The sequence below is a fragment of the Halomonas sp. genome, from assembly GCF_014859505.1.
Classification (GTDB): domain Bacteria; phylum Pseudomonadota; class Gammaproteobacteria; order Pseudomonadales; family Halomonadaceae; genus Halomonas.
The window spans coordinates 1-57,671 of sequence record NZ_JACUUD010000004.1; the positions used below are offsets into that span (position 1 = coordinate 1).

A 57,671-nucleotide genomic window follows, 5' to 3' on the forward strand; every position below is an offset into this window, starting at 1 on the left:
ACGGCACTCATCGCGTCCCAGCTGACGTAGACCGGCTCGTCCCAGCCGGGCCGGTCGCCGCGCCTCTCGACGTTGGTCATGCTGACCTTGACCAGGTGGCCCTGCTCGGTGCGCACGAAGTAGACCGAGAGCCCGCCCAGGTAGGCGATGTCCTCCACCGTGCCCGCCGCCCAGTTGTAATCGCCCTCGGGCGCCTCGCGGGCCAGCCAGGTCTTCTCCGGGCGCACCGCCACCCACACCCGGCGCTCGTCGGCCTGGGTGCTGACCCCGTGGCTGATGAAGATCCGCCGCCCCAGCTGGGGGCTCTCGATGATGCAGTGGTCGGCCTCGTCGGCGACGACCTCGCCCTCGAAGAGGTTCACGGTGCCGACGAACTCGGCCACCATGCGGCTCGCCGGGCTCTCGTAGACATCCATGGGCGTGCCCACCTGGGCGATCCAGCCGTCGGCCATGATCGCCACCCGGTCGGCCATGGTCATGGCCTCCTCCTGGTCGTGAGTGACCATGATGCAGGTCACCCCGACCCGCTCGAGGATCTGCACCACCTCGAGCTGCATCTCGGTGCGCAGCTTCTTGTCCAGCGCGCCCATGGGCTCGTCGAGCAGCAGCAGCTTGGGCCGCTTGGCCAGCGACCTGGCCAGCGCCACCCGCTGGCGCTGGCCACCGGAGAGCTGCTGGGGCTTGCGCCGGGCGAAGGCCTCCATGTGCACGAGCTTGAGCATCTCGGTCACCCGCTGCTCGATCTCGGCACGGGGCAGGCGGTCCTGCTTGAGCCCGAAAGCGATGTTCTGCGCCACGGTCATGTGGGGGAAGAGCGCGTAGGACTGGAACATCATGTTGATCGGCCGCTCATAGGGCGGCATGGCGGTGATGTCCTCGCCGTCCAGCAGGATCTGGCCTTCGCTGGGCCGCTCGAAGCCGGCCAGCATGCGCAGCAGGGTCGACTTGCCTGAGCCCGAGCCGCCCAGCAGGGCGAAGATCTCGCCCTGGCGGATGGTCAGGTTGACGTCGTCCACCGCCAGTTCGCCGTCGAAGCGCTTGCTGATGCGGCGGATCTCGACCAGATCATCACCGGTGCGTCGACCGGGCGGACGCGCCGACTCCCTGGCCGCGCTCTCGTTGGGGGGCATGGGCATCTCCTCTTCGACTCGCCCACGGCGACCCTCGCCGTGGGCAGCGACGACCTCAGCGGCCGGATTTCACGCGGTTCCAGACCCGGGTGCGCACCCGCTGCACGGCCAGCGGCTTCTCCTCGGCCACGTAGAGGTTGTCCATCACCTCCTGGTCGGGATAGATGGCCGGGTCGTTGAGGATCTCCGGGTCGAGGAACTCATTGGAAGCCAGGTTGGGGTTGGCGTAGACCACGTACTCGGTGATTGCCGCGGCGATCTCGGGCTCGAGGATGAAGTTGATGAAGGCGTGGGCGTTGTCCGGGTTCGGCGCATCCACGGGAATCGCCATCATGTCGAACCACAGCGCGGCGCCCTCCTTGGGGATGCTGTAGCGGATGGTGAAGTCGCGGCCCGCCTCCTTGGCACGGGCGGAGGCCTGGAAGATGTCACCGGAGTAGCCCGCCGCCACGCAGATGTCGCCGTTGGCGAGATCGGTGATATAGCGCGAGGAGTGGAAGTAGGTGATGTCGTCGCGCACCGCGGCGACGAGGTCACCGGCGGCCTCGAGGTCCGCGGCATCCTCGGAGAGCGGCGAGAGCCCCAGGTAGGCCATGGCCGGCGAGAGCATCTCGTCGCCGGAGTCGAGCATGGAGAGCCCGCAGCCTCCCTCGCGCAGGGCGGCGGTCACCTCGGGGTCGAAGAGCAGCGCCCAGGAATTCACCGGGGCGTCATCGCCGAGGATCTCGATGACCCGATCGACGTTGTAGCCGATACCGTTGGTGCCCCACATATAGGGGACCGAGTGGCGGCTGCCCGGATCCACGGACTCCAGGTCGTCCATCAGATCCGGGTTGAGGTTGCCCAGGTTGGGCAGCTTGTCGTGATCGAGTTCCTGGTAGACCCCGGCGCTGACGTGACGGGTCAGGTAGTGGTTGGAGGGCACCACCACGTCATAGCCGGAGCGCCCGGCGAGCAGCGCGGCATCGAGCACCTCGTTGCTGTCGTAGACGTCGTACACCACCTCGATGCCGGTGGCCTCGGTGAACTTCTCCAGGGTGTCCGGCGCGATGTAGTCGGACCAGTTGTAGACCCGAACCTCGCCGGACGCCTGGGCGGCGGCGCCCAGCGCCAGGCTGGCGGCGGCCACGGCCAGTGAGAGTCGCTTGGTTTTCATCATCCTTCACCTCTCGTCACTTGTTGTTATCGGTCGCCCTGAGGCGGGCCCGACGAGGCCAGCGTAGCCGCCCGCTCGGGTGCGGTCTCGACACTGGCAGGTCGTGTCAGACACTCAGCAGCAGGAATTCCCGCTCCCAGGAGCTGATCACGCGCTTGAAGTTCTCGTTCTCCACCCGCTTGACCGCCACGAAGCCGGTCACGAACTTGCTGCCCATGTAGGTCTCGAGTTCGGCACAGTGCTCCATGCGTTCCAGCGCCTGCTCCAGGGTGAAGGGCAGTCGCAGGTTGCGGCGTTCGAAGGCGCGCCCCTGCACCGGTGCCGAGGGATTGAGCTTCTGGATCATCCCCAGGTAGCCGCACAGCAGGCTCGCCGCGATGGCCAGGTAGGCGTTGGCATCGGCGCCCGGCAGGCGGTTCTCGACCCGACGATTCTGCGGGTTGGAGTCGGGCACCCGCAGGCCGCAGGTGCGATTCTCCTCGCCCCACTCCACATTGACCGGCGCCGAGGTGTCGGGCAGGAATCGGCGGAAGGAGTTGACGTTGGGGGCCATCAGCGGCAGCGACTCGGGGATGAACTTCTGCAGCCCGCCGATATGGTGCAGGAAGAGCTGGCTCATGGTGCCATCGGCGTTGGAGAAGATGCTCCTGCCGCTCTTCGCATCGAGCACGCTCTGGTGAATATGCATGGCGCTGCCCGGCTCATTGGTCACCGGCTTGGCCATGAAGGTGGCGGCCACGTCGTGCTTCAGGGCCGCCTCGCGCATGGTGCGCTTGAACAGGAAGACCTGATCGGCCAGGGTCAGGGGGTCGCCGTGACGGAAGTTGATCTCCATCTGGGCGGTGCCCTCCTCGTGGATCAGGGTGTCGATATCCAGCCCCTGAGCCTCGCACCAGTCGTACATGTCCTCGAACAGCGGGTCGAACTCGTTGGCGGCATCGATGGAGAAGGACTGGCGACCGGTCTCCTGGCGGCCACTGCGGCCGATGGGCGGCTGCAGCGGCAGGTCCGGGTCCTCGCAGCGCTTGGTGAGGTAGAACTCCATCTCCGGCGCCACGATGGGCCGCCACCCCTGCTCGGCGTAGAGCGCCAGCACCTTCTTGAGCTGGTTGCGGGCGGAGAGCTCGATGGGGTTGCCCATCTTGTCGAAGCAGTCGTGGATCACCTGGGCGGTGGGTTCCAGCGCCCAGGGCACCGAATAGGCCGCCCCTCCATCGGGCTTGCAGATCATGTCGATGTCGGCGGGGTCGAGCAGCGAATAGTAGATGTCGTCCTCGACGTAGTCGCCGGTCACCGACTGCAGCAGCACGCTCTCCGGCAGGCGCATGCCCTTCTCGGCCACGAACTTGGAGACCGGCGTGATCTTGCCGCGGGCGATGCCGGTGATGTCCATCACCAGGCACTCCACCTCGGTGATGCGTCGCTCCTTCAGCCAGCTTTCCAGGTCTTTCATGGAACCCTCGTCAGGCGCCCGGCGGTCGGGCGCTCGTCATAGTCGATCGCGCAATTTGTAGAAGGTGGTGGCCAGCACCAGCAGAGGCGTGCGCAGTGTCTCACCGCCGGGGAAGCGTCGATGGGGCATGGCGGCGAAAGCATCGAACCGCTCGGCCTGGCCGGCCACCGCCTCGGCCATCAGCTTGCCGGCCAGCCCCGCCAGGGCCATGCCATGGCCGGAGTAGCCCTGGGCATAGTAGAGCGTCTGGCCGATGCGGCCGAAGTCCGGTGCCCGATTGAGGGTGATGGCCACCTCGCCGCCCCAGCGGTAGTCGATGCGCACTCCGGAGAGCACCGGGAAGAGACGGGCGATCTTGGCATCCATGCGCGCCTGCAGGCCCGGCGGCTCACGGCCGGTGTAGCTCACCTCGCCGCCGTAGATCAGCCGGCGATCGGCGGAGAGGCGATAGTAGTCGAGCACGAAGTTGGCATCCGACAGCGCATCGTTCCGGGGCAGCACCCGGGCGGCGCGCTCGGCACAAAGCGGTTCGGTGGCGATGATATAGTTGGCGGCGCGCATCACCCGGCCCGCGAGCTCCGGCACCAGGCCATGCTGGAAGGCGTTGGTGCCCAGTACCACGCCGTCGGCGGTGACGCTGCCCGTGGGGGTGACCACCCGATGGGGCGACCCCTGGCGGATCTCCAGGGCCGGGCTGCCCTCGTGGAGCACGGCCCCCGCCTCGCGGGCGGCGCTTGCCAGGCCGAGGGTGTAGTTGAGCGGGTGCAGGTGGCCCGCCTCGCTCTCGAACAGCGCCCCGGGATAGGCGTCGCTGACCACGTGCTCGCGCAGGGCGTCACCCTCGAGCCAGCTCAGCGCCTCGTAGCCGTAGTCCCGCGTCAGGCGATCGCGAAAGGCCTTGAGCTCGCGCACGTGGCGCGGCTTCACCGCGGCGTGCAGGTAGCCCCAGGCGAGGTCACAGGGGATGGCGTGGCGCGCGATGAGCTCGGCGGTCAGGGCCACCGCCTCGCGGCTCATCGCCCAGATATCCCGGGCGGCCGACAGGCCCAGGGCGCGTTCCACGGTGGCGATGTCGGTGCCCAGCCCCGGCAGGATCTGGCCGCCGCTGCGCCCGGAGGCGCCGTGGCCGATCTCGCTGGCCTCCAGCAGCACCACCGAGTAGCCGCGTTCGGCCAGATGCAGCGCCGCCGAGCAGCCGGTGACTCCGCCCCCGATCACGCAGACATCGGCACGCACTTCGCCCGCCAGCGGCGGGCAGGGGCCAAGGTCGACGGCAATGGAGTCGCGGTACCAGGAAACGGGACGCCGATCGAGACTGGAGGGGCGGTAAGCCGATGCGGTCATGCGCAGAGCGCTCGTTGTTGTTAAGTGAAGTGTTTCGCCCCGTCAGTTTGACACCAGACGGCGAGACGTTGTCAAGTATTCAATAACAACGCTGCACACAATATCTGGAGCCAGGCATCCACAAGCCCACCACCAAAGCGCTTTCGACTCCTGGCCGGCACGGAGGGCGTCAAGAAATGAGCACCAGTCGCCGCCACGACCTCAGCCGCCGCAGACCGGGCAGGCGGGATCCCGCGGCACCCGGAAGTGGCGCCACTGGCCGGAGAGACCGTCGAAGGTGGAGAGCCCCCGATGGGGCGTGCCGGCGCCGCTGAGCAGCTTGATCGCCTCCAGTGCCTGGAAGCTGCCGATCAGCCCCACCAGCGGCGCCACCACACCGCTCTCTGCGCAGGAGAGTGCCTCGTCGCCGCTGCCGTCCGGCGGGTAGAGGCAGGCGTAGCAGGGGCCCTCGGGGTCGCGGGGATCGAACACCGCCAGCTGGCCGGAGAAACGGATCGCGGCACCGGAGACCAGCGGCACGCCGGCCTCGCGGCAGGCGGCGTTGATGGCGTAGCGGCTCGAAAAACGATCGGTGCAGTCGAGCACCACGTCGGCCGCCGCCACCGCCGCGGCCAGGGCCTCGCCCTCCAGGTGGGCGGTGAGGGTCCCGATGGTACAGCCGGGGTTGAGCGCCCTGGCCGCCTCCCCCGCGGACTGTGCCTTGTTGCGGCCCAGGTCCGCCTCGCCGTGGGCGATCTGGCGCTGCAGATTGGATAGCTCCACCTCGTCGGCATCGGCCAGGGTCAGCCGCCCCACCCCGGCGGCGGCCAGGTAGAGGGTCACCGGCGAGCCGAGCCCGCCGGCGCCCACCACCAGGGCGTGGCCGGCCAGCAGCCGCTCCTGGCCCTCGATATCGATCTGGGCCAGCATGATCTGGCGGCTGTAGCGCAGTAGATCGGCGTCGTTCATGGTCACTTGTCCTCGAACTCCTCGATGTCGGGCACGTGGAGGGAGAACTCCTCCTTGACCTCCTCCATCACCACATAGCTCTTGGACTCCTTGACCCCCGGCAGAGTCAGCACCACGTCGCCGAGCAGCTGGCGATAGGCGGACATCTCGGGGATGCGGCACTTGAGGATGTAGTCGAACTGCCCGGAGACCAGATGGCACTCCTGGATCTGGGGCAGCTTGGAGACGGCCCGGCGGAACTCGTCGAACACCGCCGGCGACTGGGTCTCCAGGCTGATCTCCACGAATACCAGAAGGTTGGCCTTCAGCGCCCGGGGGTCTAGTACCGCCTTGTAGCCGCGGATCACGCCCGCACGCTCCAGGCGTTTGACCCTCTCAAGGCAGGGCGTGGTGGAGAGCCCTACCTGGGCGGCCAGGTCGACGTAGGAGATGCGGGCGTTGTCCTGCAGGCAGCGCAGGATCTTGAGGTCGATGCGGTCGAGGGAGCGGGTCTTGGCTTTCATGGGCGTGGCGGCTATCTGTCTCTGGAGTGGCGTAGAGGGCCGGCTTGACAGTCGATCCGACTGAAAACGACCGCCAGGATGGCGGTATAGGAGTCGTCAGACATGAAATCACGGCGGCTTTCGATATTATTTTCTGGTAAATGTGTACCACAGCCCCGCCGACCACTGCCAGCCAGACCCTCAACGTCCCGGCCAGCGCCCCAGCGTGACCCGCTCGTGGCCGGCCAGGTCGAGACGCGTCGCCACCTCAAGATAGCCGGCCGGCACCAGGGCCTCGCGCACCGCCGCGCCCTGCTCGGCGCCGTGCTCGAGCAGCAGCCAGCCATCCGACGCCAGGTAATCACGCGCCGCGCACACCAGATGATAGAGGTCGGCCAGGCCGCCCTCGCCGGCCACCAGGGCGCTCGCCGGTTCGAAGCGCAGGTCGCCCCGGGCCAGGTGCGGGTCATCGTCGGCGAGATAGGGCGGATTGGAGACGATCAGCGCGAAATGCTCGTTGGCCCTCTCACCTTCCGCCAGGGCGGCGAACCAGTCGCTCTGGCGGAAGGTGGCGTTGTTGATGCCGAGCCGAGCGGCATTGCGCTCGGCGAGTGCCACGGCCTCGCCATGCAGGTCCACCCCCAGCACCGCCCAGCCTGGCCGCTCGCTGGCGAACGCCAGCGCGATGGCGCCGGTGCCGGTGCCCAGGTCGAGCAGGCGCCCGTTGGCCGCGGACGCCTTGTCCAGGGCGACCTCCACCAGGGTCTCGGTGTCGGGGCGGGGAATCAGGGTGCTGGGCTCGGTGGCCAGCGTCAGCCCCCAGAACTCGCGCTCGCCGGTGAGATAGGCCACCGGCTCGCCGGCTTCGCGCCGCGCCAGCAGCGCCTCGAAGCGCGCCACCATCGCCGCCTCGGCTTCGCGGTCGCCCCAGGTGTAGAGCCAGGTGCGATCGACTCCGAGCACATGACAGAGCAGCACCTCGGCATCCAGGCGCGCCGTGGGCGAACCGGCCGCCTGCAGCCGCCCGGCGGCCCGGGCCAGCAGCGCATCGAGGCGCACTCCCCCGCCCGCCACGTCAGGCCTCCAGCTGCAGGGCGGCGAGCTGCTCCGCCTGGTACTCGTGGATCAGTGGCTCGATCACCTCGTCGAGCTGCTCGCCGCTGACCACCTCGCCGAGCTTGTAGAGGGTCAGGTTGATGCGGTGATCGGTGACCCGCCCCTGGGGAAAGTTGTAGGTGCGGATGCGCTCGCTGCGATCGCCGGAGCCCACCAGGCTCTTGCGCTCATCGGCCTGGGCCTGGCGGCGCGAGTCCACGGCGGTCTGCCTGAGCCTTGCGGCCAGCAGCGCCATCGCCTTGGCGCGGTTCTTGTGCTGGCTGCGCTCCTCCTGACACTCCACCACCACGCCGCTGGGCAGGTGGGTGATGCGGATCGCGGAATCGGTGGTGTTGACGTGCTGGCCGCCGGCGCCGCTGGAGCGGAAGGTATCCACGCGCAGGTCGGCGGGGTTGATCTCGATGTCCCCCACCGCATCGGCCTCCGGCATCACCGCCACGGTGCAGGCGGAGGTGTGGATGCGCCCCTGGGATTCGGTGGCCGGCACCCGCTGCACACGATGGGCGCCGGACTCGAACTTGAGCCGCGCATAGACCCCGTCGCCCTTGATCCGCGAGATGATCTCCTTGTAGCCGCCCTGCTCGCCGTGGCTGGCACTGACCACCTCCACCTTCCAGCCGTGCTGCTCGGCGTAGCGGGAGTACATGCGAAACAGATCGCCGGCGAACAGCGCCGCCTCGTCGCCGCCGGTGCCGGCGCGCACCTCCAGGAAGACGCTGCGTCCATCGTCGGGGTCCTTCGGCACCAGCAGCTGCTTGAGCCGTTCGTCCAGCGCCTCCAGCTTCTCGCGCCCCTCGGCCTGCTCCAGGGCCGCCAGTTCACGCATCTCCGGGTCGCTGTCACTGGCCAACTGCTCGGCGTCCTCGATGTCGCCCTCCACGCCGCGGAATTCGCGCCATGTCTCCACCAGGGGCTGGAGTTCGGCGTATTCGCGGGAATAGTCGCGGAAGCGGCTCTGGTCGCCGATCACCTCGGGCTCCGCCAGCAGGGCGGAGAGCTCCTCGAAGCGCTCACCGAAGGCGTCGAGGCGCTGACGCAGGGAAGCTTTCATGGGTTGTCCTATCGGGTCTTGTCGTGAGAGGCATCGAGCAGCAGGGCGCCGGCGGCCTCGAGCAGGTCGTGGCGTTCAACGGAGGCGGCCTCGCGCAGCGCCACGGTAGGGCGATGCAGCAGCCGGTTGGTGAGCTGATGGGCCAGCCGGCGCACCACCGCCTCGGGGTCCTCACCGTGGCCCAGTCGCGCCAGGGCCTGCTCCAGGGAGAGGTCGCGCAGCGACTCGCCGCGACGACGGAAGTCGTGGATCAGCTCGCCGCCGCTGCGGATGCGCCGCTCATGCAGCCAGGCGCCCACGCCGTGCTCGATCAGCGATTCGGCCTGGTCGGCGGCCACCTGGCGATGGCGGCGATTCTCCTCGATCACCTCCTGAAGGTCATCGACGGAGTAGAGAAAGATGTCGGAAAGCTTGCCCACCTCGGGCTCGATGTCCCGGGGCACGGCGATGTCGACCATGAAGATCGGCCGATGGCGGCGCTTCTTCAGCGCCCGCTCCACCATGCCCTTGCCGATGATCGGCAGCGGTGCCGCAGTGGAGGAGATGACGATGTCGGCCTCCACCAGGGCATCGGGAATCCCGTCCAGGGCGATGGCCTTCGCGCCAAGGCTGCCGGCCAGCAGCTCGGCCCGCTCCCGGGTGCGGTTGGCCACGGTGAGCTGGCGAACGCCGGCCTCGTGCAGGTGCCGCGCCACCAGCTCGATGGTCTCACCGGCGCCGATCAGCAGGGCCCGGGCGCGGCCGAGGTCGTCGAAGATGCGGCTGGCCAGGCTGACCGCCGCATAGGCCACGGAGACGGGGTTGCGGCCGATGCCGGTCTCGGTACGCACCTGCTTGGCCACCGCGAAGGTGTGCTGGAAGAGGCACTCGAGCTCCTTGCCGAGGCCGCGGGCCTCGCGACTGGCCTGGTAGGCGTCCTTGAGCTGGCCGAGGATCTGCGGCTCGCCCAGCACCATGGAGTCCAGCCCCACGGCCACCCGCATCAGATGGCGGGCGGCCTCGTTGTCCAGGTAGTGATAGGCACAGGTCGAGAGATCCGACACCGGCAGGCCGTGGAAGCGGCCCAGCCAGTCGAGGACGGCCGCCTCGCCCTGGGGCTCGGTGACGCAATAGAGCTCGGTGCGGTTGCAGGTCGAGAGAACCGCCGCCTCCTTGACCTGTGGCAAGCCACGCAGCTCGCCGAGCGCGATCTCGAGCTGGGCAGGGTTGAAGGCCACCTGCTCGCGCACCTCGACGGTGGCGGTTCGATGGTTGATTCCTAGGGCAAGCAGCGTCATGCGTCGGGCATCTTTGCTAGTGGTGGCCGGCCTGGGCGGCATCCTGATCATTGGGTCGAGATACTACCATAGCGTCGCCCGCTTGGCCGCCTCCCCCGGTGCGCTTTGCCCACGCCGGTCAAGCCGTTATGCTGGCGCTTCGGCCCTGCCAACGAGACGCCCATGCCTGCCGCTCTCCCCCCGTCACTTCGCCCGCTCTTCGCCCGCCTCGCCCCGCTGGCGCTGGCGGTGCTGCTGGCCGGCTGCCAGACGCTGTCGGCCGTGGGCGGCGCGGACGCCCCACTGGAGGACCCCATGGCCGGCGCCCCGCCCATCACCCGGGGCCTGGACGCCGCGGGGCTGGCCGGCCTGCTCACCGCGGAGCTGGCCGGCCAGCGCGGCGACTACCGCCGCGCCGCCCTGGGCTACCTCGAGGCCACCGAGCGTTACGCCACCCCGACGCTGGCCGAGCGCGCCGCCCTGGCGGCCAGCTTCAGCAACGACAGTGAACTGCTGGCCCGGGCCGCCGATCGCTGGCAGGCCATGGCACCCGAGGCCGAAGCGCCCTCGCGGCTGCTGGCCGGGCTGGCCGTCCAGCGCGGCGACTGGCCCGAGGCGCTGCGCCAGCGCCTGGTGCTGATCGAGCGCGGCAGCGAGAGCGACCTGACCGCCTTCATCGAGGCCGCCCTGGCCGAGAACGCCGCCCCCGCGCCGCTGCTGGCGCTGCTGCGCCCCTGGCTAGCCCGCGCGCCCCAGGGAGCGATCCGCCAGGATGCCGAGCTGGCCACCGCCTTGCTGGAGGTCTCCACCGGCGACACCGCCGCCGCCGAGCGCCGCCTGGAACAGCTGGGCCAGAGCGCCCCCGAGATGCCGGCACTGTGGCTGACCCGGGCGCGCCTGGCCCAGGAACGCGGCGACCATCGGGGCGCTCGCGATGCCGCACGCCGCGGGCTTGCCGTCTCGCCGGATGATGCCCGCTTCATCCTGCTGCTGGCCCAGAGCGAGCTGCGCCTGGGCAACATCGCCGCCGCCGAGGCGAGCACCGACGCCCTGCTCGAGGATCACGCCGGCAACGCGGAGCTGCGCCTGGCGCTGGCCCGGCTCTACCTCGAGGAGGGCGCCACCGAGGCTGCCCGCCGCCTGCTGCTGCCGCTGGTGGACGAGCCCGACACCCCGCCCATGGCCTTCTACCTGCTCGGCACCACCGCCGAGACGGAGGGCGAGGTGGACAACGCCCTGCTCTACTTTCGCCAGGTAGCGCCGGGGCCCGAATTCCTGGCGGCCCGGCTGCGCGCCGCCGAAATGCTGATCGAGGATGATCGCCTGCTCGACGCCCGCGCCTTCCTGCGCATCGAGCGGCTGCGCCACGAGTCGCACTTCGCCGACCTGGTCTCTCTGGAGGTGGAACTGCTCGAGCGCGAGGGGCTCGCCGATGAGGCCAGCGCCCTGCTCGACCGCGAGCTCGACCGCACCCCCAACGACGAGCAGCTGCTCTACCTGCGCGCCATGCGCGCCTGGGAGGCCGGCGACCCCGAAGCCATGGAGCGCGATCTGGGGCGGATCATCGAGCGCGACCCGGACAACGCCATGGCCCTCAACGCCCTGGGCTATACCCTGGCCGACATGAACATGACCGAGCGCCTCGACGAGGCCCGCGAGATGATCGAGCGCGCCCATGAGCTCGACCCTGGCAACCCGGCCATCATGGACAGCCTGGGCTGGTTGCACTACCGCCTGGGCGATCCCGAGCGTGCCCTGCCCTGGCTCGAGCGCGCCTACGCCCTGATGCCGGATCAGGAGATCGCCGCTCACCTGATCGAGGTGCTGTGGGCGCTGGAGCAACGCGTCGAGGCCCGTGAGCGCCTGGCCGAGGCGCTGGAGCGCCATGACGAACACCCGCTGATCGATGAGCTGCTCAGACGCATCCCCGAGCTGGCCCCATGAGCCCTTCCCGCACTCCCCCCGAGCCCGCATCACCGCACAAGAGAGACCCCATGACACTGCGCTTGCTTGCCAGACCGCTGATTTCCCTGCTCGCCCTGCTGCTGCTGGCCGGCTGCGCCGGTCGCACGCCCGTCCCGGAGGGCGAGCGTACCGCCGGCCAGTGGCAGGCCCAGGCCGAGCGCATCGAGGCCCTGGACACCTGGATCCTGGCGGCGCGGGTCGGCCTGCGCACCTCCCGGGACGGCACCAGCGCCAACCTGGACTGGAGCCAGCATCCCCACTACTACCGGATGTTGCTCAGCGGCCCCTTCGGCAGTGGCCGCAGTACCCTGGAGGGCCGCGAGGGACGCTTCTCGCTGACCACCTCAGAGGGCCGCTTCGAGGCCGAGACCCCCGAGGCGCTGATGGAGGAGCAGCTCGGCTGGTCACTGCCAGTGGGCGCCCTGCAGGACTGGGTACGCGGCCTCCCCGGCACGCAGAGCGACTACCACCTGGAGGAGGACGACCTCGGCTTCCCCCTGCGCCTCGAACAGGACGGCTGGGAGATCGACTACCGCGACTGGACCCGCGCCGAGTCGCTGTGGCTACCGCGACGACTGGTGATGACCTACGGCGACCTGCGCGTCACCCTCGTGGTCACCGACTGGCGCCCCGTCGTTGATGACTGACACCGCCATGACCGCCACCCCTGCCGAGACCCTGGTGCTGCCGGCCCCGGCCAAGCTCAACCGCCTGCTGCATATCATCGGGCGCCGCCCGGACGGCTATCACGAGCTGCAGACCCTGTTCCAGTTCCTCGACCATGGCGACACCCTGCGCCTGCGCCGCCGCGAGGATGGCGAGATCCGCCTGACCCCCGAGATTCCCGGGGTGGCCCGGGAGGAGAACCTGATCCGGCGCGCCGCCCGCCTGCTGCAGGCCGAGAGCGACTGCCGGCTGGGCGCCGAGATCCACCTGGAGAAGCGCCTGCCGCTGGGCGGCGGGCTGGGCGGCGGCAGCTCTGATGCCGCCACCGCCCTGCTCGGCCTCGATGCCCTCTGGGGCCTGGGCCTCTCCCTCGAGCGCCTGGCGGAGCTCGGCCTTGTGCTGGGCGCCGACGTGCCGGTGTTCGTGCGCGGCCATGCCGCCTGGGGAGAGGGTATCGGCGAACGCCTCACCCCGGTGGATCTCGACACGCCCTGGTTCGTGGTAATCCACCCCGGCGTGGCGGTCTCCACCCCGGCGGTGTTCGGGGCCGACGAATTGACACGCGATACCCCCCCGATTACCATGGCGCGCGCTCTTCAGAGGGGAGCGTCAAGCTGGCGCAACGACTGCGAGGCCACGGTCAGGGCCCTCTACCCACCCGTGGCAGAGGCGCTCGACTGGCTGTCGGCGAGGGCACCGGCCCTGCTGACCGGCACCGGCGCCTGCGTCTTTGCCCGCCTGGCCAGCGAGACCGAAGCCGACCAGCTGCTCGGAGAGATCGCCGGACGCTGGCAGGCCTTCAAGGCCCGCGGCCTGAACCGCTCCCCCCTCCATGATGTTCTGGGTCGATGAGCCCCGCCCGGGCGGTGGTGCCCCTCTCGACACCCGATGACCCAACCCTGCATAGGTGGCTGCGCGTGTCAAAATTGATGGTTTTCGCCGGAAACGCCAATCCCGAACTCGCCCGAAAGATCGCCGAGAGTCTGGACACCCGCATGGGCAACGCCACGGTCGGCCAGTTCAGCGACGGCGAGATCGCGGTCGAGATCAACGAGAACGTGCGGGGCAAGGACGTCTTCGTCCTGCAGTCCACCTGTGCGCCGACCAACGACAATCTGATGGAACTGGTGCTGATGGTGGACGCCCTGCGTCGTGCCTCCGCGCACCGGATCACCGCCGTGGTGCCTTATTTCGGCTATGCGCGTCAGGATCGTCGGGTGCGCTCCGCCCGCGTGCCTATCTCCGCCAAGATCGTCGCCGACGTGCTGGTCAAGGCCGGCGTCGACCGGGTGATGACCATGGACCTCCACGCCGATCAGATCCAGGGCTTCTTCGACGTGCCGGTGGACAACGTCTACGGCTCGCCGATCCTGCTCGACGACATCGAGCGACAGAACTACGAGAACCTGGTGGTGGTCTCCCCCGACGTGGGCGGCGTGGTCCGCGCCCGGGCCATCGCCAAGCAGCTCAACGCCGATCTCGCCATCATCGACAAGCGTCGCCCCTCGGCCAACCAGGCCCAGGTGATGCACATCATCGGCGAGATCGAAGGGCGCAACTGCGTGGTGGTCGACGACATGATCGACACCGCCGGCACCCTGTGCAAGGCCGGCGAGGCCCTCAAGCAGCACGGCGCCTTGCGAGTCGTGGCCTACGCCACCCACCCGATCCTCTCGGGACCCGCGGTGGACAACATCGTCGGCTCGGTGCTCGACGAGGTAGTGGTCACCGATACCATTCCGCTCTCCGACAGCGCGCGGCGCTGCGGCCATATCCGCCAGCTCAGCGTGGCCGGCCTGATCGCCGAGGCGATCCGTCGGGTGAGCAACGAAGAATCCGTCAGCGCCATGTTCCACTGAGTCACCGCGCCATACGCACGGGACACGCGGGAACGGGCGCCGGAAAGGGCCCTGCGGGGCAACTGGAAGCGTCACGGTCAGGTCGCGGGCCGCGGTGCCTTCCTTACTCTACTGAAGAGGCAATACCATGTCTGATTTTACCCTTAGCGCCAGCGTTCGTAACGACCTGGGGAAAGGTGCGAGCCGCCGCCTGCGTCGTGCGAACCTCCAGGTGCCGGCCATCGTCTACGGCGGTGAGCAGGCTCCCCAGCCGATCTCCATCGAGAAGGCCGCCTTCTACAAGGCCGTCGAGAGCGAGTCCTTCTTCTCCTCGGTGATCAACCTGGTCATTGACGGCAAGAGCGAGCAGGTGGTGGTGCGTGACATGCAGCGTCACCCCTTCAAGCCGCTGATCACCCACGCCGATTTCCTGCGCGTGGATGCCACCCACGAGATCACCATCAACGTGCCGCTGCACGTGGTGGGCGAAGAGAACAACCGGGACATCAAGGATAACGACGGCGAGCTGCACGTGCTGGCCAACGAGATCCAGGTCAGCTGCCTGCCCAAGGACCTGCCTGACTACCTCGAAGTGGACATCTCCGAGGTCGAGCTGGGCACCACCCTTCACCTGTCCGACCTCAAGATACCGGCCGGCGTGACTCTGGTCGATCTGACCCACGGCGAGGACCACGACAACGCCATCCTGAGCGTCACCAAGGCCAAGGTCAGCGGTGGCGGTGCTGATGACGAAGCCGCCGGGGGCGAGGAAGGCGAGGAAGGCAAGCAGGGCGACGAGGAGTAATCCTCACCCGTCCTTCCTACCGTCCGGGGCCGTGCGCGGCACGGCCCCTTCCGGTTACGATCAAGCGCCCCGGCGCTTGATTTTTTTTGTGGCCGCCCCTCCCTGGCGGCCATCCTGCGGACCGCCGCTAACGCGACGTCAAAAATCATTCCAGATGATTTTTTGGAGGCAACCCCCATGAGTCAGGTCAGAGCGATCATCGGGCTGGGCAATCCCGGCGCCGACTATGAGGCCACCCGTCACAATGCCGGCGCCTGGCTGGTGGAGGCGGTCGCGCGTCGCACAGGCGCAGAACTGCGTCCCGACCGCAAGTTCCTGGGCCTCTATGCCCGAGGCCAGATCGAGGGCCAGGACGTCCACCTGCTCAACCCGACGACCTTCATGAACCGCAGCGGTGGCGCCGTGGCTGCCCTCTGCCAGTTTTACAAGCTCGCCCCCAACGAGTTGCTGGTGGCCCACGACGAGCTCGACCTCGACCCCGGCACCGCCCGCTACAAGACAGGCGGCGGCCACGGCGGCCACAACGGGCTGCGCGACATCATCAGCGCCCTGGGCAACGAGCGTGGCTTCCACCGCCTACGACTCGGCATCGGGCATCCGGGCGATGCGAAACAGGTCACCCACTACGTGCTGGGCCGCCCAGGCAAGGCCGAACACGCCGCCATCGAGGACGCCATCGACGAGTGCCTGGCCACCCTGCCCCAGGCGCTCTCCGGCGACTGGGCCCGCGCCATGAACCGCCTGCACAGCTTCAAGGGCGCCTGATTGCCATGTGTCTGATGGCCGAGTGCCCGATGGCCCGCTTATCGGTAGAATGGCGCCATCATTGATCGTTACTCCCGACCTCTCTTTCCAGGATGACTCCATGGGTTTCAACTGCGGTATCGTCGGCCTGCCCAACGTCGGCAAGTCGACCCTCTTCAACGCCCTCACCAAGTCCGGCATCGACGCCGAGAACTTCCCCTTCTGTACCATCGAGCCCAACGTCGGCATCGTGCCGATGCCCGACCCACGCCTCGATGCCCTGGCCGAGATCGTCAAGCCGCAGAAGGTGCTGCCCACCACCATGGAGTTCGTCGATATCGCCGGACTCGTGGCGGGCGCCTCCAAGGGCGAGGGGCTGGGCAACAAGTTCCTGGCCAATATCCGCGAGACCCAGGCCATCGCCCACGTGGTGCGCTGCTTCGACAACGACAACGTCATCCATGTCGCCAACCAGGTGGATCCTCGGGCCGATATCGAGATCATCAACATGGAGCTGGCCCTGGCCGACCTGGACACCGTGGAGCGCGCCATCCAGCGCCTTGTGCGGGTCGCCAAGGGCGGCGACAAGGAGGCGATCGCCACCAAGGCGATTCTCGAGCGTATCGAGCCACACCTGGCCGAGGGCCTGCCGCTGAGGAGCTTCGGCCTGGATGCCGACGACGAGAAGGCCCTGAAGGGCTTCGGCTTCCTGACCCTGAAGCCCACCATGTACATCGCCAACGTCAACGAGGATGGCTTCGAGGCCAACCCCTACCTGGACGTGGTGCGCGAGATCGCCGAGGCCGAGGGCGCCGTGGTGGTGCCGGTGTGCAACCAACTCGAGGCGGAGATCGCCGAGCTGGACGATGAGGAACGCGCCATGTTCCTCGACGAGATGGGCATGGAGGAGCCGGGGCTCGACCGGGTGATCCGTGCCGGCTACGCGCTACTGGGCCTGCAGACCTACTTCACCGCCGGGGTGAAGGAGGTGCGTGCCTGGACCGTCAAGGTGGGCGCCACCGCCCCCGAGGCCGCCGGGGTGATCCACACCGACTTCCAGAAGGGCTTCATTCGCGCCGAGGTCATCGCCTATGACGATTTCGTAGGTCTGGGCGGCGAGCAGGGCGCGAAGGACGCCGGCAAGTGGCGCCTGGAGGGCAAGGAGTATATCGTTCAGGATGGTGACGTGATCCACTTCCGCTTCAACGTGTGAGGCAGAACCAGGAGGAGGGAGGCCATGCGCAAGAAGATCGTCAAGCACGAGACCGAATGGCGCCAGCAGCTGACCCCCGAGCAGTACCGGGTCACCCGTGAGCGGGGCACCGAACCGCCCTTCAGCGGCAACTACCGGGTCAGCGACGAGCACGGCATCTACCACTGCATCTGCTGCAACGCCCCGCTGTTCGAGAACGAGCACAAGTTCGACGCCGGCTGCGGCTGGCCGAGCTTCGACCGCCCGCTGGGCCAGCACCACGTCGAGGAGCGACAGGACGGCTCCCATGGGATGCAGCGTACCGAGGTGGTCTGCGCCCACTGCGACGCTCACCTGGGTCACGTCTTCCCCGACGGTCCGCCGGACACCACCGGGTTGCGCTACTGCATCAACTCGGTGGCCATCGACTTTCACGCCGGGGAATAGCACGCCGTCGAGTCACCCGGCGTCTGTCCTGCCACGGCCGCCCATCTGGTAAGATGAGCGGCCGTTCTTTTGGCTGATTCAAGTGAGGCCCCCATGCTCGGCTGGTTTCCGGGACACATGAACAAGGCGAGGCGCCAGATCACCGAGGCGCTGCCGGAGATCGACGTGGTGATCGAGGTGCTCGACGCCCGCCTGCCCTACTCCAGCGCCAATCCCATGCTCGCCGTGCTGACCCGCCACAAGCCGGTGCTCAAGCTGCTGTCGCGCGCCGACCTGGCCGACCCGGCGCGCACTGCCGAATGGGTGACCTTCTTCGATGCGCAGCCCGACATGCGCGCCCTGGCCGTGACCACCACCAACGCCCGGGAGCTCAAGCGCATCCCCAGGCTGTGCCATGAACTGGCCGGGGCGGTGCGCGCCGACCGCGATGTGCGGGTGATGGTGATGGGCATCCCCAACGTCGGCAAGTCGACCCTGATCAACGGCCTGGCCGGCAGAAGCATCGCAAAGACAGGCAACGAGCCCGCGGTGACCAAGCGCCAGCAGAAGGTGCGCATCGACGGGCGCGTGGCGCTGATCGACACCCCCGGCGTGCTGTGGCCGAAGATCGAGGACCAGGCCAGCGCCTACCGCCTCGCCGCCAGCGGCGCCATCCGGGATACCGCCATCGACTACGTGGACGTGGCGGTGGTCACCGCCGCCGAGCTGGCCCGCCGCTATCCCGAGGCGCTCACCGCGCGCTACCGGCTCGAGGCCCTGCCGAGCTACACGGCCAACCCCGAGTCGGTGCGGGTCGAGGCCGATGGCCCGGTGCGCGTGGACCTGCTGGCGCTGGCCGGCTTCGATGGCCACGCCATCCTGGCCGAGATCGCCGCCCGCCGCGGCGGCCTGCGCCCCGGCGGCGAGGTGGATCTCCACCGCGGCGCCGAGGTATTGCTCCACGAACTGCGCGACGGCAAGCTCGGCCGGCTGACCCTGGAGACCCCGGCGGACATCCCGCCCGACCCCATTCCGGAGGCAGAGTTGGCGCCGTCGCCCGCCGAGGATGACGCCGGCAGCGACGACACCGCATAATCACCCCTCGCCCGCCGCCCTGGACACTGGACACCGAACGACATGGACACCACCCCGATCCGGAAATCGCACAAGCTGCACAACGTCTGCTACGACATCCGCGGCCCGGTGCTCGACCATGCCAAGCGGCTGGAAGAGGAGGGCCAGCGAATCCTCAAGCTGAACATCGGCAACCCCGCCCCGTTCGGTTTCGAGGCGCCGGAGGAGATCCTCCAGGACGTCATGCGCAACCTGCCCACCGCCCAGGGTTACTGCGATTCCAAGGGGCTCTACTCGGCGCGCAAGGCGATCATGCAGGAGTGCCAGCGCAAGCACATACCCAATGTCGGCATCGAGGACATCTACATCGGCAACGGCGTCTCCGAGCTGATCGTGATGGCGATGCAGGCACTGCTCAACGACGGCGACGAGGTGCTGATCCCTGCCCCCGACTACCCGCTGTGGACCGCCGCCGCCAACCTCTCCGGCGGCCACGCCGTTCACTACCTGTGCGACGAGCAGGCCGACTGGGCGCCGGACCTCGACGATATCCGCGCCAAGGTGACCGCCCACACCCGGGCCATCGTGATCATCAACCCCAACAACCCCACCGGCGCCGTCTACCCGCCGGCGGTGATCCGCGAGTTGCTGGAGATCGCCCGCCAGCACGACCTGGTGGTGTTCTCCGACGAGATTTACGACAAGATCCTCTACGACGACGTCGAGCACGTCTCCACCGGGGCCCTGGCAGGCGACGACCAGCTGGTGGTGACCATGAACGGGCTCTCCAAGAGCTACCGCTGCGCCGGCTTCCGCTCAGGCTGGATGATCCTCTCGGGCCATATCGCCATGCAGCGCGCCGCGGACTTCATCCAGGGGCTGACCATGCTGGCCTCCATGCGCCTGTGCGCCAACGTGCCGGCCCAGCACGCCATCCAGACGGCGCTGGGCGGCTACCAGTCGATCAACGACCTGATCCTGCCGGGCGGGCGCCTGCTGGCCCAGCGCGACATCACCTTCGAGAGGCTCAACGCCATCCCGGGGGTGAGCTGCGTCAAGCCCAGGGGGGCGCTCTACGCCTTCCCGCGGCTCGACCCCGAGGTGTTCAACATCCATGACGACCAGCAGCTGGTGCTCGACCTGCTGCTGCAGGAGAAGATCCTGCTGGTCCAAGGCACCGCCTTCAACTGGCCGGACCCGGACCACGTGCGCATCGTCACCCTGCCCTGGGCCGACCAGCTCGGCGACGCCCTGGATCGGTTCGCCCGCTTCCTGTCACGCTACCGCCAGTAAACGCCTCGCCGGACGGGTGTTGCGAGTGCTTGAAACCCACCCGCCCCGGCCGTATCTAAGCCAAAGCTTCTTGACGCCGCGCCCCGGCGCGGCACTGACCCCTTGATGACTCTTTCCCCGATAACGACTGGAGACCCCGCAACATGATGAGAATCCTGCTCTTCCTGGGCACCAACCTGGGCGTCATCATCGTCGCCAGCATCACCCTGCGCCTGCTGGGCGTCGAGCCCTACCTGACCGCCCAGGGCATCAACTTCAACAGCCTGCTGATCTTCTGCTTCATCTTCGGCATGGCCGGCTCCATGGTGTCGCTGTTCATCTCCAAGTGGATGGCCAAGCGCAGCACCGGCACCGTGATCATCGAGACGCCCAGCAATGCCACCGAGAAGTGGCTGCTCGACACCGTGGAAGAGCTCTCCCGCGATGCCGGCATCAAGACGCCCGAGGTGGGCATCTTCCCCGCCCAGCAGTCCAACGCCTTCGCCACCGGCTGGAACCGCAACGACGCCCTGGTGGCGGTCTCCGCCGGACTGCTCAACCGCATGCGCCCCGAGGAGGTGCGCGCGGTGCTCGCCCACGAGATCGGCCACGTGGCCAACGGCGACATGGTGACCCTGGCGCTGATCCAGGGGGTGGTGAACACCTTCGTGATGTTCTTCGCCCGGGTGGTCGCCCACCTGGTCGACGGCTTTCTCAAGAGCCGCAGCGACGGCGCGGGGCTCGGCTTCATGGGGTACTTCGCCGTGGTGATCGTCGCCGAGATCGTGTTCGGCATCATCGCCTCGGCCATCGTCGCCTGGTTCTCGCGTTTCCGCGAATACCGCGCCGACGCCGCCGGTGCCAGGCTCGCCGGTTCCGGCGCCATGATCAACGCCCTGGCTCGTCTCAAGGGCGAGACCGAGATGCCCGACCAGATGCCGGATACCCTGCGCGCCATGGCCATCACCAAGGGCCAGACCCGCTCGCTGATGGAGCGCCTGTTCGCCAGCCATCCGCCCCTGGACGATCGCATCCGGGCGCTCAAGGAAGCGGCCTATCGACAGTAACGGCGAGCCGCGCTCAAGGAAGCGACCTGCCGGCAGACATCGCAATCAGCAGCAGCGTTCTTCCCAACCGTAACGCAAGCGGGCCCGCCAATGGCGGGCCCGCTTGCGTCTGGGCATCAAAGGGGCGAACGCGATGAGCTCAGCCTCGGATTACGCGAAAGCCCGCCCCGGCCAGCAGCACGGCCAGTTCTTCGTCCGCCTCCGTCAGGGCCACCTCCAGGGTGGCGAACTCGCGGCGCAGGGGGTAGCCCGCCCGGCAGGCGTCGAAGCCTTTCGCCATGCCCTGGCGGCGGCTCTCGCGCAGCAGGCTGTCGTGGTCGCGGCGCACGTCATGGACGGCCCGCAGGCAGAGCCGTAGCGCCTCATCGGTGGCGAGGCCCGCGCCGAGTTCCAGGCGGCGCAGGGGCGGCGGCGGCAGCAGCTCATCGAGGCCCACCCGGGCAGACAGGCCGAGTTCCCGACACAGCGCCCGGTAGACCATATGGGTGCCGCGTCGCTTGCCGTCCAGGCTGTGGCCGGCGATATGCGGCGTGGCGATCTCGGCGAGATCCCGCAGGGCGCCGTCGATGGCCGGCTCGTGCTCCCAGACGTCGAGCACCGCGCTGATATCGCCCTCTCCAGCCAGACGCTGACGCAAGGCCTGGCCATCCACGCAGTCGCCGCGGCCGGCATTGAGCAGCACTGTGCCCGGCGCCAGCTCGGCGATGACCTCGGCCCCCAGCAGGTGATGGGTGGCATGGGGCCCCTCGCGCACCAGGGGGGTGTGCAGACAGAGCACGTCGCACTCGTCGATCAGCGTCTCCAGGTCGACGAAGCCGGGCAGAGATTGCCCCGCGGCGCTCTCTGCCGCGACCCTGGGCGGGTCGCAGGCCAGGCAGTCGATCCCCATGGCGACGAGGCGGCCCAGCAGGCGCCCCCCCACATTGCCGGCGCCCACCACCCCCACTCGCCGTTCGGCAAGCCGCCAGCCCTGGCGCTCGGCCAGGGTCGCCAGGCTGCCCAGCACGTAGTCCACCACCGCCTCGGCGTTGCAGCCCGGGGCGCTGGCGAAGGCGATGCCGCGTTCTGCCAACGCCGCGAGATCGACATGGTCGGTGCCGATGGTGCAGGTGCCGACGAAGCGCAGCCGTCGGGCCTCGGTGAGCAGTGCCGCATCGACCCGGGTGATGGAGCGCACCACCAGGGCATCGACGTCGCGCAGCGTCGCGGCATCGATCTGGCGTCCGGGTAGACGCACCACCTCGCCCAGGGCACCGAAACAGGACTCGGCGGCGGGCACATCGGCATCGACAAGGATTCGCATGGTCTCTTGTTCCCGTTTCTCTGGCGATTACAATACCTACCAACCTACCACTCCCCCGCCAACGCGGGGATACGCTGCGCGTCAGGAGCCTTGATGATCGTCCGCTGGGAAACCGACCATGACTATGTGCTGGTACACATCCACCAGGACATGTTCGGCGACTGGATCTTCAGCCGCGCCTGGGGACAGATCGGGACCCAGTTCGGGGGCCTAAAGCACCAGTTGGCCGACGACCATGACCAGGCGCTGATGTGGCTGGCCGACGAGGCTACCATCCAGGCCTCCCGTAGCTTTCGCAAGGTGATGGAGGTGGAGGACAACAGTCCCGAGGGACGACAGGCGGTCAGCCAGCTGTCGCTGCTGGACGCCCTGTAGGGCGCTAGCCCAGGTAGCGTCGCCCGTCGCGCATCTCGGCCCCGCGCACCTCGCGGGGGGCCTCCTCGCCCTCCCGCTGGCAACGCAGGGCCTCCCATGCCGCTTCATCCAGCCAGCCCCGCTCGGCCAGCCAGGCCGCCAGCCGCGGCGCATCGAAGCCGCGGTCCAACTCCTGCCCCTCGGTATCCGCCAGCACCGGGATGCGTACCCCGTAGCGCGCCATCAGGGCCTCGTCATCGCTGACCTCGACCCGGTCCAGGGCCACCGGCTCGCGGCTGAGGTGGCCCAGCAGTCCCTCGAGCTGCTGGCAGAGGTGGCAGCCCAGGGTGGTGTAGAGCGTCAGCCGGATCATGCGCGCGCCTCCCGGTGACGAATCAGAAAGACGTGATGCAGCTCCGGGTTGCGCGTGGAAAATAAAAAGCGGGTCGAAGGTCTCATGCCGCTTCCTCCCGGTGGCGAATCAGGAAGACGTGGTGCAGCTCGGGATTACGCTTGAAATCCGGGTCGAAGGTCTTCGCCGAGATCTCCTCCACCGCATAGTGCTCGGCCAGATCGGCATCCAGCTTGAAGCGACGCTGGTTGTTGGAGAACACCAGGGTGCCGCCGGGCGCCAGGCGGGCCATGGCCAGGCGCACCAGGCGCCCGTGGTCGCGCTGCACGTCGAGGGTCCCCGCCATCTTCTTGGAGTTGGAGAAGGTGGGTGGGTCCATGAAGATCAGGTCGAATTCGGCCCCGGCGGTCTGAAGCCAGCGCAGGCAGTCGTCGCGCACCACCCGATGGCGGCTGGGGTCGAGGCCGTTGAGGGCGAAGTTGTCCCGCGCCCACTCCAGGTAAGTGTTGGAGAGATCCACGCTGACGCTGTCGCTGGCACCGGCGATCCCCTCGGCGCCGCGCGGCCCCAGCGCCGCCTGCACGGTGGCGGTGGCGGTATAGCAGAAGAGGTTGAGGAAGCGCTTGCCCGGCGCCATCTCGCCCAGCATCCGGCGCACCGGGCGGTGGTCCAGGAACAGGCCGGTGTCCAGATAGTCCCGCAGGTTGACCCACAGCCTGGCGCGTCCCTCGGGTACCTCGAAGCGCTCGCCGCTGGCCCCCTGTTTCTGATACTGGGCGCTACCGCTCTGGCGCTCGCGGCGCTTGACCACCACCCGGGTCGGGTCGACCTCGAGCACCTCGGGGATCACCGCCAGCGCCTCGAAGAGGCGCTTCTGGGCCTGGCCGGCATCAATGGTGCGTGGGGCGGCATACTCCTGCACGTGGACCCGCTCACCGTAGACATCGATGGCCAGGGCGTACTCCGGCATGTCGGCGTCATACAGTCGATAGCAGCGCTCGCCGCTCTGCTTGAGCCACTTCTTGAGCCGCTTGCGGTTCTTCTCCAGGCGGTTGGCGAACATCTGGGCCCCTTCGGAGCGACGCGGGGCACCGGACTCCCGCGAGCCCTCCGCATCCACCTCGGGCACCTCCATCAGCAGCAGCTTGGCCTCGAGCGGGCCATTGCGCAGGGCGTACTGCTTGTGGGCGCGCAGGCCGATGCGGTGACCGAGGTCCGGATTGCCGGTGAAGACCGCCAGACGCCAGCCGGGAAAGGCCGCCCGCACCCGCTCGCCCAGCTGGGCATATAGGCCGACCAGCTCCGGCAGCTCACCGAGCCGTTCGCCGTAGGGCGGGTTGGTGATCACCAGGCCCGTAGGTTCAACGTCCAGCCCCGCGGGACGCGACAGCTCGGCCAGCCCCCCGCCGGTGAGCGTGATCAGCGCCGGGATGCCGGCGCGCATGGCGTTGGCCCTGGCCGCGGCCAGCGCCGCGGGGCTCTGGTCGATGCCGTGAAAGTGCGAGCGGCAGCGCTTGCGGCCTATGCTCGCCCGCGCCTCTGCCTCGCGTTTCACTTCGCGCCAGATCGTCTCGTCGTGGCCCGCCCAGCCGTGGAAGCCGAAGCGCTCACGAGCCAGCCCCGGGGCCACGTCGGCGGCCATCATCGCCGCCTCGATCAGCAGGGTGCCGGCACCGCACAGCGGGTCCACCAGCGGCGCCCCCTCACGGGCCAGCGCCGGCCAGCCGGCCCGCACCAGCAGTGCCGCCGCCAGGTTCTCCTTGAGCGGCGCATGGCCCACGTCGCGGCGATAGCCGCGGCGGTGCAGGCTGTCGCCGGAGAGGTCCACGCCCACGATCAAGCGCCCGCGGTGCAGGTGGGCATAGAGGCGCAGATCGGGTGTCTTGAGATCGACATCGGGGCGCGCCAACCCTGCGGCCTGCAGGCGATCGACCACGCCGTCCTTGACCGTCTGGGCGCCGAAGCGTGTGTGGCGGATCGCTTCGGAGCGGCCATGGAAGTCCACCGCCAGCGTCGCTCCCGGCGCCAGATGCCGCGACCAGTCGATGGCGGCCACGGCGGCACGCAGCTGCTCGGGGGTCTCGATGCCCTCGTCGCGGGCCAGGCAGAGCACCACCCGGTTGGCCAGCCGCGACCACAGGCAGGCACGGTAGGCGCCAGCCAGATCGGTCCGCAGGTTCAAACCGCCCACCGTGGTCTTGCCGGGCTCGGCGCCCAGGGCGGCGAGTTCTTCGGACAGCAGCAGCTCCAGCCCCTGGGGGCAGGTGGCCAGGAGATCCAGCGTGGCGTCGTGTCGTGGGGATGTCATCGCGTCGATACCGCTTGGCAGATTCTTGGGGCCACCGTGTCAGACAGGTGAACGGGTTGTTACAAATCGGGGGTCGACAAGCCCGATCGAAGTGGGCTATCAATAACCCAGTAGCTACTGAAACACGCATGCGTTTTCTGTCAACGGGCTCGATATTCAACCGAGAAGCTCGTGACAAGTTTAGGTGTGGCCCGGGCCTTGTGCTCGAGCCTGCCAGATCGATACCTTATCAAGAGGTAGTCCAATGAAACGACAGAAACGTGATCGCTTCCAGCGTTCCTATATTCATGGCTACAAGGCAGGTGTTTCGGGTCGCTCTCGCGATGATTGTCCGAGCCAGGACGTCAATCTTCGCGAATACTGGATGAGCGGTTGGCGTGAGGGTCGAGGGGACCAGTGGTCCGGCATGACGGGAGTCTCCGGCATCCACAAGAACCCCATGGTGATGTGAGCCCCTACCATTACAGGTTCGCACATTTCAGGTTCGCACCCACTTTAATAAACTCTTGACTTTATAGAGCCCGTGGCAAGCCCACGGGCTTCTTGCATTTCTCGCCACATCAGCGCTGTACGGCCTGTGCCTTCAGGGCCCGGGCGCACTCGCCCACCAGCGCCGGGCCACGATAGATGAAGCCCGAATAGAGCTGCACCAGGTCGGCACCGGCCTCGCGCTTGGCGAGCGCCGTCTCGGCGCTGTCGATCCCCCCCACGCCGATGATCGCCATCTCGGGCAGCTGGCGGCGCAGTTCGCGAATCACCGCATTGGAGGCCTCGAGCACAGGTCGGCCGGACAGCCCGCCGACCTCCTCTGCGCCGGGCAGGCCCACCACCGCCTCACGGGAGACCGTGGTGTTGGTGGCGATCACCGCGTCGATACCATTGGCTGCCAGGCAGCGCGCCACCAGGCCGACCTCCTCGGCGTCCATGTCCGGGGCGATCTTCACCGCCAGCGGCACCCGACGGCCGCCGTCGCGGTCGAGGCGACTCCCCTCCTCGCGCAGCGCCGAGAGCAGCCCGTCGAGCTGCTCGCCGAACTGCAGATTGCGAAGTCCCGGGGTGTTGGGGGAGGAGATATTCACGGTGATGTAGTGGGCGTGGGCATGCACCTTGCCGAGACAAGCGAGGTAATCGTCCACCGCCTTGTCCACCGGGGTGGTCAGATTCTTGCCGATGTTGATACCAATCACGCCATCATAGCGGCTCGCCTTGACCCTCTCGACCAGGTGGTCGACGCCGGCGTTGTTGAAGCCCATGCGGTTGATGATGGCGCCGGCCTCGGGCAGACGGAACATCCGTGGCCGCGGATTGCCCGGCTGGGGCTGCGGGGTCACGGTGCCCACCTCGACGAAGCCGAAACCCAGCGCTCCCAGGGCGTCGAGGTGATCGGCGTTCTTGTCGAGCCCTGCCGCCAGGCCCACCCGGTTGGGAAAACGCAGCCCCATGAGCTCCACCGGGTCTTCCACGCGCCCACCCCCCAGGCGCCCTGCCAGGCCCAGACGGCCGGCCAGGTCGAGCCCCTTGAGCGCGACGCCGTGGGCGGTCTCGGCATCGAGACGAAAGAGAAGCGAACGGGCAAGCGAATACATGGCACCTCCGGGGACGGGCGGGGGTCAAGAGCGGGCAAGAGTATAGCAGCGCCTCCCGCGGGAAACGACGTCCCGGTGAGACAGGCGACGCCGAATCTGTGATCTACTGTGGGCAGATGAAGAGACGGAATGCGTGACCCGAACGGACCACGCCGCCAAGCTGCCAGGGAGATCCATGATGGCCGATACCACCGAAACCCTAGAGGACCGTCTGTCGCGGATCCATCGCGCCATGGGCGAAGAGCAGCTGGACGCCGTCGATGCCGTCATCGCCGATCTGGAGCCCGCCGAGATCGCCCTGATGCTGGAGTCGCTGCCACCGGCGGCCCGGGTCCGGCTGTGGCAGCGCGTTCCTGCCGAGGTCGACGGCGAGGTGCTGCTGCACGTCCACGACGAGGTGCGTGGCACCCTGCTCGAGGACATGGACCACGAGGAGATCGTGGCCGCCGCCGCCGCCCTGGACACCACCGACCTGGCGGAGATCTTCGAGGACCTGCCCCAACAGGTCGCCGAAGACATGCTGCGCTCCATGGACGCCCTGCAGCGCACGCGTCTCGAGGAGACACTGGCCTTCGACGAGGACAGCGCCGGGCGACTGATGCGGCTGGATACCATCGCAGTGCGCGCCGACGTCAGCCTGGAAACGGTGGCACGCTTCCTGCGCTGGAAGGAGTCCGTGCCGGACAACACCCATCAGCTGATGGTGGTGGACCGGGACGCCCGCTTCGTCGGCGTGCTGCCCATCGCCCGCCTGGTCAGCCACGACCCGGAGATGGCGGTTGCCGACCTGATGGACCAGGAGGTCGACAGTATCCGCGTCGACATGAAGTCCCGGGACGTGGCCACACTGTTCCAGACCCACGACCTGGTCTCCGCGCCGGTGGTGGACGAGTCCGGCCTGTTGCTTGGACGCATCGTCATCGACGACATCGTCGACGTCATCCGCGAGGACTCGGACCAGGCGCTGATGAGCATGGCCGGCCTGGACGAGGAGGAGGATCTGTTCGCCCCGATCTTTTCCAGCGCCAAGCGCCGCGCCGTGTGGCTGGGCATCAATCTGGTCACCGCCTTCCTGGCCGCCTGGGTGATCGGACGCTTCGAGGACGCCCTGGACAAGATCGTCGCCCTGGCGGTGCTGATGCCCATCGTGGCCAGCATGGGCGGCATCGCCGGCAGTCAGACCCTGACACTCGCCATCCGCGGTATGGCGCTGGGGCAGATCAGCCGCACCAACAGCAGCTGGCTGCTGCGCAAGGAGGTGGGGATCGCCGCGCTCAACGGCGTGGTCTGGTCGCTGGTGGTGGCGGTTCTGGCAGTGGTGTGGTTCGGCAACGTGGCCATCGGTGCCATCATCGCCGCCGCCCTGGTGATCAACATGCTGGCCGCCGGCATCGCCGGCATCGTCATCCCGCTGCTGCTCAAGCGCGTCGGCATCGACCCGGCACTGTCGGGGTCGGTGGTGCTGACCACCGTCACCGACGTGGTCGGCTTCATGGCATTCCTGGGCATGGCCACCTTCTTCCTGCTCTGACCGACCCCGTGAGCGCGGTCACCCGCCCGCAGACGACGAACCCCGCCAATCGGCGGGGTTCGTCGTTGCGGGAGGCCAGGGGCGGGATCAGGTCTCCTGGCTGCTCTCCGCCAGGTCCACCAGCTCTCTCACAGCCACGGCAAACTGCGGGAAGCCGCCCTGTACACCGCTGCCCACCTGCTCGAGCAGCTTGCACCAGCGACTGTGCATGCCGGCGTGCAGCTCCAGCCACTGGTCGACGCGCTCGCCGGCCTCGCGGGCGCCACCCTCCATGCGCAGCACGCTGACGGTAAGCGCCAACTGCTGGCGGTCGACGTCATCGCGGAAGGTGTCGCGGGCCTGGGCCTGCCAGCTGTCGCGCACCTTGAGCGCGGTGATCTGGCCGATCAGCCACGGCAGCTCAAGCCGGTCACCGATCTCGTAGTACACCTCGGACACCCGCTGGGGCTTCTCGTTGGCCTGGCGGGCCGCCTGGATGATCCCGAGCCCCGCATAGAGGCTGGCGGCCGCCGCCGAGGCCCCGGCCAGTGCCTCGGGTACCCCGGCCTCGATCAGCTCGCCGCGGCGCGCCTCCCAGGCCTCGAGCTCCTCGCCGCGCAGGCGCTTGCCGATACCCTCCTGGATCTGGGCCAGACGCGGGGCGAAGTACTCGATGGTGTCGCGGGTGTCCATCCCCACCCGGGCACGCAGGAACCAGCGGGTCGCGCGGCGGATCAGGCGCATCAGGTCGAGCATCATGCCGTACTGCACGGCGCTGGGCACGCGGTTGTCCAGCGCCTCGATCTGCTGCCACAGGGTGCCGAGATGGAACACCTCGCGAGCGATCACGTAGGCCCGGGCGATCTCGGCGCGGCCCGCGCCGGTGGCGTCGATCAACCGACGCGCGAAGACGATCCCCATGTGGTCGACCAGGTCGTTGGCCACCTGGGTGGCCACGATCTCGCGCTTGAGGCGGTGCTCATACATCTCATCACGATAGCGCTCCACCAGCACGCCCGGGAAGATCCGCTCCACGTGTCGCTCGATGACCGGATCATCGGGCACGTCGGAGGCGATCAGGTCGCCCTTGAGCACGCTCTTGGCATAGGAGATCAGCACCGAGAGCTCCGGCAGCAGCATGCCCTGCTGGTTGGCGGCACGCTCCTCGAGGACCTCGTCGACCGGCAGGAACTCCAGTTCGCGGTCGAGCTGCCCGGCGGCCTCCAGCTCGCTGATGAAGCGGCGGAAGGGACCGATCCCTCCCCGCGAGAGAATCTCGGCCAGGTCCAGCGCCTGGGTCTGGCGATAGTTGCCGATCAGCACCAGGTCGGAGATCTCGCCGGTCATCTCGGCGAGCAGCCGGTTGCGCTGCTTGTCGGTCATGTCACCGCGCTTGACCACCTCGTCGATGAGGATCTTGATATTGACCTCATGGTCGGAGCAGTTGACCCCGCCGGCGTTGTCGATGAAGTCGGTGTTGACACGCACGCCCCGGGCCGCTGCCTCCATGCGGCCGCGCTGGGTGAAGCCGAGGTTGCCGCCCTCGCCCACCACCCGGCAGTTGAGTTCGCGGCCGTCGATGCGCAGGGCATCGTTGGCCTTGTCGCCCACCTGGGCGTCGCTTTCCTCGCTGCCCTTGACGTAGGTCCCGATGCCGCCGTTCCAGATCAGGTCTACCTCGGACTTGAGCATGGCGCGAATCAGCTCATTGGGGGAGAGCTTGCTCTCCTCGATACCGAAGACGCTCTTCATCTGCGCCGAGATCGGAATCGACTTGGCGCTGCGCTTGAATACCCCGCCGCCCTCGGAGATCAGTGCAGCGTCGAAGTCCTCCCAGGTGGAGCGCGGCATCTCGAACAGGCGCTGCCGCTCGGCGAAGGTGGTCGCGGCGTCGGGCGTGGGGTCGACGAAGATGTGCAGGTGGTTGAAGGCCCCCACCAGGCGGATCCTGTCGGAGAGCAGCATGCCGTTACCGAAGACATCGCCGCCCATGTCGCCGATACCCACGACGCTGAACTCGTCCTCCTGGGTATTCACGCCCAGGTTGCGGAAGTGGCGCTTGACCGACTCCCAGGCCCCCTTGGCGGTGATGCCCATCTTCTTGTGGTCATAGCCATTGGCCCCACCGGAGGCGAAGGCATCACCCAGCCAGTGGCCGTACTCGGCGGAGATCTCGTTGGCAATATCGGAGAAGGTGGCGGTGCCCTTGTCCGCCGCCACCACCAGGTAGGGGTCATCCTCGTCGTGGCGCACCACCGCCCTCGGCGGGATGAGTTCGCCGCCCACGAGGTTGTCGGTGACGTCGAGCAGCGCGCGGATGAAGGTCTTGTAGCACTCGATCCCCTCTCGCTGGAAGGCCTCGCGGTCACCCTCGGGCAGGCGCTTGCAGACGAAGCCACCCTTGGCGCCCACCGGCACGATCACCGCATTCTTGACCTGCTGGGCCTTGACCAGGCCAAGCACCTCGGTGCGGTAGTCCTCCTGGCGGTCGGACCAGCGCAGGCCGCCGCGGGCCACCTTGCCACCGCGCAGGTGAACGCCCTCGAACCGCGGCGAAGAGACGAAGATCTCGAAGACCGGCCTTGGCTTGGGCATGCCGGTGACCTTCGACGGCTCCAGCTTGAAGGCCATGTAGTCCTTGGGCTGGCCATCCTCGCGGGTCTGGTAGTAGTTGGTGCGCAGGGTGGCCTGGATCAGCTCCACGTAGCGGCGCAGCAGCTGGTCGTCGTTGAGGCTGGCCACGTCGTCGAGGAGGCGCTGGATGCGCTCGAGGCACGCCGTCACCTCGCCCTCGGCGGGACGCTCCTCGGGGTCGAAGCGCAGCTCGAACAGGGTCACCAGCTCGCGGGTGATCTCCGGATGGCTGGTGAGGGTATTGGCCATGTACTCCTGGGACACGCCGAAGCGGATCTGCTTCAGGTAGCGGGCATAGGCCCGCAGCATGGCCACCTCGCGCCAGGTCAGGTTGGCGCCGATGATCAACCGGTTGAAACCGTCGTTGTCCGCTTCCCCGGCCCAGATGCGCTGGAACGCCTCGATGAAGGGTTCGCGCATCTCCTGCAGGTTCACCTCGACGCTGGTGTGGTGCTCCAGGTCGAAGTCGTGGATCCAGTAGCTGGTATCGGTGGCCTCGATCTCGTAGGGGCGCTCGCCGATCACCCGCAGGCCGAGGTTCTCCATCATCGGCAGCACGTCGGAGAGCGGGATGGGGACCTCGCGATGGAACAGCTTGAGGTTGACCCCGCTGCCCTCCTCCTCCACCAGCCGGTAGAGCGACAGCGAGAGCGGCGCGCCCTGGTCCAGGTCGCCGATATGCTGCAGGTCGTAGACCGCCATGCGTGCGTTGAAGTCGTCACGGTAGCTGGCCGGGAAGGCATCGCGGAACCGATCCATCAGGCGATTGGCCTGCTCCTCGCCGAAGCCCTCGATGCTGGCGGCCTGCAGGTCGTCGCGCCAGTTGCGGGCCAGCTGGGCCACCTTGGCCTCGAGCCGCCTGACGTCATACGCCACGGGGTGGTCGCCCTGGAAGCGCAGGATGAACTGGATGCGCGCCAGCACCGACTCGGAGAGATAGGTATTGAAATCGCCGAAGGTGGCATCGAGCTCTTCGCAGAGCAGGTTCTGGATGCGCACGCGCAGCTCGGTGGAGAAGACGTCGCGCGGGATGTAGGCCAGGCAGGAGTAGAAGCGCCCGGGGCGGTCCTCCCGGATGAACAGCCGCACCCGGCGGCGCTCACGGATGCTGAGGATCCCCAGTGCAGTCTCGGCCAGTTCATTAGTATCGATCTGGAAGAGGTCATCACGGGGATAGACCTCGAGGATCTGCAGCAGCTGCTTGCCGTTGTGGCCCTTGGGATTGAAGCCGGCGATCTCCATCACCGCCTTGAGCTTGCGGCGCAGGATCGGCACGTTGCGCGGTGACTCGTTGTAGACGGTGGCGGTGAACAGGCCCAGGAAGCGATGCTCGCCGATCAGGTTGCCCTGTTCGTCGTAGCGATCGACGGAAATGTAGTCGGGATAGGTGGGACGGTGTACCCGGGCATGGTGGGCGCTCTTGGCGAACGACAGCAGCTCCGGTACCAGCACGAACTCACCGTTCTCGACACCAAGCTCGGTGCGGATGCGCTCGCGATAGCGCGGCTGGTCGAGGCGGAACACCCCCAGTTCGCTGCCCTTGGCCTTGGCGAGCTGCTGCTTGCCGCCCTTCTGGGAGACCTCATAGGCGTCATAGCCCAGGAAGGTGAAGTTGTCATGCAGCAACCACTCGAGGAAGTCGATGGCCTCCCGATGATCCTCCGGGTCGGTCTGGGGCGGGCAGCCGGCACGCAAGCCTTCCAGAGCGAGCCTCACCTGCTCGCGCATGGGCTCGAAGTCGGTGACAGCGGTGCGCACATCGACCAGCACCTCGTGCAGGCTGGTCTGCAGCTCCGCCAGGATACCCGGGTCGGAATGGCGATCGATCTCGATGACGATCAGCGACTCACGCCCGCTCGGGGCGGCGGGGTCGCGGGGAGACGCGACCCGCTTCAGCCGATCCTTGCCGTCGCGTTCCGTCGCGAGCACGGCATTGTGGATAGCATGCACGGTGATGCCGCGACGGTTGAGCTCGATGCGTACCGAGTCAACCAGGAAGGGCATGTCCTCGTGCAGCACCGCCACGAAGGTGTGGGGCGACTGCCAGCCATGCTCCTCGAAATCCGGGTTGAAGACGCGCACCTTGGGGTGGGTCGGATCGAACTCCTGCAGAAAGTGCCAGACCGATAGTGTCGCCCCGTAGAGGTCGTCAAGGCGTCGATCCTCGAGGTCGTCGAAGGGCACCGTGGCGTAGAAATACTGGGCGAAGGCCTCCACTTCCGCCGCCTTCCTGTCATCCAGCCGCGCGCTCAATCGCTCGGAGAGTTGCTTGAGAAAGTCCTGTCTGGCGTCTTTGTTCGCAACATGCTGCATCCATCACCTCGTGACCTGGGCCGCGGCTGCGACCGGGAAGTATTCACCATGGCGCCCGCAAAGGGCGCCCAGCGGTCAGCTTACGTGACTCTCCGGTCCCACCGCACCTCGGATGCCAGGATGCTCATGGAGCATGTCGGTTGGGCATCGCCACTTGACATCCCTCGACAGGCATCCCGCTCAGTCGCGTCGCTCCAGCAGCACACCGCACTCGCAGTGGTGGGTCCAGGGGAACTGATCGAACAGGGCAAAACGCGTGATCGTGTGGGTCTCGCCGAGAATCGCCAGATTGTCCGCCAGCGTATCCGGATTACATGAAATATAGACGATGCGGGAATAGTCGCCGAGCTGGCGACAGCTCGCCTCGTCCAGCCCGGCGCGCGGCGGGTCCACCAGCACGGTGGAAAAGTCATAGTCGTCCAGTGCCCACTCGGCGACCCGGCGGCCGCCCTTCTCGCCCTTGAGCGCCGCGGCGAACTCCTCGGCGGACATGCGCCCCACGGTGACATTGTCGATGCCGTTGGCGACCAGGTTCTCGCGGGCGCTGGCCACCGAGGTGCGCGAGATCTCGGTGGCCAGAACGCGGCGGAAGTTCTCGGCCAGCGCCACGGTAAAGTTGCCGTTGCCACAGTAGAGCTCCACCAGATCGCCGGCCTGACTGCCCCGGGTCACCTCCCGCGCCCAGGCCAGCATGGAGCGACAGATCTCGGCGTTGGGCTGAGTGAAGCTGTTCTCCACCTGCTGGTAGACGAGTTCGCGCCCTTCAACCTCCAGACGTTCCCAGACGTGGTCGCGCTCGAGCACCAGGCGCTGCTTGCGGGCGCGGCCGATGATCATCACGCCCAGCGCCTCCTGCAGGCGGCGCGCCTCGGCCTCCCACTGTTCGTCGAGCTGGCGGTGGTAGACGAGGGTCACCAGCGCCTCCCCCGCGAGGGTGGTGAGGAACTCGACCTGGAAGAGCTTGCGGCGCAGCAGGGGCACATCGCGGATGGCGTCGAGCAGCGCCGGCATCAGGGCGTTGATCCGCCGACTGGCCACCGGGTACTCGTCCAGGCGCACCACCCGCTTCTGCTTTTTCTTCGGGTCCTCGGGGTCCACCTCGGACTCTTCTATTTCAAACATGGCATAGAAGAGATCGTCGCCCTCGTGCCAGAGGCGGAACTCGCAGCGCTGACGGTAGTGGCTCGGCGGCGAGGGGTAGACCTCGAGGGGTGGCGGCGAAAAGCGCGCAAAGTCGCGGGTGATGCGCTCGCGCTTGGCCTCGAGCTGCTGGTCATAGCGGGCGGGATCGACGACGGGAATGGCCAAGAAGCCTCCTTCGCTAAAGGACAGGAAACGGGTGGGTAGAGGGGAGTTCAGTCCAGCGCCAGCAGCTGCGGTGGGGCGAAGCCGAAGCGGGCCAGACCAACGGTCAGCCGGGGATCCAGTGCCGTCACCAGGCTCTCCCCCGGACCCTGCCGGGGTGCCACGCCACTGGCCACCTGGGCGGTGCGCCGGGCAATCGCCTCGCTGGAGTCGATCCATTCGACCTCGCGCGGGGCGGCGGCGGCCAGGAAGTCACGCAGCAGCGGGAAGTGGGTGCAGCCCAGCACCACGGTATCCAGCGCGGGATCCTCCCAGAGCGGCGCCAGTGCCTGGCGGATCACCTCGAGGTCCGGGGCGTCTCCGGCCAGCCAGCGCTCCGCCTCGCGTACCAGGGCATCGGCGGCGACGCGGGTCACGCGACACTCGGCGGCGTAGGCCTCGATGAGGCCCAGGGTATAGGGACGCGACAGCGTGGCGCTGGTCGCCAGCAGCCCGAAATGGCCGCTGCGCGACGCCGCCGCCGCGGGCTTGATGGCCGGCACGGTGCCGACCACGGGAATCGACAGCCGGCCGCGCAGGGCATCCAGCGCCAGGGTGCTGGCGGTGTTGCAGGCTACCACCAGAGCCACACAGCGGCTGGCCGCGACGGCGGCCTCGCACACTCGCAGGATGCGTGCCACCAGCCAGTCGTCCTCGCGCAGCCCGTAGGGCAGCATGGCGTTGTCGCAGGCATAGGCGAGCGCCGCCCCTGGCAGTTGCCCGCGCAGGGCCTCCACCACGGAGAGGCCGCCCACCCCGGAGTCGAAGACCAGAATCGGCCCGTCACTCATGGCCAACGCCTGCCAGCACCGAACAGGGCGCGGGGCCCCGACGGCGATGGGTCATCAACGAAGGGTGGGGGCTAGGCATCGTGAGGCACCGACTGGGAACTGGCGGCATTCTACCCCAGTCGGCGCCGCCTGGCAGCCGGGTCAGGCGGGTAGAGGCGCCTCTCGCAGTTCGGCATAGAGCTCGGGATAGGCCTCCTGGAGACGCTCCAGCTCGGCAGTGGCACCTTCGGGAAGCGCCTGGGCAAGCCGATCCAGGTCGTCGTCGTTGAAGTGCCCGCGAATCAACGGGAAGAGCAGCTCACGTTCATCGCGCAGATAGGCGCGGTGGGCATCCAGATAGGCCTTGAGGTCGTCGGCGAAGCGATCCATGGGGATGACCGCATCCATCAGGATCATGTCGATATCGCCCGACAACCGCATCAGGCGCGCCTTGACCGCCTTGTAGTCGGATGACAGGCGCCCGGTCACCTCGGCACTCTCGGGTGCGACCTCCTTCAGCCGTTCACTCAACAGCCGTTCCAGAGGCAGGGTGAAACCTTCCATGTAGTCCAGGATGTAGTCGACCACCTCACGCACCAACTGGAAGTTGGGTCGCTCGCCCGCGGCCAGGGTCTTCTGCTTCAGCTGCAGAACGTGCAACATGCGCGCCATGTTGGCATGATCCAGACGCAGTTGGGTCAGCATGGGCATGTCGGGCCCTCCTGTGTAGTGACATGGGTACGGTGACATCAAGAGAAGGCACACCCTACATTGGATGCGCCATCGGGGACGAGGTTCATCGGCTGCCTGGTCAGCGATTTTTCCTCTTCAATCTAGCAGCCAGGCCCCATCCCTGCCTCTGCCCGAGATCAACGTAAGGAGCTTGCCATGGACCTCTTCGCCGACGAGAGCGAGCACAGTGCCCCCCTGGCCTGGCGCATGCGGCCCCGCATCCTGGCCGACTACGTGGGCCAGCAGGCGCTGGTGGGTCCGGGCAAGCCGCTGGCGCGCATGGTCGAGACCGGCGTGGTGCGCTCGATGATCCTGTGGGGCCCCCCGGGCACCGGCAAGACCACCCTGGCGGAGATCCTGGCCGCCGAGTCCGGTGCCGAACTCGAACATCTCTCGGCGGTGATGGCCGGCGTCAAGGAGATCCGCGCCGCGGTGGAGCGGGCCCGGGCCCGCAGCCAGGCCACCCTGCTGTTCCTCGACGAGATCCACCGCCTCAACAAGAGCCAGCAGGATGCCCTGCTGCCCCATGTGGAGTCGGGGCTGCTGACGCTGATCGGTGCCACCACCGAGAATCCCTCCTTCGAGGTCAACTCGGCGCTGCTCTCGCGCGCCCGGGTCCATGTGCTGACGTCGCTTTCCGAGGCGGATCTGGTGGAGGTGCTCAGGCGCGCCCTGTCGGACGAACCACGCGGCCTGGGCGCACGACACCTCCGGGTGGACGACGAGATCCTCGTCCTGCTGGCCCGGGCCGCCGCCGGCGATGCCCGCCGCGCGCTGGGCCTGCTGGAGACCGCGTGCGACTTCGCCGAGCCCGACGGCCAGGGCGGCGAGATGCTGCGCCGCGAGGCTCTGGAGGACGTGCTGGGTCACCAGGCCAGCGCCTTCGACAAGCAGGGCGACCACTACTACGACCTGCTCTCGGCGATCCACAAGTCGGTGCGCTCCTCGCGCCCGGATGCCGCCCTGCTCTACATCGCTCGCTTCATGCAGGGCGGCGGCGACCCGCTGGACGTGATCCGTCGCCTGGCGGCCATCGCCTCGGAGGACGTGGGCAACGCCGACCCGCGCTCCCTGCCGCTGGTGATGGCCGCCTGGGACGCCTACCTGCGCCTGGGCGACTACGAGGGCCAGCGCGCCATCGCCCACGCCGCCATCCACCTGGCGGTGGCGCCCAAGAGCAACGCCATCGATCAGGCCTGGAAACGGGCCAAGGCCTTCGCGGCAAACCAGCCGCGGCTCGAGGTGCCCGGCTACCTGCGCAACGCCCCGACCAGACTCATGGAATCCCTGGGCCACGGCCAGGGCTACCGCTACGCCCACCACGAGCCCCACGGCTACCCCGCCGGTAGCGCCCACGATTGCTGGCCGGAGGAGACGCCCCGGGAGCCCTTCTACCGGCCGACAGAGCTGGGCCAGGAAAAGCGTTATGCCGAGCTCATGGCCTGGCGCGAGGCGCTCGACACCGAGGCGGACAACGGCGGCAGCGGCGCCTAGCGCCCAGCCGCAAACTGCAAGCCGCAATAACAGAATCGCCCCCGAGGCAGGACCACGGGGGCGATTCTCCCGGTGCTTGTCGCCAGGTGCTGAAGACGAGGCCGGGCTTGGTACTTGCTGCTTAGTGCCTAGTGTGTGTCGCGAATCACGTCGGTGCCATCCGGGATCTCGAAGGCGAAGCGGCTATCGTCCATGGCGTGGTTCCTCTGCGCGTCGCGAAACTCGATGGCGGTGCGCTGGCCGGTGCTGTCGGTCATCTGCAGGGTGGCCAGCAGTTCGCCCCGGAAGGTCATCTTCAGCTCCTCGAAGAGGGTGTCGGCCGACTTCGGCACCAGGGTGAAGGTCTCGGCGCTGCCCTGCTGCTGGCGGGTCACATCATAGCTATCGATCAGGTCGCTGGCGCTGCCGGAGAGCAGCAGGGCCGGCGTATGAGTGACACGATGATCCAGGGCCTGGATGGTGGCCTGCTCCAGATCCGGGTCATGCAGCATCACCTCCTCACCGTCGGAGATCACCACCTGCTGATAGGGGGCCTCCACCTCCCAGCGGAACTTGCCGGGGCGGGCGAGCCACATATGACCGTGGGCCTCCTGCAGGCGCTCGCCGCTGGCATCGAGAATCTGCTGTTCGAAGCGGGCCTCATAGGTCTCCAGCGGTTCCAGCATGCGGGTCAGCCGGTCCGCCCCTTCACTGGCCAGGGCCGCAAGCGGCATGGCAAGGGGCGCGACGACAAACAAGGCAACGGCGGCAAGGGTCTTTTTCACTGTCATGATGGTCTTTCTCCCTGGACGGTTCCGACTGGAATCCTGTCACTCGGACTACGGGGACGCCGGCGGGTTGCGGTCCCGCCGGCGCTTTCATGCTGGTTGCATGGTTGAAACGGGGGTGTCTCCCGGTGGAGACGCCCGACCGGATGGACGCAGCGTCGTCGCTAGTCGCCTGGCGCCCGCGGTGCCAGCACCTCGCGGGAGCCGTTGGTCCCCATGCTGGAGACCACCCCGGCCATCTCCATGGTTTCCACCAGGCGTGCGGCACGGTTGTAGCCGATCTTGAAGCGGCGCTGAACGGCCGAGATGGAGGCCCGGCGCGAGTCGGTCACGAACTGCACCGCCTCGTCGTAGAGGGCATCCTGCTCGGCGTCGTCGCCGTCACCGCTGCCCTCGGCCTCCAGCCCGGTGAGCGCCTCGGCGGACACCCCGCCGGATAGGATCTCGTCGATGTACACCGGCTCGCCGCGGCGCTTCCAGTCCTCCACCACCCGGTGCACCTCGTCGTCGTCGACGAAGGCGCCATGGACGCGGGTCGGCAGGCCGGAGCCCGCCGGCAGGTAGAGCATGTCGCCGTGGCCCAGCAGATTCTCCGCGCCGCCCTGATCGAGGATGGTGCGCGAATCGATCCGCGAGGAGACCTGGAAGGCCATCCGCGTGGGAATGTTGGCCTTGATCAGGCCAGTGACCACGTCCACCGAGGGACGCTGGGTAGCCAGTATCAGGTGGATGCCGGCGGCCCGGGCCTTCTGGGCCAGTCGGGCGATCAACTCCTCGACCTTCTTGCCGACGATCATGAACATGTCGGCAAATTCGTCGATCACCACCACGATGTAGGGCAGCTTCTCGAGCACCGGCGGAGTCTGGTGCATCTCCCAGGGCTGGGGTTCCCACAGCGGGTCGGCCACCTGGGCACCGGCCTCCTTCGCCTCGTCGAGCTTGGCGTTGAAGCCGGCGATATTGCGCACTCCCATGGTGGCCATCAGCTTGTAGCGCCGCTCCATCTCGGCCACGCACCAGCGCAGGCCGTTGGCGGCCTCCTTCATGTCGGTCACCACCGGCGCCAGCAGGTGCGGGATGCCGTCGTAGACGGAGAGCTCCAGCATCTTGGGATCGACCATGATCAGCCGCAGCTGCTCCGGCGTGGCCTTGAGCAGCATCGAGATCAGCATGGCGTTGACACCGACCGACTTGCCCGAGCCGGTGGTGCCGGCCACCAGCAGGTGGGGCATCTTGCCCAGGTTGGCCACCACCGGGCCGCCACCGATGTCCTGGCCCAGGGCCAGGGTCAGGGCGGAGTCGGCCTGCTGGTAGCGGTCCGAGTCGATCACCTCGCGCAGGCGAATCATCGCCCGGTGGGGGTTGGGGATCTCGATACCCACCGTGGGCCGCCCCGGGATCACCTCAACCACGCGCACGCTCTTGACCATCAGCGAGCGCGCCAGATCCTTGGCCAGGTTGCTGATCTTGGAAACCTTTACCCCGGCGGCCGGCCTGATCTCGAAGCGGGTAATCACCGGCCCCGGCCAGGTATCCACCACCTCGGCCTTGACGCCATACTCGCGCAGCCGCACCTCGAGGAGCTCGGACATCTCGGCCAGTTGCTCACCGGTATAGTTCTGCAGCTGGGGCTCCGGCGGGGTCAACAGGCGCAGGCTCGGCAGCTCGCCCTCCGGCTCAGGCATGTCGTCAAGGACCGGGCGCTGGTTCTGCAGGTGCTCCACGGTCCACAGTCGCATGCCATCCTCGTCGGCGGCCGCTCGGGCCTGGTCGGCAGTGGCCAGGCGCGGCGCGGCATCGGGGCTCGCTGCCATGTCTCCAGGGTCATCCGTCTCGTCCCCGGGGGCCTCCTCCGGCTCAGGCGGCTGCAGGGCGGCGGTGCGTATCGGGTCGCCCGGCAGCGCCGGACGGGGCGGTTCGGCGGCTTCCTCGGCCACCGCGGGGTCATCCCAGCCGAGGCGCGGCTCGCCCTCATCGGTGCCCTCCCAGTCGGCCTCCTGACGCGCCGACAGCTCAGGCTCACGGGGCTCACCCTGTCGGACGTTGCCAGCGCCACCGGCGGCTGCCGAATGATCCGAGGAACCCCCGGCGACGGGCCCGGGAACGGCAGTCTCGGGCGTCGAGGCCGCCGGCGGCTCGCCACCGGCTGGCGCCGACCTGGCCGCGCCGGACGACTCATGGCGACTGGCCCGCAGGGAGGGGCCCTGCCAGGCGTTGGCAGGCTCGCCATCCTCGGGGAGCATCGGCTCGGGCACCGTCTCCGCTGCCCTGGGGCTGGGCGCCGGGGGTGCCGCGGGAGTCGCGGCCCCTGCCGCCTTTCCGGTGCTGGCGCCGGCGCCGGCGTCGGTGCCGCCTACCGACTGGCGTTCGCTGTAGGCCGCCCCCGGCTGCTTGGCAGAGGGCGTCTTCTCCGGCACTTCCCAGGGAATCTGGGTGTCGCCATCGTCGCCGAAGCCGGGCTCGCGACGGGCAGCGGGCTCCGCCTCGAACTCGGTGACCCGTAGGCCACCGCCGGGCAGCAGGCGCTGCCACCAGCGGCGGCCAGGGGTCACCTCCTCTTCCGTTAGGCCAGCCGCCTCGGCCTCATCGGACGACGTTTCCTTGGCTGGCTTCGCCCTGTTCGGCTCGGCCCGCTCCAGCGCGGGGGCGCGCGAGAAGGCAAAGCGCTCCGCCAGCCAACCCCAGAAGCGCATGGCGCGATAACCCAGTTCATCCATCACCGAGAGCCAGGAGAGCCCGGTCAGCAGCGGCAGGCCGCAGAGCAGCGCCGCCAGCGACAGCAGGCCGGCGCCCCCCGTGCCCACCATGGGCACCAGAGCACCCACCAGCCCCTCACCGAGGATGCCCCCCGAGGAGTAGGGCAGCACCGTCTCCGTGGGGGGACGATAGAAATGCAGGGCACCGAGGGTGGTGGTGCCCAGCAGCAGCAGCACCAGGCCGCCGCCACGCACCGCCAGCGCCGTGGCATCCCACTCCAGGTGAATCCCCTGGCGGGCCCGCAGCAGGCGCCAGGCGGCGAAGCCCAGCATGGCCGGCCACCACAGGGCACTGGCGCCGAACAGCGAATAGAGCACGTCGGACAGCCAGGCACCCACCGGGCCCATCCAGTTCTCGATGCGGGTCTCCGGCCCGCTGCGCGACCAGCCGGCATCACCGGGATCGAAGCTGAACAGGGCCAGCAGCAGGAACACACAGGCGGCCAGGAGCATGATGGCCACCCCTTCCCGTGCAGAGCCCTGCAGCCTCACGCCGAAGCGCCTGGCCGTCTCCCTGGCCTGGGCCGCGCTCACTCGACGCGGCGAGGACTTCTTGTTGACACTCAAGTGGTCATCCTCCTTGCGCCACCGCTGGCGTCTTCCAGTTGATTGGCGCCAATCATACCGAGCCGCGCCCGCCCATCACAGTGGCCATGACGTCTTGAGCCCTGGCGTGTCGAACGGCACACTGGCTCCCCCTCCTTCTGGATGCCCGCCGATGCTGCCGTGGCTGCCCGAGCACCCGATTCGATTCCCGCCCGTGACGCTGGCCCTGCGTGACCCCGACGGCCTGCTGGCCGCAGGGGGCGAGCTCAGCGCCGATTGGCTGCTGGCCGCCTATCGCCGCGGCATCTTCCCCTGGTACAGCGACGATCAGCCGATCCTGTGGTGGAGCCCGGACCCGCGCATGGTGCTGTTCCCCGCGGAACTCAGGGTGCGTCGCAGCCTGGTCAAGCGGCTGCGCCACGCCGGCTTCACGATCACTGCCAACCGCGCCTTCGACGCCGTGGTGACCGCCTGCGCCGAGCCACGCGCCGGCCAGCCGGGCACCTGGATCACCGACGAGATGCGCGCGGCCTACGGGCGTCTGCATGCCCTGGGGGCGGCGCACTCGGTGGAGGTGTGGCAGGGGGACGAACTCGCCGGCGGCCTCTACGGCGTGGCGATGGGACCGGTGTTCTTCGGTGAGTCGATGTTCACTCGGGTGCCCGACGCTTCCAAGGTGGCCCTGGTGCACCTGGCCCGGGCCATGGCAGCAGGCGGTGGACGGTTGATCGATTGCCAGATGCATACTGCCCATCTTGCCAGCCTGGGCGCCAGGGATATCGCCCGGGAGACGTTCATCGGCTATCTTGAAGCATGGCTGGGGAAGCCGGCGCCGGAGGATCCCACCGGCCTGTCCTTCACCCCGGCCTGCTGGTCCTTCGCCGTCCCGGATGAACCCGGCGAAGCCGCCCAGTAACCGCGACCCGGAGCCGGAGAGAGCCGCCGTGAGCAGCAACACCCCACGCCAGCCCGTCAGGGATCTGCGCTTCTTTCTCACCGTGCCCCACGCCTGCAGCTACTTGCCAGGGCGCGAGGCCACCACTCTGTTTCTCGACCCCCAGGAGTCACCCGGACAGGGCGTGTACGACTCCCTGGCGCTGCTCGGCTTCCGACGCAGCGGACGCCATCTCTACCGGCCCCACTGCGAGGGCTGCAACGCCTGCATCTCGGTACGCCTGCCGGTCGGGGAGTTCGCTCCAAGCCGCAGCCAGCGTCGATTGACCCGGCGCAATGCCGACCTCACCCTGCATCTGCGGCCGGCAATCTTCGACCCCGAGCACTACTCGCTCTACGCCCGCTATATCCGCACCCGCCATGCGGACGGTGACATGTACCCGCCGAGCCACGAGCAATATCGCACCTTCCTGACCCTTGACCAGGAGTACGCTCGGCTCATGGAGTTCCGCCTGGCAGGTCAGCTGGTGGCGGTCGCGGCCTTCGACCAGCTCGAGCACGGCCTGTCGGCCATCTACACCTTCTTCGACCCGGACCCCGAACTGGAACGGCGCTCCCTGGGCACCTTCGCCGTGCTCACCCTGGTCGAGCAGGCGCGTCGGCGCGCCCTGCCCCATGTCTATCTGGGCTACTGGATCAGCGACTGCCGCAAGATGGCCTACAAGCGGGACTTCCAGCCCCTGGAGATGCTCGACGGCCGCCACTGGCGGCGACTGATCAGCCCCTGACCAGCTCTTGATCAGTCCACGAGAGGCGCCTTGGAGGCGCCATCCTTTGCCTTGCCGGCCGGCATACGGCACAATACCGCGCTATTCTTCTAGCAGCTGTCTCATCCATCCGCGAGGAACCGCCTATATGGCACGTGAAGACCATATCGAAATGGAAGGCGTCATCGTCGACACCCTTCCCAACACCACCTTCCGCGTCGAACTGGAGAACGGCCACGTGGTCACTGCGCACATTTCCGGCAAGATGCGCAAGAACTACATCCGCATCCTGACCGGCGACAAGGTCAAGGTGGAGCTGACGCCCTACGACCTGACCAAGGGCCGCATCGTCTACCGCTCCCGCTAAGTCGCGGTCGAGCCTCCCCCAGCCCGACGCCAGCCGCACAGGACAACGCCCCGTCCGTAGACAGGGCGCTGAGTCGTGTGCGCAGGACCGCCGTCAGGGCGCGTCGGCCATCTCCGCTTCGGTAGAGAGATGCAGCTCGCCCTCCTCCACGGTGACATGCACGATGCCGCCGTTCTCCGACAGCTCGCCGAACAGGATCATCTCGGCCAGCGGCTTCTTGAGTTTCTCCTGGATCAGGCGCGCCATGGGACGGGCCCCCATGTCGGGGTCGTAGCCCTTCTCGGCCAGCCAGTCCCGGGCCGTCAGGTCCACATCCAGCTGCACCCGCTTCTCGTCCAGTTGCGCCTGCAACTCGACCAGGAACTTGTCCACCACGCTGCGCACCACCGAGGCGGGCAGGGAGTGGAACTGGATGATGCCATCCAGGCGGTTGCGGAACTCGGGCGAGAAGGTCTTGCGAATCACCTCCATGGCATCGGTGGAGTGGTCCTGGTGCTGGAAGCCGATGGAGCGACGCGTGGCCTGTTCGACCCCGGCGTTGGAGGTCATGATCAGGATCACGTGGCGGAAGTCCGCCTCCCGGCCGTTGTTGTCGGTAAGTCGACCGTGGTCCATGACCTGCAGCAGCAGGTTGAAGACCTCGGGGTGCGCCTTCTCGATCTCGTCGAGCAGCAGCACGCAGTGCGGGTGCTTGGTGATCGCCTCGGTGAGCAGACCACCCTGGTCATAGCCCACATAGCCAGGGGGGGCACCGATCAGCCGCGACACCGTGTGACGCTCCATGTACTCGGACATGTCGAAGCGCACCAGCTCGATCCCCATGATCATCGACAGCTGGCGAGCCACCTCGGTCTTGCCCACCCCGGTGGGGCCGGCAAACAGGAAACTGCCCACCGGCTTGTCCGGCGCCTTGAGCCCGGCCCGAGAGAGCTTGATCGCCGCGGAGAGGCTGTCGATGGCCTCGTCCTGGCCAAACACCAGCATCTTGAGGTCGCGATCGAGGTTCTCGAGCAGCTTGCGGTCTGAGCTGGAGACACTCTTCGGCGGAATCCGCGCGATCGAGGCGACCACCGCCTCCACCTGGGCGGTGTCGATGGTATCGATGCGCACTTCCGGGGGCAGCAAGCGCTGGTGGGCACCGGCCTCATCGATCACATCGATGGCCTTGTCGGGCAGGTGGCGATCGCTGATGTAGCGATCGGCCAGACGCGCCGCGCTTTCCAGGGCCGCGTCGGTGTACTTGAGCTGGTGGTGCTCCTCGAAGCGCGAACGCAACCCCTTGAGGATGCGGATGGTGTCCTCCACCGAGGGCGCCGGCACGTCGACCTTCTGGAAGCGACGCGCCAGGGCGCGGTCCTTCTCGAAGATGCCCCGGTACTCCTGGAAGGTGGTGGAACCAATGCAGCGCAGCTCGCCGGAGGAGAGCAGCGGCTTGAGCAGGTTGGAGGCGTCCATCACCCCGCCCGAGGCGGCACCGGCGCCGATCACGGTATGGATCTCGTCGATGAACAGGATGGCATTGGGCTGCTTGCGAAGCTCGGACAGCAGGCCCTTGAGGCGCTTCTCGAAGTCGCCGCGGTACTTGGTGCCGGCGAGCAGCGCGCCCATGTCCAGCGAGTAGACCACGGCGTCGCTGATCACCTCGGGCACGTCCTCCTCGACGATGCGCTTGGCCAGTCCCTCGGCGATGGCGGTCTTGCCCACGCCGGCCTCGCCGACCAGCAGCGGGTTGTTCTTGCGCCGCCGGGCGAGGATCTGCACCACCCGCTCGAGTTCCTGCTCGCGACCGATCAACGGGTCGATCTTGCCCATGCGGGCCTGTTCGTTGAGGTTGGTGGCAAAGCCGGTGAGCGGGTTGGACCCGTTCTCGCTGCCGCTCTCCTCGCTCTCCTCGGACTCCGAGGAGGCAGCCGACGGGCTATGGCCATGCCCGGCCACCTTGGAGATGCCGTGAGCGATGTAGTTGACGGCATCCACCCGCGCGACGTTCTGCTGTTTCAGGAAGTAGACCGCCTGACTCTCCTGCTCGGAAAAGATCGCCACCAGCACATTGGCCCCGGTGACCTCGCTCTTCCCGGAGGACTGCACGTGGAAGACCGCGCGCTGGAGCACGCGCTGGAAACCCAGGGTCGGCTGGGTCTCGCGGTCGGACTGATCCTCGGGAATCAGCGGCGTGGTGGAATTGATGAAGTCCTGAAGATCGGAGCGCAGCTTGTCGAGGTTGGCCCCGCAGGCTCGCAGCACATCTGCCGCCGAGGCGTTGTCGAGCAGCGCCAGCAGCAGGTGCTCCACGGTCATGAACTCGTGCCGCTTGGAGCGCGCCACGGTGAACGCCGTGTTCAGGGTCAGTTCAAGTTCTTTGCTCAGCATGGCAGTCCCCTTCTTGCCGCCCAGGGCATCGCGTCGGATCTTTCGTCATCCGGCATCATCAACATCGGGCACAAATGCCGCCGTTGCAAGCCTTGCTGCCAACGGCAGGCAATGTCCACCCGTGGCGACCATGTCCGGGGGGGTGAGTCAGTCCGCCGCCTCGATATCCGACAGCAGCGGATGCTGACACTCTCTAGCGTATTGATTGACTTGATGGCTTTTGGTTTCCGCGATATCACGGGTGAAGATGCCGCAGGTCGCCTTGCCTTGGGTATGCACCGTTAACATCACCTGCACCGCGGTCTCGCTATCCAGGTGGAAAAAGGTCTGGAGCACCTCCACGACGAACTCCATGGGGGTGAAGTCATCATTGTGCAACAGCACCTTGTACAATGGCGGGCGGGCCTGCTCGGGTTCGGCGCTCTGCACCGACAGGTCGCCCTCCTCCTCGGTGCCGGGGGGGCGGGTCATGCTGCACCAGTTCTCTCTTTGCCACATAGCGGGATACGACTCGTTTGACGGGCCGGCGATCGGGTAGATCGAGTCACTTGGACGTCGCCGGGCCGGCTGGGTTCATTGCACCCCTAAACGCAAAGGCCCCTGCCCGTTATCCAGGCAGGGGCCGACTCACTCGGCTGGTACTGCGACCATCGACTGCGACGAGGGAGCTATCAACCCTTGGCCACCAAGGCCAGGGCGGCGTTGAGGGTAGCGCTCGGGCGCATGACCGCCTCGGTCAGCTCGTAGTTCGGGTGGTAGTAACCCTCGATATCAACTGGCTGGCCCTGCACCCCATTCAACTCTTCGAGAATCACTTCCTCCTGGGTCTCAAGCGTCTCGGCCAGGCGGCTGAACGATGCCTTGAGCTCGGCGTCTTCGTCCTGGCCAGCCAACGCCTGGGCCCAGTATAGGGCCAGATAGAAATGGCTGCCCCGATTGTCCAGTTCGCCGACCTTGCGCGAAGGCGACTTGTTATGCTCAAGGAACTGGCCGGTAGCCTTGTCAAGCGCATCCGCCAGCAGCTTCGCCCGAGCATTGCCATACTGCTTGGCGAGGTGCTCCAGAGAGGCGGTCATGGCCAGGAACTCACCGAGGCTGTCCCAGCGCAGATGGTTCTCCTCGAGCAGCTGTTGGACGTGCTTGGGCGCGGAACCGCCGGCGCCGGTCTCGAACAGGCCGCCGCCGTTCATCAACGGAACGATGGAGAGCATCTTGGCGCTGGTGCCCAGTTCCAGGATCGGGAAGAGGTCGGTGAGGTAGTCACGCAGGATGTTACCGGTCACCGAGATGGTATCGAGGCCACGGATCAAGCGCTCCAGGGTGTAGCGCATGGCGCGTACCTGGGACATGATCTGGATGTCGAGCCCATCGGTGTCGTGCTCCTTGAGGTAGGCGCGTACCTTCTTGATCAGCTCGTTCTCGTGGGGACGGTAGGGGTCGAGCCAGAAGACCGCCGGCATCCCGGAGTCGCGGCAGCGGTTCACGGCGAGCTGGACCCAGTCGCGGACCGGCGCGTCCTTGACCTGGCACATCCGCCAGATGTCACCCTCCTCGACGTTCTGGGTGAGCAGCACCTCGCCGGTATCCAGGTCGGTGATGTTGGCCACACCGGCCTCGGGCACCTCGAATGTCTTGTCGTGGGAGCCGTACTCTTCCGCCTTCTGCGCCATCAGGCCGACGTTGGGCACGGTGCCCATGGTGGCCGGGTCGAAGGCGCCGTGCCACTTGCAGAAGTTGATCATCTCCTGGTAAATGCGGGCGAAGGTCGACTCCGGCATCACCGCCTTGACGTCCTTCAGGCGGCCGTCGGCGCCGTACATCTTGCCGCCGGCGCGGATCATGGCCGGCATCGAGGCGTCGACGATCACGTCGCTGGGCGAGTGGAAGTTGGTGATCCCGCGTGCCGAGTCCACCATGGCCAGCTCCGGGCGCTCGTCGTGGCAGGCGTGCAGATCGCGGATGATCTCGTCACGCTGGCTCTCGGGCAGGGTGTCAATCTTCTCGTAGAGGTTGGCCATGCCGTTGTTGACATCGATCCCCAGCTCATCGAACAGCTTGCCGTGCTTCGCGAAGGCCTCCTTGTAAAACATCCGCACGCAGTGGCCGAACACGATAGGGTGCGAGACCTTCATCATGGTGGCCTTGACGTGCAGGGAGAACATCACGCCGGTCTTGCGGGCATCCTCGATCTCGCGCTCGTAGAAGTCGAGCAGCGCCTTCTTGCTCATGAACATGCTGTCGATGATCTCGCCATCCAGCAGCTCGACCCGGGGCTTGAGCACCCGGGTCTCACCGCTGGCGGTGATCAGCTCCATCTTCACGTTACGGGCGCGATCCAGGGTCATCGACTTCTCGCCGTGGTAGAAGTCGCCACCGTGCATGTGAGACACGTGGGTACGAGAGGCCTGGCTCCACTCCCCCATCTGGTGGGGATACTTGCGGGCATACTCCTTGACCGCCCTGGGCGCGCGGCGGTCGGAGTTACCCTCACGCAGCACCGGATTGACGGCACTGCCCTGGGTCTTGTCGTAGCGCGCCTTGATCTCTTTCTCTGCGTCGCTGCTCGGCTCGTCCGGGTAGTCCGGCAACTTGTAGCCCTGCCCCTGCAGCTCCTTGATCACGGCGCGAAGCTGCGGCATGGAGGCACTGATATTGGGCAGCTTGATGATGTTGGCCTCCGGCGTCTTTGCCAGGGCGCCAAGTTCGGCCAGATGATCCTCGACGCGCTGCTCTTCAGTCAGGTAATCGGGGAACTGGGAGAGAATCCGAGCCGCGAGAGAGATGTTACGAGTCTCCATTTCGACGCCGGCAGCGTCGGTGAAGGCGTCGATGATCGGCAGCAGGGAAAAGGTGGCCAGGGCCGGCGCTTCGTCGGTGAGCGTGTAGATAATCTTCGGCGTTTTTGACATGTTGACGTTGGTCTCTCTGGTCGCGGCAGTGGCATGAAACTGGATCGGTAGCGCGCGCTCACGATGCCTCGATAGGGGACCTTGGAACAACTCGTCTGGAATAGCAGGGCATGGGGGATGCCAACGGGCATCGACCCGGCAGACGCAGTTCTGACAGGTCCCGGAACGACGAGGGCGCTCCCGGCGAGTCAGATCATTATATCAGCCTACCCGATATGTCGCATGGGCAATAAGGCTAACGCCCCTCGCCCCTCGCCTCGCGCCCCGCACTGACATCGTCACGCGCTTGCCGGTAAGCTTGCTGGATGAGCCTCCTCTATCTACTTCACAAGCCCTACCGCATGCTGTCCCAGTTCACCGATCGCGAGAGCGGTGAAGGAGAGCGCCGCGCCACCCTGGCGGACATCATTGACGTGCCCGGCATCTACCCTGCTGGTCGGCTCGACCATGACTCCGAGGGACTCCTGCTGCTCAGCGATGACGGCGAGCTGATCCACCGGATCAGCCACCCGCGCCACAAGCAACCCAAGACCTACCGGGTCCAGGTGGAGGGGGTGCCCGATGATGCCGCCCTGCAGGCGCTGCGCACCGGGGTCGAACTGAAGGACGGCATGACGAAACCCGCCAGAGTGCAGCGCCTCGAGTCGAGCGGCCTGCCCGAGCGCGACCCACCGCTGGAACCGAAACGCCACCCGGTCACCACCTGGCTGGAGCTGACCATCAGCGAGGGGCGAAACCGTCAGGTGCGGCGCATGACCGCTCATGTCGGCCATCCCACCCTGCGCCTGGTGCGCGTGGCCATCGGCCCCTGGCGGCTCGAGGGCCTGGCACCGGGCGAGTGGCGCCGCGAGACCCTGCACGCCCCGGCGCCGCGGCGCAAACCCAATGCCCGAGGAGGCAAGCGATGAGCCGCTGGCAGCCCTTTGTGACCGTGTCCTGCGTGATAGAGCGCGCCGGCGCTTTCCTGATGGTGGAGGAGGACCGCGGCGGCCCTCACACTCTGTTCAACCAGCCCGCCGGCCACCTGGAGCCTGGCGAGCGCATCCGCGACGCCGCTCTGCGTGAGGCGGCCGAGGAGACCGCGTGGCATGTCGGCATCACCGACTATCTGGGGATGTACGTCTACCGGGCCCCGGACGGCAAGACCTTCCACAGCCACGCCTTCTTCGGCATGGCGCTGGCGCACCTGGGCAGCGACCTGGATCCAGCCATCCACGCCGTGCACTGGCTCACCCTGGAGCAACTGGAGGCCTTGGAACGCGAGGGGCGCCTGAGAAGCCCGCTGGTGCTGCGTCGCATCCGCGACGCCCTGGCCGGGCGCTTCTACCCCATGGAGGTACTTCACGAACGGTAGGCGCCTCGGCGACCGGCGCCATCTTCATGTATAATTCGCGACCATTTGTGATCCACCGAATCCGAGAGCGCCCATGACCGCCACCCCAGGCAAGGTGATCGTCGGCATGTCCGGCGGCGTCGACTCCTCCGTGTCCGCCCTGCTGCTGCTCGAGCAGGGTTATCAGGTCGAAGGCCTGTTCATGAAGAACTGGGACGAGGACGATGGCACCGAATACTGCACCGCCAAGGCCGACCTGGCCGACGCCGAGGCCGTCTGCGACAGGCTCGGCATCCGGCTGCACACCGCCAACTTCGCCGCGGAGTACTGGGACAACGTCTTCGAGCACTTCCTGGCCGAGTACAAGGCCGGGCGCACGCCGAACCCAGACATCCTCTGCAACCGCGAGATCAAGTTCAAGGTGTTCCTGGAGTACGCCGAGATGCTCGGGGCCGAGAAGATCGCTACCGGCCACTATGTGCGTGGCGGCATCCGCGGCGGCCGCCCTCGCTTGCTCAAGGGACTCGATGCCAACAAGGATCAAAGCTACTTCCTGCATGCCGTGCCCGAAGCCGCCATCGCCCGCACCCTGTTCCCGGTGGGCGAACTGGAGAAGCCCGAGGTGCGCGCCATCGCCGAGCGCCACGACCTGGTCACCGCCCGCAAGAAGGACTCCACCGGCATCTGCTTCATCGGCGAACGGCGCTTCCGCGACTTCCTGCTGCAGTATCTGCCGGCCCAGCCCGGCGTGATCGAGACGCCGGAGGGCGAGGTGATCGGCGAGCACATGGGCCTGATGTACTACACCCTGGGCCAGCGCCAGGGGCTCGGGATCGGGGGGCTGGCCAACCACCCCGAGGATCCCTGGTACGTGGCCGCCAAGGATCTCGAACGCAACGTGCTGATCGCCGTGCAGGGCAAGCATCATCCGCTGCTCTATACGGATTCGCTGGCCACCGAGGCCATGGATTGGGTCGCCGGCGAGCCGCCTGCCGGGGAAGCGCGACTCACCGCCAAGACTCGCTATCGCCAGTCCGACGTGCCCTGCCGCATGCGCACCCTCACGGATGGTGGCGTCGAGGTGCTGTTCGATGACCCCCAGCGCGCCGTCACCCCCGGGCAGTCGCTGGTGCTCTACGATGGCGAGATCTGCCTGGGTGGCGGCGTGATCCGCGACACCTGGAACGCCAAGGAGCATGCCGCATGACCGCCTCGACGCCGATCCACCGCATCCCCGATGACCCCACCACCCGCCAGGCCCTGGCCCTGGCCGGCGTCTTCCAGGCCGCCAGCCTGGTCGACGAGCTGGCCCGCACCGGCCAGGTCGACCCGCGCGCCTGGGACACGCTGATCCGTGCCACCCTGGACACCAACCCGGCGAGCTTCGAGGCGATCTATGGCGGCCATCCCAACAACCTGCGCCGCGGCCTCGAGGTGCTCGAGGCGCTGGTGGGCCGCAAGCAGGCCAATCCCGTGGTGCTGCGCTACGGCTTCTCACTGCTGCTGTTGATGAACCAGCTGCGCACCAACGACGCCATGATGGACGACCTCGGCAGCCGCCTGGTGCGCATCCAGGGCCAGGCCGAGCACTTCGGCGAGACTCATGAGAACGTCATCGCCAGCCTCGGCGAGGCCTATCAGGAGACGCTCTCTACACTCAAGACCCGCATCATGGTGCAGGGTGACCCCACGCTGCTGCAGCAGCGCATGATGCCCGAGCGGGTCCGCGCCATCCTGCTCGGCGGCATCCGCTTCGCCCTGCTGTGGCACCAGCAGGGCGGACGGCGCTGGAAGCTGGTCGTCCAGCGCGGCGCCCTGAAGAAGGCCCTGGACCAGCTGGCCTGAGCCCTCATCCACCCTTTTCTTCCACCGCTTTCATCGACCCGGAACCCCAACCATGCACGCCCTGTCGCACTCTTCGCTTCCCCTGTCCGCCCTTACCGCCCTCTCCCCGGTCGACGGCCGCTACGCCGGCAAGGCCGCGGCCCTGCGCGAACACTTCAGCGAGTTCGGCCTGATCCGCGCCCGCGTGATCGTCGAGGTCCGCTGGCTCCAGCGCCTAGCCGAGCTGGCCGGGGTGACCGAGGTGCCGCCGCTCTCCGCCGAGGCCACCGCCTTCCTGGAGGCGCTGATCCGCGACTTCTCGCTGGAGGACGCCGAGCGTATCAAGGAGATCGAGCGCACCACCAACCACGACGTCAAGGCGGTGGAGTACTTCCTCAAGGAGCAGATCGTCGGCCAGCCGGAGCTGCACGCCATCACCGAGTTCGTGCATTTCGCCTGCACCAGCGAGGACATCAACAACCTCTCCCACGGTGTGATGCTGACCGACGGGCTGAAGAGCCTGCTCCCGGTGATGCAGCGAGTCGCCGACGACATCGCCGCCCTGGCACGCGAGCATGCCGCCCTGCCGATGCTCTCGCGCACCCACGGGCAGACGGCGAGCCCCACCACCCTGGGCAAGGAAATGGCCAACGTCGCTTATCGCCTGCGCCGCCAGCTCAGGCAGATCGAAGGCGTCAAGATGCTCGGCAAGATCAACGGCGCGGTGGGCAACTACAATGCCCACCTGGCCACCTACCCGGAGGTGGACTGGGAAGGCAACGCCCGCTCCTTCGTCGAGGGCCTGGGGCTGACCTTCAACCCCTATACCACCCAGATCGAGCCCCACGACTACATCGCCGAGCTGTTCGACGCCATCTGCCGCTTCAACACCATCCTGATCGACTTCGATCGCGACGTCTGGGGCTACATCTCGCTGGGCTACTTCAAGCAGCGGACCGTCGAGGGCGAGATCGGCTCATCGACCATGCCCCACAAGGTCAACCCCATCGACTTCGAGAACTCCGAGGGCAACCTGGGGCTGGCCAACGCCATCCTCGGCCACCTGGCCCAGAAGCTGCCGATCTCCCGCTGGCAGCGCGACCTCACCGACTCCACGGTGCTGCGCAACCTGGGCGTGGGTCTGGCCTACGGCCTGATCGCCTACGAGGCCTCCCTCAAGGGCATCGGCAAGCTCGAGGCCAACCCGGCGCGCATCGCCGAGGACCTGGACGCCAGCTGGGAGGTGCTCGCCGAGCCGATCCAGACGGTGATGCGCCGCTACGGCATCGAGAAGCCCTACGAGAAGCTCAAGGAGCTGACCCGCGGCAAGCGCATCGACCAGGCCGGCTTTGCCGCCTTCATCGATACGCTGGAACTGCCCGAGGCGGTGAAGACTGAACTCAAGGCGTTGAGCCCGGCCACCTATATCGGCAACGCCGAAGCCCAGGCGCGCCGGCTGTGAACGCCTCCGCCGATACCCCGCTCGCCATGCTCGGCGGCCTGACCCCCGCCGAGTTCCTGCGCGACTTCTGGCAGCAGAAGCCGCTGCTGATCCGCGGCGCCTTTGCCGACTTCGAATGCCCGCTGGACCCCGACGAGCTGGCGGGGCTTGCCTGCGAGGAGGGCATCGAGGCGCGCCTGGTGGAGAAGCACGGCGCCAAGGGCCCCTGGCAGGTCAGCCACGGGCCCTTCGACGAGCGCACCTTCGCCCGGCTGCCCGAGCGGGACTGGAGCCTGCTGGTCCAGGCGGTGGACCACTACGTGCCCGAGGTAGCCGAGCTGCTCGAGGCCTTCGACTTCCTGCCCCGCTGGCGGCTCGACGACATCATGATCAGCTACGCCCCGCCGGGCGGCAGCGTCGGCCCCCATGTGGACCAGTACGATGTCTTCCTGCTCCAGGGCAATGGCCAGCGCCGCTGGCAACTGGGCGGCAAGGTCGGTGACGATGCCCCCATCATCGACGGCATCGACCTGCGCATCCTCGAGCGCTTCGCGGTCGAGGATGACGACGACTGGGTGCTGGAGCCGGGCGACATGCTCTACCTGCCCCCCGGCTGGTCCCATCTCGGCGTCAGCCAGTCCGACGACTGCCTCACCCTGTCGGTGGGCTTCCGCGCCCCCTCCGCCGACGAGGCGATCACCTCCTTTGCCGACTTTCTCGGCGAGCAGCTACCGCCCTCACGGCGCTACGCCGATGCCGGCATGGTACCGCCGGCGGATCCCGCCGAACTCGACGACGATGCCGTGGCGCGCATGCGTGGGCTGATTCTCGAGACCCTCGACGACCCGGCCCAGCTGGCCCAGTGGTTCGGCCGGGTGATGACCCAGCCCAAGTACGTCGACCAGCTGGTGTCCAGCGAGATGCCTACCGACCCCGACGCGCTTGTTGCGGCACTACAGGAAGGCGAGATGCTCGTGCGCAGCCCCGGCTCGCGCTTCGCCTGGCGCGCCCTGGACAACGAGTGCGCCACGCTGTTCGCCGACGGCGACGGCGCCGACTGCTCGCTGCCGCTGGCAAAGGCCCTGGCCGGTAACGCACCACTGGACGCGCAACTGCTCGACATCGAGGGCGCCGCCCAGCTGCTGGCCGCCCTGCTCGACGCCGGCAGCCTGTCCTGGGAGGTTGAGACAGATGAGTGACCGGGATGTCGCCGGACCCGCCCTGGACCGCGAAGAGGCCGTCGCGATGACGAAACGCACACTGATCATCCATGAAGGCAGCTGGGAAGCCCTCGGCGAAGCGGCCGGCGAGATCCGCCGGATCGTCTTCATCGAGGAGCAGCATGTTCCCCTCGAGGAGGAGTGGGACGGCCGCGACGGCGATAGCCGCCACTTCCTGGCACTGCAGGGTGGCACCCCGGTAGGCACTGCGCGACTGCTCCCCGACGCCCATATCGGCCGTGTCGCCGTGCTGGCCGAGGCCCGTGACTCGGGAATCGGCGCGGCGCTGATGGCGGCCGCCATCGAGACGGCCCGCCGCGAGGGCCACACCGCCGTGGAACTGGCCGCCCAGACCCACGCCCTGTCCTTCTACGAGCGCCTGGGCTTCTCGGCCTTCGGTGACGAGTTCCTCGACGCCGGTATTCCGCACCGCAATATGCGCCTCGATCTCCGCGAAGCCTGACCCCGTCACGCCCCCTTCAAACGAAAAATGACTACACGGCCAGGGCCTGTTCGGCCCTTCCTGTAGTCGAGTTACAACGCCCTCTTCCCCTAAGAGCCCATTGTTGAAGCCAGTGGGCATGGGCCATAGTGCTTGCCATGGCGAATGTCAAAACGACTGTTTGACAACGGAGTCACTGGTGCCTTCATACACTCGTTTCAAATTTGCCAGGGTTCGACCAAGGCCGCAGAGACAAGCCGGCGGCGATGAACGAACCTGAATCCACTTCGCAGGTGCAGCATAAGCCGCTACCGGCAAGCCAATGACCCGATCCGAGGAGAACGGCCCATGTCATACCAGGACGATATCAAGACAGTGACCAACCTTCGCGAGGCTCAGCGCGGTAAGTGGGCAGCTATCAGCCCCGAGAACGCTGCCCGCATGCGTGCCCAGAACCGTTTCAAGACCGGACTGGACATCGCCAAGTACACCGCAAAGATCATGCGCGATGACATGGCTGCCTACGACGCCGACACCGCCCAGTACACCCAGTCCCTGGGCTGCTGGCACGGTTTCATCGGCCAGCAGAAGCTGATCTCCATCAAGAAGCACTTCGGCACCACCAAGCGTCGCTACCTCTACCTTTCCGGGTGGATGGTCGCCGCCCTGCGCTCCGAGTTCGGCCCGCTGCCCGACCAGTCCATGCACGAGAAGACCACCGTGGCCGGCCTGATCGAGGAACTCTACACCTTCCTGCGCCAGGCCGATGCGTGGGAGCTGAACCACCTGTTCCGCGATCTGGAAGAGGCCCAGAAGGCCGGCGACAGCGCCCGCGCCGACGAACTGATCGCCAAGATCGACAACCACGAGACCCACGTGGTGCCGATCATCGCCGACATCGACGCCGGGTTCGGCAACGCCGAGGCCACCTACCTGCTGGCCAAGAAGATGATCGAGGCGGGTGCCTGCTGTATCCAGCTCGAGAACCAGGTCTCCGACGAGAAGCAGTGCGGCCACCAGGACGGCAAGGTCACCGTGCCCCACGAAGACTTCCTGGCCAAGATCAACGCCGTGCGCTACGCCTTCCTGGAGCTGGGCGTGGATGATGGCGTCATCGTCGCCCGCACCGACTCCCTGGGCGCCGGCCTGACCCAGAAGATCGCCGTGACCAATGAGCCTGGCGACCTGGGCGACCAGTACAACAGCTTCCTCGACGGGGAGGAGATCGTCTCCGCCTCCGACATCGACAACGGCGACGTGGTGATCAAGCAGAACGGCAAGCTGGTCAAGGTCAAGCGACTCGCCTCCGGCCTCTACCAGTTCAAGCCGGGCACCGGCGAGGACCGCGTGGTGTTGGACTGCATCACCAGCCTGCAGAACGGCGCCGACCTGCTGTGGATCGAGACCGAGAAGCCCCACGTCGGCCAGATCGCCGCCATGGTCAACCGCATCCGCGAGGTCTGCCCGGACGCCAAGCTGGTCTACAACAACTCGCCCTCCTTCAACTGGACCCTCAACTTCCGCCAGCAGGTGTTCGACGCCTGGGAGAAGGAAGGCAAGGACGTGTCGGCCTACGAGCGCGCCAAGCTGATGAGCGCCGAGTACGACGCCACCGAGCTGGGTCAGCTGGCCGACGAGTGGACCCGCAACTTCCAGCGCGATGGCGCCCGTGAAGCCGGTATCTTCCACCACCTGATCACCCTGCCGACCTACCACACCGCGGCCCTGTCCACCGACAGCCTGGCCAAGGGCTACTTCGGCGACGAGGGCATGCTGGCCTACGTGGAAGGCGTGCAGCGACGCGAGATCCGCGAGGGCATCGCCACCGTCAAGCACCAGGACATGGCCGGTTCCAACATCGGCGACGACCACAAGGAGTTCTTCCACGGCGAGGCCGCACTCAAGGCCGGTGGCAAGGACAACACCATGAACCAGTTCGGCTGATACCGGATCGGCCGATCATGGCACTGCGGTAACACTGGAACCTTGGGGAGGCGCCTGCCTCCCCTTTTTTTGCGCCTGTGTCTCATGAGACCAAACGCTTCCTGTGCGACCAGAAAGAAGGGGCAGCCGGATGGCTGCCCCTTCTTGTCGTGTCGGCCTGTCGTGTCAGCTGTCGCGGACGACTCGGTGCCGATGCTCAGTGCTGATGACCACCTTCACCATGCACGTGGCCGTGCTCGATCTCTTCTTCGCTTGCCTCGCGCACCGAGGCGATCTCAACGGCGAAGTTGAGGGTCTGCCCCGCCAGCGGATGGTTACCGTCGACGGTGACGGTGTCGCCCTCCACTTTGGTCACGGTGACCATCAGCGGACCGCCCTGGGTCTGTGCCTGGAACTGCATGCCCGG

At 67.5% G+C, this 57,671-nt stretch carries 49 protein-coding genes (1 of these 49 running past the window's edge); 26 read left to right on the forward strand and 23 right to left on the reverse strand.

The window, feature by feature from the left end; translation table 11 throughout:
• The 9 genes from potA to hemA all read right to left on the reverse strand — a co-directional run.
• A partial coding sequence (gene potA, locus IBX53_RS01060; RefSeq protein ID WP_290903993.1) for a polyamine ABC transporter ATP-binding protein occupies positions 1-1,130 on the reverse strand: 1,130 nt, incomplete at its 3' end.
• 55 nt (positions 1,131-1,185) lie between these two features.
• Positions 1,186-2,289, reverse strand: coding sequence for a polyamine ABC transporter substrate-binding protein (locus IBX53_RS01065; protein WP_290903995.1), 1,104 nt, complete (start codon positions 2,287-2,289; stop codon positions 1,186-1,188).
• Positions 2,290-2,392: 103 nt separating this feature from the next.
• The gene (locus IBX53_RS01070) at positions 2,393-3,739 is read right to left on the reverse strand and encodes a glutamine synthetase family protein (RefSeq protein WP_290903997.1); all 1,347 of its coding nucleotides are present in this window, start codon (positions 3,737-3,739) and stop codon (positions 2,393-2,395) included.
• 36 nt (positions 3,740-3,775) lie between these two features.
• A complete protein-coding gene (locus tag IBX53_RS01075; RefSeq protein WP_290904000.1) occupies positions 3,776-5,083 on the reverse strand; it encodes an FAD-binding oxidoreductase in 1,308 nt (435 codons plus the stop codon).
• Positions 5,084-5,284: 201 nt separating this feature from the next.
• Entirely contained in the window at positions 5,285-6,031 is a 747-nt protein-coding gene (locus tag IBX53_RS01080) for a molybdopterin-synthase adenylyltransferase MoeB (protein ID WP_290904003.1), read from the reverse strand.
• A gap of 2 nt (positions 6,032-6,033) precedes the next feature.
• On the reverse strand, positions 6,034-6,534 hold the full coding sequence (locus IBX53_RS01085) for an Lrp/AsnC ligand binding domain-containing protein (protein ID WP_290904005.1): 501 nt from the start codon (positions 6,532-6,534) through the stop codon (positions 6,034-6,036).
• A gap of 180 nt (positions 6,535-6,714) precedes the next feature.
• Positions 6,715-7,572 carry a peptide chain release factor N(5)-glutamine methyltransferase gene (gene prmC / locus IBX53_RS01090; protein ID WP_290904146.1) on the reverse strand — a complete coding sequence of 286 codons (858 nt, stop codon included), beginning with the start codon at positions 7,570-7,572 and terminating at the stop codon, positions 6,715-6,717.
• Between the two features lie 16 nt (positions 7,573-7,588).
• Positions 7,589-8,680: a peptide chain release factor 1 gene (gene prfA, locus IBX53_RS01095; protein WP_290904009.1), complete on the reverse strand. Its 1,092-nt coding sequence runs from the start codon at positions 8,678-8,680 to the stop codon at positions 7,589-7,591.
• A gap of 8 nt (positions 8,681-8,688) precedes the next feature.
• The gene (gene hemA / locus IBX53_RS01100; RefSeq protein ID WP_290904011.1) at positions 8,689-9,957 is read right to left on the reverse strand and encodes a glutamyl-tRNA reductase; all 1,269 of its coding nucleotides are present in this window, start codon (positions 9,955-9,957) and stop codon (positions 8,689-8,691) included.
• A gap of 162 nt (positions 9,958-10,119) precedes the next feature.
• Between hemA and IBX53_RS01105 the strand changes: the two genes are divergently transcribed.
• The 11 genes from IBX53_RS01105 (at position 10,120) to htpX (ending at position 20,985) form a co-directional block, all read left to right on the forward strand.
• Positions 10,120-11,880: a tetratricopeptide repeat protein gene (locus IBX53_RS01105; protein WP_290904013.1), complete on the forward strand. Its 1,761-nt coding sequence runs from the start codon at positions 10,120-10,122 to the stop codon at positions 11,878-11,880.
• Positions 11,881-11,930: 50 nt separating this feature from the next.
• A complete protein-coding gene (gene lolB / locus IBX53_RS01110) occupies positions 11,931-12,548 on the forward strand; it encodes a lipoprotein insertase outer membrane protein LolB (RefSeq protein WP_290904015.1) in 618 nt (205 codons plus the stop codon).
• A gap of 7 nt (positions 12,549-12,555) precedes the next feature.
• Positions 12,556-13,419, forward strand: a complete 864-nt coding sequence (gene ispE / locus IBX53_RS01115; RefSeq protein ID WP_290904017.1) for a 4-(cytidine 5'-diphospho)-2-C-methyl-D-erythritol kinase — start codon at positions 12,556-12,558, stop codon at positions 13,417-13,419.
• Positions 13,420-13,484: 65 nt separating this feature from the next.
• Complete coding sequence (locus IBX53_RS01120; protein WP_290904020.1) at positions 13,485-14,426, forward strand: ribose-phosphate pyrophosphokinase; 942 nt, start codon at positions 13,485-13,487, stop codon at positions 14,424-14,426.
• Positions 14,427-14,553: 127 nt separating this feature from the next.
• Positions 14,554-15,210 carry a 50S ribosomal protein L25/general stress protein Ctc gene (locus IBX53_RS01125; protein ID WP_290904022.1) on the forward strand — a complete coding sequence of 219 codons (657 nt, stop codon included), beginning with the start codon at positions 14,554-14,556 and terminating at the stop codon, positions 15,208-15,210.
• 177 nt (positions 15,211-15,387) lie between these two features.
• Positions 15,388-15,975: an aminoacyl-tRNA hydrolase gene (gene pth, locus IBX53_RS01130; RefSeq protein WP_290904025.1), complete on the forward strand. Its 588-nt coding sequence runs from the start codon at positions 15,388-15,390 to the stop codon at positions 15,973-15,975.
• A gap of 100 nt (positions 15,976-16,075) precedes the next feature.
• Complete coding sequence (gene ychF, locus IBX53_RS01135) at positions 16,076-17,167, forward strand: redox-regulated ATPase YchF (RefSeq protein ID WP_290904029.1); 1,092 nt, start codon at positions 16,076-16,078, stop codon at positions 17,165-17,167.
• A 24-nt stretch (positions 17,168-17,191) separates the two neighbouring features.
• Positions 17,192-17,593 carry a peptide-methionine (R)-S-oxide reductase MsrB gene (gene msrB, locus IBX53_RS01140; RefSeq protein WP_290904032.1) on the forward strand — a complete coding sequence of 134 codons (402 nt, stop codon included), beginning with the start codon at positions 17,192-17,194 and terminating at the stop codon, positions 17,591-17,593.
• Positions 17,594-17,686: 93 nt separating this feature from the next.
• Entirely contained in the window at positions 17,687-18,667 is a 981-nt protein-coding gene (gene ylqF, locus IBX53_RS01145) for a ribosome biogenesis GTPase YlqF (RefSeq protein ID WP_290904035.1), read from the forward strand.
• A 42-nt stretch (positions 18,668-18,709) separates the two neighbouring features.
• Entirely contained in the window at positions 18,710-19,939 is a 1,230-nt protein-coding gene (locus tag IBX53_RS01150; protein ID WP_290904038.1) for a pyridoxal phosphate-dependent aminotransferase, read from the forward strand.
• A 143-nt stretch (positions 19,940-20,082) separates the two neighbouring features.
• Positions 20,083-20,985, forward strand: coding sequence for a protease HtpX (gene htpX / locus IBX53_RS01155; protein WP_290904040.1), 903 nt, complete (start codon positions 20,083-20,085; stop codon positions 20,983-20,985).
• Positions 20,986-21,124: 139 nt separating this feature from the next.
• Here the strand turns inward: htpX and pdxB are convergent, their stop codons facing one another.
• A complete protein-coding gene (gene pdxB / locus IBX53_RS01160) occupies positions 21,125-22,288 on the reverse strand; it encodes a 4-phosphoerythronate dehydrogenase PdxB (protein WP_290904043.1) in 1,164 nt (387 codons plus the stop codon).
• Positions 22,289-22,381: 93 nt separating this feature from the next.
• On the opposite strand from pdxB, the gene IBX53_RS01165 reads away from it, so the two are divergent.
• Positions 22,382-22,663 carry a hypothetical protein gene (locus tag IBX53_RS01165; protein ID WP_290904047.1) on the forward strand — a complete coding sequence of 94 codons (282 nt, stop codon included), beginning with the start codon at positions 22,382-22,384 and terminating at the stop codon, positions 22,661-22,663.
• A 4-nt stretch (positions 22,664-22,667) separates the two neighbouring features.
• On the opposite strand, the gene IBX53_RS01170 is transcribed toward IBX53_RS01165, so the two are convergent.
• Positions 22,668-23,015: a glutaredoxin family protein gene (locus IBX53_RS01170; protein WP_290904051.1), complete on the reverse strand. Its 348-nt coding sequence runs from the start codon at positions 23,013-23,015 to the stop codon at positions 22,668-22,670.
• A gap of 82 nt (positions 23,016-23,097) precedes the next feature.
• Entirely contained in the window at positions 23,098-25,302 is a 2,205-nt protein-coding gene (rlmKL, locus tag IBX53_RS01175; protein ID WP_290904054.1) for a bifunctional 23S rRNA (guanine(2069)-N(7))-methyltransferase RlmK/23S rRNA (guanine(2445)-N(2))-methyltransferase RlmL, read from the reverse strand.
• Positions 25,303-25,546: 244 nt separating this feature from the next.
• Between rlmKL and rmf the strand changes: the two genes are divergently transcribed.
• Positions 25,547-25,753: a ribosome modulation factor gene (gene rmf / locus IBX53_RS01180; RefSeq protein ID WP_290904057.1), complete on the forward strand. Its 207-nt coding sequence runs from the start codon at positions 25,547-25,549 to the stop codon at positions 25,751-25,753.
• A gap of 109 nt (positions 25,754-25,862) precedes the next feature.
• Here rmf and IBX53_RS01185 read toward each other — a convergent pair whose 3' ends face one another.
• A complete protein-coding gene (locus IBX53_RS01185) occupies positions 25,863-26,888 on the reverse strand; it encodes a quinone-dependent dihydroorotate dehydrogenase (protein WP_290904060.1) in 1,026 nt (341 codons plus the stop codon).
• Positions 26,889-27,066: 178 nt separating this feature from the next.
• On the opposite strand from IBX53_RS01185, the gene mgtE reads away from it, so the two are divergent.
• The gene (gene mgtE / locus IBX53_RS01190; RefSeq protein WP_290904063.1) at positions 27,067-28,419 is read left to right on the forward strand and encodes a magnesium transporter; all 1,353 of its coding nucleotides are present in this window, start codon (positions 27,067-27,069) and stop codon (positions 28,417-28,419) included.
• Positions 28,420-28,506: 87 nt separating this feature from the next.
• Here mgtE and IBX53_RS01195 read toward each other — a convergent pair whose 3' ends face one another.
• From IBX53_RS01195 to IBX53_RS01210, 4 genes are all read right to left on the reverse strand, one after another.
• Positions 28,507-33,345, reverse strand: a complete 4,839-nt coding sequence (locus tag IBX53_RS01195) for an NAD-glutamate dehydrogenase (RefSeq protein ID WP_290904066.1) — start codon at positions 33,343-33,345, stop codon at positions 28,507-28,509.
• Positions 33,346-33,525: 180 nt separating this feature from the next.
• Positions 33,526-34,653: a tRNA (uridine(54)-C5)-methyltransferase TrmA gene (gene trmA / locus IBX53_RS01200; RefSeq protein WP_290904070.1), complete on the reverse strand. Its 1,128-nt coding sequence runs from the start codon at positions 34,651-34,653 to the stop codon at positions 33,526-33,528.
• Between the two features lie 47 nt (positions 34,654-34,700).
• Complete coding sequence (gene murI / locus IBX53_RS01205; protein ID WP_290904072.1) at positions 34,701-35,480, reverse strand: glutamate racemase; 780 nt, start codon at positions 35,478-35,480, stop codon at positions 34,701-34,703.
• A gap of 141 nt (positions 35,481-35,621) precedes the next feature.
• Positions 35,622-36,164 carry a hemerythrin domain-containing protein gene (locus tag IBX53_RS01210; RefSeq protein ID WP_290904150.1) on the reverse strand — a complete coding sequence of 181 codons (543 nt, stop codon included), beginning with the start codon at positions 36,162-36,164 and terminating at the stop codon, positions 35,622-35,624.
• A 183-nt stretch (positions 36,165-36,347) separates the two neighbouring features.
• On the opposite strand from IBX53_RS01210, the gene IBX53_RS01215 reads away from it, so the two are divergent.
• Positions 36,348-37,685 carry a replication-associated recombination protein A gene (locus IBX53_RS01215; protein ID WP_290904074.1) on the forward strand — a complete coding sequence of 446 codons (1,338 nt, stop codon included), beginning with the start codon at positions 36,348-36,350 and terminating at the stop codon, positions 37,683-37,685.
• A 128-nt stretch (positions 37,686-37,813) separates the two neighbouring features.
• Here the strand turns inward: IBX53_RS01215 and lolA are convergent, their stop codons facing one another.
• Both lolA and IBX53_RS01225 read right to left on the reverse strand, forming a co-directional pair.
• On the reverse strand, positions 37,814-38,455 hold the full coding sequence (gene lolA / locus IBX53_RS01220) for an outer membrane lipoprotein chaperone LolA (protein WP_290904076.1): 642 nt from the start codon (positions 38,453-38,455) through the stop codon (positions 37,814-37,816).
• Positions 38,456-38,616: 161 nt separating this feature from the next.
• The gene (locus IBX53_RS01225; protein WP_290904079.1) at positions 38,617-41,775 is read right to left on the reverse strand and encodes a DNA translocase FtsK 4TM domain-containing protein; all 3,159 of its coding nucleotides are present in this window, start codon (positions 41,773-41,775) and stop codon (positions 38,617-38,619) included.
• 151 nt (positions 41,776-41,926) lie between these two features.
• Between IBX53_RS01225 and aat the strand changes: the two genes are divergently transcribed.
• The 3 genes from aat (at position 41,927) to infA (ending at position 43,782) form a co-directional block, all read left to right on the forward strand.
• Positions 41,927-42,670, forward strand: a complete 744-nt coding sequence (gene aat / locus IBX53_RS01230; RefSeq protein ID WP_290904083.1) for a leucyl/phenylalanyl-tRNA--protein transferase — start codon at positions 41,927-41,929, stop codon at positions 42,668-42,670.
• 28 nt (positions 42,671-42,698) lie between these two features.
• Positions 42,699-43,436, forward strand: a complete 738-nt coding sequence (locus IBX53_RS01235; RefSeq protein ID WP_290904086.1) for an arginyltransferase — start codon at positions 42,699-42,701, stop codon at positions 43,434-43,436.
• A 127-nt stretch (positions 43,437-43,563) separates the two neighbouring features.
• Complete coding sequence (gene infA / locus IBX53_RS01240) at positions 43,564-43,782, forward strand: translation initiation factor IF-1 (protein WP_027961652.1); 219 nt, start codon at positions 43,564-43,566, stop codon at positions 43,780-43,782.
• A gap of 93 nt (positions 43,783-43,875) precedes the next feature.
• Here the strand turns inward: infA and clpA are convergent, their stop codons facing one another.
• From clpA to IBX53_RS01255, 3 genes are all read right to left on the reverse strand, one after another.
• The gene (gene clpA / locus IBX53_RS01245; protein ID WP_290904089.1) at positions 43,876-46,152 is read right to left on the reverse strand and encodes an ATP-dependent Clp protease ATP-binding subunit ClpA; all 2,277 of its coding nucleotides are present in this window, start codon (positions 46,150-46,152) and stop codon (positions 43,876-43,878) included.
• A 147-nt stretch (positions 46,153-46,299) separates the two neighbouring features.
• A complete protein-coding gene (gene clpS / locus IBX53_RS01250) occupies positions 46,300-46,623 on the reverse strand; it encodes an ATP-dependent Clp protease adapter ClpS (RefSeq protein ID WP_290904091.1) in 324 nt (107 codons plus the stop codon).
• Positions 46,624-46,823: 200 nt separating this feature from the next.
• Positions 46,824-49,061, reverse strand: a complete 2,238-nt coding sequence (locus IBX53_RS01255) for an NADP-dependent isocitrate dehydrogenase (RefSeq protein WP_290904098.1) — start codon at positions 49,059-49,061, stop codon at positions 46,824-46,826.
• 305 nt (positions 49,062-49,366) lie between these two features.
• Here IBX53_RS01255 and IBX53_RS01260 point away from each other — a divergent pair, with 305 nt between their 5' ends.
• The 8 genes from IBX53_RS01260 (at position 49,367) to IBX53_RS01295 (ending at position 57,265) form a co-directional block, all read left to right on the forward strand.
• Positions 49,367-49,969, forward strand: coding sequence for a pseudouridine synthase (locus IBX53_RS01260; protein WP_290904101.1), 603 nt, complete (start codon positions 49,367-49,369; stop codon positions 49,967-49,969).
• Positions 49,966-50,415 (forward strand): NUDIX domain-containing protein, encoded by a 450-nt coding sequence (locus IBX53_RS01265; RefSeq protein ID WP_290904104.1) that lies wholly within the window; start codon positions 49,966-49,968, stop codon positions 50,413-50,415. Before IBX53_RS01260 ends, IBX53_RS01265 begins: the two co-directional genes overlap by 4 nt.
• A gap of 73 nt (positions 50,416-50,488) precedes the next feature.
• Positions 50,489-51,601, forward strand: a complete 1,113-nt coding sequence (gene mnmA, locus IBX53_RS01270) for a tRNA 2-thiouridine(34) synthase MnmA (RefSeq protein WP_290904107.1) — start codon at positions 50,489-50,491, stop codon at positions 51,599-51,601.
• Positions 51,598-52,239, forward strand: a complete 642-nt coding sequence (gene hflD, locus IBX53_RS01275; RefSeq protein ID WP_290904109.1) for a high frequency lysogenization protein HflD — start codon at positions 51,598-51,600, stop codon at positions 52,237-52,239. Before mnmA ends, hflD begins: the two co-directional genes overlap by 4 nt.
• A gap of 52 nt (positions 52,240-52,291) precedes the next feature.
• A complete protein-coding gene (purB, locus tag IBX53_RS01280; RefSeq protein WP_290904112.1) occupies positions 52,292-53,680 on the forward strand; it encodes an adenylosuccinate lyase in 1,389 nt (462 codons plus the stop codon).
• A gap of 26 nt (positions 53,681-53,706) precedes the next feature.
• Positions 53,707-54,858: a cupin domain-containing protein gene (locus IBX53_RS01285; RefSeq protein WP_290904153.1), complete on the forward strand. Its 1,152-nt coding sequence runs from the start codon at positions 53,707-53,709 to the stop codon at positions 54,856-54,858.
• Between the two features lie 46 nt (positions 54,859-54,904).
• Entirely contained in the window at positions 54,905-55,342 is a 438-nt protein-coding gene (locus IBX53_RS01290) for a GNAT family N-acetyltransferase (protein WP_290904116.1), read from the forward strand.
• Positions 55,343-55,669: 327 nt separating this feature from the next.
• The gene (locus IBX53_RS01295; RefSeq protein ID WP_290904119.1) at positions 55,670-57,265 is read left to right on the forward strand and encodes an isocitrate lyase; all 1,596 of its coding nucleotides are present in this window, start codon (positions 55,670-55,672) and stop codon (positions 57,263-57,265) included.
• Positions 57,266-57,461: 196 nt separating this feature from the next.
• Here the strand turns inward: IBX53_RS01295 and IBX53_RS01300 are convergent, their stop codons facing one another.
• Positions 57,462-57,671 carry the 3' portion of a peptidylprolyl isomerase gene (locus tag IBX53_RS01300; protein WP_290904122.1) on the reverse strand. The gene runs 273 nt beyond the window's last position, so 210 of the gene's 483 nt are visible here — the last part of the coding sequence; its start codon lies beyond the right edge, outside the window — the gene reads right to left on this strand; it ends in the stop codon at positions 57,462-57,464.

Coding starts and splice junctions, on each gene's coding strand:
- IBX53_RS01065 (WP_290903995.1), bottom strand. CDS start 2,289: ATGATGAAAACCAAGCGACTCTCACTGGCCGTGGCCGCCGCCAGCCTG.
- IBX53_RS01070 (WP_290903997.1), bottom strand. CDS start 3,739: ATGAAAGACCTGGAAAGCTGGCTGAAGGAGCGACGCATCACCGAGGTG.
- IBX53_RS01075 (WP_290904000.1), bottom strand. CDS start 5,083: ATGACCGCATCGGCTTACCGCCCCTCCAGTCTCGATCGGCGTCCCGTT.
- IBX53_RS01080 (WP_290904003.1), bottom strand. CDS start 6,031: ATGAACGACGCCGATCTACTGCGCTACAGCCGCCAGATCATGCTGGCC.
- IBX53_RS01085 (WP_290904005.1), bottom strand. CDS start 6,534: ATGAAAGCCAAGACCCGCTCCCTCGACCGCATCGACCTCAAGATCCTG.
- prfA (WP_290904009.1), bottom strand. CDS start 8,680: ATGAAAGCTTCCCTGCGTCAGCGCCTCGACGCCTTCGGTGAGCGCTTC.
- hemA (WP_290904011.1), bottom strand. CDS start 9,957: ATGACGCTGCTTGCCCTAGGAATCAACCATCGAACCGCCACCGTCGAG.
- IBX53_RS01105 (WP_290904013.1), top strand. CDS start 10,120: ATGCCTGCCGCTCTCCCCCCGTCACTTCGCCCGCTCTTCGCCCGCCTC.
- lolB (WP_290904015.1), top strand. CDS start 11,931: ATGACACTGCGCTTGCTTGCCAGACCGCTGATTTCCCTGCTCGCCCTG.
- ispE (WP_290904017.1), top strand. CDS start 12,556: ATGACCGCCACCCCTGCCGAGACCCTGGTGCTGCCGGCCCCGGCCAAG.
- IBX53_RS01125 (WP_290904022.1), top strand. CDS start 14,554: ATGTCTGATTTTACCCTTAGCGCCAGCGTTCGTAACGACCTGGGGAAA.
- pth (WP_290904025.1), top strand. CDS start 15,388: ATGAGTCAGGTCAGAGCGATCATCGGGCTGGGCAATCCCGGCGCCGAC.
- ychF (WP_290904029.1), top strand. CDS start 16,076: ATGGGTTTCAACTGCGGTATCGTCGGCCTGCCCAACGTCGGCAAGTCG.
- msrB (WP_290904032.1), top strand. CDS start 17,192: ATGCGCAAGAAGATCGTCAAGCACGAGACCGAATGGCGCCAGCAGCTG.
- ylqF (WP_290904035.1), top strand. CDS start 17,687: ATGCTCGGCTGGTTTCCGGGACACATGAACAAGGCGAGGCGCCAGATC.
- IBX53_RS01150 (WP_290904038.1), top strand. CDS start 18,710: ATGGACACCACCCCGATCCGGAAATCGCACAAGCTGCACAACGTCTGC.
- htpX (WP_290904040.1), top strand. CDS start 20,083: ATGATGAGAATCCTGCTCTTCCTGGGCACCAACCTGGGCGTCATCATC.
- pdxB (WP_290904043.1), bottom strand. CDS start 22,288: ATGCGAATCCTTGTCGATGCCGATGTGCCCGCCGCCGAGTCCTGTTTC.
- IBX53_RS01165 (WP_290904047.1), top strand. CDS start 22,382: ATGATCGTCCGCTGGGAAACCGACCATGACTATGTGCTGGTACACATC.
- IBX53_RS01170 (WP_290904051.1), bottom strand. CDS start 23,015: ATGATCCGGCTGACGCTCTACACCACCCTGGGCTGCCACCTCTGCCAG.
- rlmKL (WP_290904054.1), bottom strand. CDS start 25,302: ATGACATCCCCACGACACGACGCCACGCTGGATCTCCTGGCCACCTGC.
- rmf (WP_290904057.1), top strand. CDS start 25,547: ATGAAACGACAGAAACGTGATCGCTTCCAGCGTTCCTATATTCATGGC.
- IBX53_RS01185 (WP_290904060.1), bottom strand. CDS start 26,888: ATGTATTCGCTTGCCCGTTCGCTTCTCTTTCGTCTCGATGCCGAGACC.
- mgtE (WP_290904063.1), top strand. CDS start 27,067: ATGGCCGATACCACCGAAACCCTAGAGGACCGTCTGTCGCGGATCCAT.
- IBX53_RS01195 (WP_290904066.1), bottom strand. CDS start 33,345: ATGCAGCATGTTGCGAACAAAGACGCCAGACAGGACTTTCTCAAGCAA.
- murI (WP_290904072.1), bottom strand. CDS start 35,480: ATGAGTGACGGGCCGATTCTGGTCTTCGACTCCGGGGTGGGCGGCCTC.
- IBX53_RS01210 (WP_290904150.1), bottom strand. CDS start 36,164: ATGCTGACCCAACTGCGTCTGGATCATGCCAACATGGCGCGCATGTTG.
- IBX53_RS01215 (WP_290904074.1), top strand. CDS start 36,348: ATGGACCTCTTCGCCGACGAGAGCGAGCACAGTGCCCCCCTGGCCTGG.
- lolA (WP_290904076.1), bottom strand. CDS start 38,455: ATGACAGTGAAAAAGACCCTTGCCGCCGTTGCCTTGTTTGTCGTCGCG.
- aat (WP_290904083.1), top strand. CDS start 41,927: ATGCTGCCGTGGCTGCCCGAGCACCCGATTCGATTCCCGCCCGTGACG.
- infA (WP_027961652.1), top strand. CDS start 43,564: ATGGCACGTGAAGACCATATCGAAATGGAAGGCGTCATCGTCGACACC.
- clpA (WP_290904089.1), bottom strand. CDS start 46,152: ATGCTGAGCAAAGAACTTGAACTGACCCTGAACACGGCGTTCACCGTG.
- clpS (WP_290904091.1), bottom strand. CDS start 46,623: ATGACCCGCCCCCCCGGCACCGAGGAGGAGGGCGACCTGTCGGTGCAG.
- IBX53_RS01255 (WP_290904098.1), bottom strand. CDS start 49,061: ATGTCAAAAACGCCGAAGATTATCTACACGCTCACCGACGAAGCGCCG.
- IBX53_RS01260 (WP_290904101.1), top strand. CDS start 49,367: ATGAGCCTCCTCTATCTACTTCACAAGCCCTACCGCATGCTGTCCCAG.
- IBX53_RS01265 (WP_290904104.1), top strand. CDS start 49,966: ATGAGCCGCTGGCAGCCCTTTGTGACCGTGTCCTGCGTGATAGAGCGC.
- mnmA (WP_290904107.1), top strand. CDS start 50,489: ATGACCGCCACCCCAGGCAAGGTGATCGTCGGCATGTCCGGCGGCGTC.
- hflD (WP_290904109.1), top strand. CDS start 51,598: ATGACCGCCTCGACGCCGATCCACCGCATCCCCGATGACCCCACCACC.
- purB (WP_290904112.1), top strand. CDS start 52,292: ATGCACGCCCTGTCGCACTCTTCGCTTCCCCTGTCCGCCCTTACCGCC.
- IBX53_RS01285 (WP_290904153.1), top strand. CDS start 53,707: ATGCTCGGCGGCCTGACCCCCGCCGAGTTCCTGCGCGACTTCTGGCAG.
- IBX53_RS01290 (WP_290904116.1), top strand. CDS start 54,905: ATGACGAAACGCACACTGATCATCCATGAAGGCAGCTGGGAAGCCCTC.
- IBX53_RS01295 (WP_290904119.1), top strand. CDS start 55,670: ATGTCATACCAGGACGATATCAAGACAGTGACCAACCTTCGCGAGGCT.